This window comes from Phytoactinopolyspora alkaliphila (genome assembly GCF_010550695.1).
In the GTDB taxonomy this organism is placed as follows: domain Bacteria; phylum Actinomycetota; class Actinomycetes; order Jiangellales; family Jiangellaceae; genus Phytoactinopolyspora; species Phytoactinopolyspora alkaliphila.
In genome coordinates this window covers 230,687-288,357 of sequence record NZ_JAAGOB010000001.1, presented here as the reverse complement: position 1 = coordinate 288,357, position 57,671 = coordinate 230,687, and the positions used below count along the sequence as shown (strand labels likewise).

General features: G+C 67.4%; 51 protein-coding genes (2 of these 51 running past the window's edge). 20 read left to right on the top strand and 31 right to left on the bottom strand.

Annotated features, from left to right (window positions below):
* The 4 genes in view from G1H11_RS01180 to pgl are tightly spaced (each overlapping or abutting the next) and all read left to right on the top strand, a layout consistent with a single transcriptional unit that may run on beyond the window.
* A protein-coding gene (locus G1H11_RS01180; RefSeq protein WP_163815242.1) for a glucose-6-phosphate isomerase crosses the window boundary here: on the top strand, nt 1–379 show its final stretch. 1,265 nt of this gene lie to the left of the window's left edge; the window shows 379 of its 1,644 coding nt (coding positions 1,266–1,644); its start codon lies off the left edge, out of view; it ends in the stop codon at nt 377–379.
* The gene (gene zwf / locus G1H11_RS01175; protein ID WP_163815240.1) at nt 376–1,905 is read left to right on the top strand and encodes a glucose-6-phosphate dehydrogenase; all 1,530 of its coding nucleotides are present in this window, start codon (nt 376–378) and stop codon (nt 1,903–1,905) included. Before G1H11_RS01180 ends, zwf begins: the two co-directional genes overlap by 4 nt.
* A complete protein-coding gene (gene opcA, locus G1H11_RS01170; RefSeq protein WP_163815238.1) occupies nt 1,902–2,858 on the top strand; it encodes a glucose-6-phosphate dehydrogenase assembly protein OpcA in 957 nt (318 codons plus the stop codon). Before zwf ends, opcA begins: the two co-directional genes overlap by 4 nt.
* The gene (pgl, locus tag G1H11_RS01165; protein WP_163815236.1) at nt 2,855–3,637 is read left to right on the top strand and encodes a 6-phosphogluconolactonase; all 783 of its coding nucleotides are present in this window, start codon (nt 2,855–2,857) and stop codon (nt 3,635–3,637) included. The genes opcA and pgl overlap by 4 nt, the downstream gene beginning before the upstream one ends.
* Nucleotides 3,638–3,903: 266 nt before the next feature.
* Here the strand turns inward: pgl and G1H11_RS01160 are convergent, their stop codons facing one another.
* From G1H11_RS01160 to uvrC, 21 genes are all read right to left on the bottom strand, one after another.
* Nucleotides 3,904–4,956 carry an endonuclease/exonuclease/phosphatase family protein gene (locus tag G1H11_RS01160; RefSeq protein WP_163815234.1) on the bottom strand — a complete coding sequence of 351 codons (1,053 nt, stop codon included), beginning with the start codon at nt 4,954–4,956 and terminating at the stop codon, nt 3,904–3,906.
* A gap of 34 nt (nt 4,957–4,990) precedes the next feature.
* Complete coding sequence (locus G1H11_RS01155) at nt 4,991–5,914, bottom strand: endonuclease/exonuclease/phosphatase family protein (protein ID WP_163815232.1); 924 nt, start codon at nt 5,912–5,914, stop codon at nt 4,991–4,993.
* A 162-nt stretch (nt 5,915–6,076) separates the two neighbouring features.
* Nucleotides 6,077–7,027 (bottom strand): endonuclease/exonuclease/phosphatase family protein, encoded by a 951-nt coding sequence (locus tag G1H11_RS01150; protein ID WP_163815230.1) that lies wholly within the window; start codon nt 7,025–7,027, stop codon nt 6,077–6,079.
* Between the two features lie 88 nt (nt 7,028–7,115).
* Entirely contained in the window at nt 7,116–7,916 is an 801-nt protein-coding gene (locus tag G1H11_RS01145) for an HAD-IA family hydrolase (RefSeq protein WP_163815228.1), read from the bottom strand.
* Complete coding sequence (locus G1H11_RS01140) at nt 7,913–8,803, bottom strand: carbohydrate ABC transporter permease (protein WP_216843317.1); 891 nt, start codon at nt 8,801–8,803, stop codon at nt 7,913–7,915. Before G1H11_RS01140 ends, G1H11_RS01145 begins: the two co-directional genes overlap by 4 nt.
* Before the next feature lie 7 nt (nt 8,804–8,810).
* A complete protein-coding gene (locus G1H11_RS01135; protein WP_216843316.1) occupies nt 8,811–9,770 on the bottom strand; it encodes a carbohydrate ABC transporter permease in 960 nt (319 codons plus the stop codon).
* A gap of 6 nt (nt 9,771–9,776) precedes the next feature.
* On the bottom strand, nt 9,777–11,081 hold the full coding sequence (locus G1H11_RS01130; protein WP_163815226.1) for an ABC transporter substrate-binding protein: 1,305 nt from the start codon (nt 11,079–11,081) through the stop codon (nt 9,777–9,779).
* A 42-nt stretch (nt 11,082–11,123) separates the two neighbouring features.
* A complete protein-coding gene (locus G1H11_RS01125; protein ID WP_163815225.1) occupies nt 11,124–12,080 on the bottom strand; it encodes an N-acetylmuramic acid 6-phosphate etherase in 957 nt (318 codons plus the stop codon).
* Nucleotides 12,077–12,958 carry a MurR/RpiR family transcriptional regulator gene (locus G1H11_RS01120; protein ID WP_163815223.1) on the bottom strand — a complete coding sequence of 294 codons (882 nt, stop codon included), beginning with the start codon at nt 12,956–12,958 and terminating at the stop codon, nt 12,077–12,079. The genes G1H11_RS01125 and G1H11_RS01120 overlap by 4 nt, the downstream gene beginning before the upstream one ends.
* A 171-nt stretch (nt 12,959–13,129) precedes the next feature.
* Entirely contained in the window at nt 13,130–13,471 is a 342-nt protein-coding gene (locus G1H11_RS01115) for an RNA polymerase-binding protein RbpA (RefSeq protein WP_163815221.1), read from the bottom strand.
* A 55-nt stretch (nt 13,472–13,526) separates the two neighbouring features.
* On the bottom strand, nt 13,527–13,751 hold the full coding sequence (secG, locus tag G1H11_RS01110; protein WP_163815219.1) for a preprotein translocase subunit SecG: 225 nt from the start codon (nt 13,749–13,751) through the stop codon (nt 13,527–13,529).
* A 60-nt stretch (nt 13,752–13,811) separates the two neighbouring features.
* A complete protein-coding gene (gene tpiA, locus G1H11_RS01105; RefSeq protein WP_163815890.1) occupies nt 13,812–14,570 on the bottom strand; it encodes a triose-phosphate isomerase in 759 nt (252 codons plus the stop codon).
* Nucleotides 14,571–14,602: 32 nt separating this feature from the next.
* Entirely contained in the window at nt 14,603–15,793 is a 1,191-nt protein-coding gene (locus tag G1H11_RS01100; RefSeq protein WP_163815217.1) for a phosphoglycerate kinase, read from the bottom strand.
* A 19-nt stretch (nt 15,794–15,812) separates the two neighbouring features.
* Complete coding sequence (gap, locus tag G1H11_RS01095) at nt 15,813–16,817, bottom strand: type I glyceraldehyde-3-phosphate dehydrogenase (protein WP_163815215.1); 1,005 nt, start codon at nt 16,815–16,817, stop codon at nt 15,813–15,815.
* 442 nt (nt 16,818–17,259) lie between these two features.
* Complete coding sequence (locus tag G1H11_RS26265; protein WP_163815213.1) at nt 17,260–18,474, bottom strand: hypothetical protein; 1,215 nt, start codon at nt 18,472–18,474, stop codon at nt 17,260–17,262.
* Nucleotides 18,471–19,052 (bottom strand): sigma-70 family RNA polymerase sigma factor, encoded by a 582-nt coding sequence (locus G1H11_RS01085; RefSeq protein WP_163815211.1) that lies wholly within the window; start codon nt 19,050–19,052, stop codon nt 18,471–18,473. Before G1H11_RS01085 ends, G1H11_RS26265 begins: the two co-directional genes overlap by 4 nt.
* 87 nt (nt 19,053–19,139) lie before the next feature.
* Nucleotides 19,140–19,931 carry a hypothetical protein gene (locus G1H11_RS01080; RefSeq protein WP_163815209.1) on the bottom strand — a complete coding sequence of 264 codons (792 nt, stop codon included), beginning with the start codon at nt 19,929–19,931 and terminating at the stop codon, nt 19,140–19,142.
* 16 nt (nt 19,932–19,947) lie between these two features.
* The gene (whiA, locus tag G1H11_RS01075; protein WP_163815208.1) at nt 19,948–20,928 is read right to left on the bottom strand and encodes a DNA-binding protein WhiA; all 981 of its coding nucleotides are present in this window, start codon (nt 20,926–20,928) and stop codon (nt 19,948–19,950) included.
* The gene (locus G1H11_RS01070) at nt 20,919–21,917 is read right to left on the bottom strand and encodes a gluconeogenesis factor YvcK family protein (protein ID WP_163815206.1); all 999 of its coding nucleotides are present in this window, start codon (nt 21,915–21,917) and stop codon (nt 20,919–20,921) included. Before G1H11_RS01070 ends, whiA begins: the two co-directional genes overlap by 10 nt.
* A complete protein-coding gene (rapZ, locus tag G1H11_RS01065) occupies nt 21,914–22,807 on the bottom strand; it encodes an RNase adapter RapZ (protein ID WP_163815204.1) in 894 nt (297 codons plus the stop codon). Before rapZ ends, G1H11_RS01070 begins: the two co-directional genes overlap by 4 nt.
* 217 nt (nt 22,808–23,024) lie before the next feature.
* Nucleotides 23,025–25,064 carry an excinuclease ABC subunit UvrC gene (gene uvrC / locus G1H11_RS01060; protein WP_163815202.1) on the bottom strand — a complete coding sequence of 680 codons (2,040 nt, stop codon included), beginning with the start codon at nt 25,062–25,064 and terminating at the stop codon, nt 23,025–23,027.
* A 288-nt stretch (nt 25,065–25,352) separates the two neighbouring features.
* Between uvrC and G1H11_RS01055 the strand changes: the two genes are divergently transcribed.
* The 6 genes from G1H11_RS01055 to G1H11_RS01030 all read left to right on the top strand — a co-directional run bounded on the left by G1H11_RS01055 (nt 25,353) and on the right by G1H11_RS01030 (nt 32,183).
* Nucleotides 25,353–26,696, top strand: coding sequence for an ABC transporter substrate-binding protein (locus G1H11_RS01055; protein ID WP_216843315.1), 1,344 nt, complete (start codon nt 25,353–25,355; stop codon nt 26,694–26,696).
* A 197-nt stretch (nt 26,697–26,893) separates the two neighbouring features.
* Complete coding sequence (locus G1H11_RS01050) at nt 26,894–27,790, top strand: carbohydrate ABC transporter permease (RefSeq protein WP_216843314.1); 897 nt, start codon at nt 26,894–26,896, stop codon at nt 27,788–27,790.
* 128 nt (nt 27,791–27,918) lie between these two features.
* On the top strand, nt 27,919–28,698 hold the full coding sequence (locus G1H11_RS25430) for an ABC transporter permease subunit (RefSeq protein WP_163815886.1): 780 nt from the start codon (nt 27,919–27,921) through the stop codon (nt 28,696–28,698).
* A complete protein-coding gene (locus G1H11_RS01040) occupies nt 28,695–30,149 on the top strand; it encodes a GH1 family beta-glucosidase (RefSeq protein ID WP_163815198.1) in 1,455 nt (484 codons plus the stop codon). The genes G1H11_RS25430 and G1H11_RS01040 overlap by 4 nt, the downstream gene beginning before the upstream one ends.
* The gene (locus tag G1H11_RS01035) at nt 30,146–31,195 is read left to right on the top strand and encodes a LacI family DNA-binding transcriptional regulator (protein ID WP_216843312.1); all 1,050 of its coding nucleotides are present in this window, start codon (nt 30,146–30,148) and stop codon (nt 31,193–31,195) included. Before G1H11_RS01040 ends, G1H11_RS01035 begins: the two co-directional genes overlap by 4 nt.
* Before the next feature lie 217 nt (nt 31,196–31,412).
* Nucleotides 31,413–32,183 (top strand): mechanosensitive ion channel family protein, encoded by a 771-nt coding sequence (locus tag G1H11_RS01030; RefSeq protein ID WP_163815194.1) that lies wholly within the window; start codon nt 31,413–31,415, stop codon nt 32,181–32,183.
* Between the two features lie 98 nt (nt 32,184–32,281).
* On the opposite strand, the gene uvrA is transcribed toward G1H11_RS01030, so the two are convergent.
* On the bottom strand, nt 32,282–35,146 hold the full coding sequence (gene uvrA / locus G1H11_RS01025) for an excinuclease ABC subunit UvrA (RefSeq protein ID WP_163815193.1): 2,865 nt from the start codon (nt 35,144–35,146) through the stop codon (nt 32,282–32,284).
* 133 nt (nt 35,147–35,279) lie between these two features.
* Here uvrA and G1H11_RS01020 point away from each other — a divergent pair, with 133 nt between their 5' ends.
* Nucleotides 35,280–36,017: a maleylpyruvate isomerase family mycothiol-dependent enzyme gene (locus tag G1H11_RS01020; RefSeq protein ID WP_163815884.1), complete on the top strand. Its 738-nt coding sequence runs from the start codon at nt 35,280–35,282 to the stop codon at nt 36,015–36,017.
* Nucleotides 36,014–36,670: an MBL fold metallo-hydrolase gene (locus G1H11_RS01015; protein ID WP_163815191.1), complete on the top strand. Its 657-nt coding sequence runs from the start codon at nt 36,014–36,016 to the stop codon at nt 36,668–36,670. Before G1H11_RS01020 ends, G1H11_RS01015 begins: the two co-directional genes overlap by 4 nt.
* Before the next feature lie 23 nt (nt 36,671–36,693).
* On the opposite strand, the gene G1H11_RS01010 is transcribed toward G1H11_RS01015, so the two are convergent.
* From G1H11_RS01010 to pdxR, 4 genes are all read right to left on the bottom strand, one after another.
* The gene (locus G1H11_RS01010; protein WP_163815882.1) at nt 36,694–37,728 is read right to left on the bottom strand and encodes a TerC family protein; all 1,035 of its coding nucleotides are present in this window, start codon (nt 37,726–37,728) and stop codon (nt 36,694–36,696) included.
* Between the two features lie 190 nt (nt 37,729–37,918).
* Complete coding sequence (gene uvrB / locus G1H11_RS01005; protein WP_163815188.1) at nt 37,919–40,027, bottom strand: excinuclease ABC subunit UvrB; 2,109 nt, start codon at nt 40,025–40,027, stop codon at nt 37,919–37,921.
* A 124-nt stretch (nt 40,028–40,151) separates the two neighbouring features.
* Nucleotides 40,152–41,687, bottom strand: a complete 1,536-nt coding sequence (locus G1H11_RS01000; protein WP_163815187.1) for a golvesin C-terminal-like domain-containing protein — start codon at nt 41,685–41,687, stop codon at nt 40,152–40,154.
* A 136-nt stretch (nt 41,688–41,823) separates the two neighbouring features.
* Complete coding sequence (pdxR, locus tag G1H11_RS00995; protein ID WP_163815184.1) at nt 41,824–43,215, bottom strand: MocR-like pyridoxine biosynthesis transcription factor PdxR; 1,392 nt, start codon at nt 43,213–43,215, stop codon at nt 41,824–41,826.
* A gap of 76 nt (nt 43,216–43,291) precedes the next feature.
* On the opposite strand from pdxR, the gene G1H11_RS00990 reads away from it, so the two are divergent.
* Entirely contained in the window at nt 43,292–44,014 is a 723-nt protein-coding gene (locus G1H11_RS00990) for a pyridoxamine 5'-phosphate oxidase family protein (protein WP_163815182.1), read from the top strand.
* Here the strand turns inward: G1H11_RS00990 and coaE are convergent.
* Entirely contained in the window at nt 44,011–45,198 is a 1,188-nt protein-coding gene (gene coaE / locus G1H11_RS00985; RefSeq protein ID WP_163815180.1) for a dephospho-CoA kinase, read from the bottom strand. The genes G1H11_RS00990 and coaE overlap by 4 nt on opposite strands.
* A gap of 214 nt (nt 45,199–45,412) precedes the next feature.
* Between coaE and G1H11_RS00980 the strand changes: the two genes are divergently transcribed.
* The 3 genes from G1H11_RS00980 to G1H11_RS00970 are packed head-to-tail and all read left to right on the top strand — an operon-like array spanning nt 45,413 to nt 47,678.
* Nucleotides 45,413–46,030, top strand: a complete 618-nt coding sequence (locus G1H11_RS00980) for a TasA family protein (protein WP_163815178.1) — start codon at nt 45,413–45,415, stop codon at nt 46,028–46,030.
* 9 nt (nt 46,031–46,039) lie between these two features.
* On the top strand, nt 46,040–47,095 hold the full coding sequence (locus G1H11_RS00975; protein ID WP_163815176.1) for a hypothetical protein: 1,056 nt from the start codon (nt 46,040–46,042) through the stop codon (nt 47,093–47,095).
* 4 nt (nt 47,096–47,099) lie between these two features.
* Nucleotides 47,100–47,678, top strand: a complete 579-nt coding sequence (locus tag G1H11_RS00970) for a hypothetical protein (protein ID WP_163815174.1) — start codon at nt 47,100–47,102, stop codon at nt 47,676–47,678.
* Here G1H11_RS00970 and G1H11_RS00965 read toward each other — a convergent pair.
* The 4 genes from G1H11_RS00965 to polA all read right to left on the bottom strand — a co-directional run bounded on the left by G1H11_RS00965 (nt 47,623) and on the right by polA (nt 54,613).
* Nucleotides 47,623–48,297, bottom strand: coding sequence for a hypothetical protein (locus tag G1H11_RS00965; protein ID WP_163815172.1), 675 nt, complete (start codon nt 48,295–48,297; stop codon nt 47,623–47,625). The two genes, G1H11_RS00970 and G1H11_RS00965, sit on opposite strands and share 56 nt — an antisense overlap.
* Nucleotides 48,298–48,564: 267 nt before the next feature.
* Complete coding sequence (gene rpsA, locus G1H11_RS00960; RefSeq protein WP_163815170.1) at nt 48,565–50,049, bottom strand: 30S ribosomal protein S1; 1,485 nt, start codon at nt 50,047–50,049, stop codon at nt 48,565–48,567.
* A gap of 215 nt (nt 50,050–50,264) precedes the next feature.
* A complete protein-coding gene (locus G1H11_RS26260) occupies nt 50,265–51,782 on the bottom strand; it encodes a lytic transglycosylase domain-containing protein (protein WP_216843309.1) in 1,518 nt (505 codons plus the stop codon).
* A 137-nt stretch (nt 51,783–51,919) separates the two neighbouring features.
* Nucleotides 51,920–54,613 (bottom strand): DNA polymerase I, encoded by a 2,694-nt coding sequence (polA, locus tag G1H11_RS00950; protein WP_216843308.1) that lies wholly within the window; start codon nt 54,611–54,613, stop codon nt 51,920–51,922.
* 101 nt (nt 54,614–54,714) lie between these two features.
* Between polA and G1H11_RS00945 the strand changes: the two genes are divergently transcribed.
* The 4 genes from G1H11_RS00945 to G1H11_RS00930 form a co-directional block, all read left to right on the top strand.
* Nucleotides 54,715–55,113, top strand: a complete 399-nt coding sequence (locus tag G1H11_RS00945) for a hotdog fold thioesterase (protein WP_163815879.1) — start codon at nt 54,715–54,717, stop codon at nt 55,111–55,113.
* A gap of 106 nt (nt 55,114–55,219) precedes the next feature.
* On the top strand, nt 55,220–56,518 hold the full coding sequence (locus tag G1H11_RS00940; protein WP_163815168.1) for an ABC transporter permease subunit: 1,299 nt from the start codon (nt 55,220–55,222) through the stop codon (nt 56,516–56,518).
* A 12-nt stretch (nt 56,519–56,530) separates the two neighbouring features.
* The gene (locus G1H11_RS00935; protein ID WP_163815166.1) at nt 56,531–57,526 is read left to right on the top strand and encodes a branched-chain amino acid ABC transporter permease; all 996 of its coding nucleotides are present in this window, start codon (nt 56,531–56,533) and stop codon (nt 57,524–57,526) included.
* Nucleotides 57,516–57,671: the 5' end (the start) of an ABC transporter ATP-binding protein gene (locus tag G1H11_RS00930; RefSeq protein ID WP_163815164.1), read on the top strand. 822 nt of this gene lie beyond the right edge of the window; the window shows 156 of its 978 coding nt (coding positions 1–156); it begins with the start codon at nt 57,516–57,518; the stop codon falls past the right edge of the window. The genes G1H11_RS00935 and G1H11_RS00930 overlap by 11 nt, the downstream gene beginning before the upstream one ends.

Here is a 57,671-nt window from a genome sequence, read left to right as displayed (position 1 = left end):
CCAGCTCGACAACGGCGGCTACCTGGCGGTGATGGCGTATCTGGACCGGGAGGGCGAGGACTCCGGGCTCGCGCAGGTGCGCGTACCGCTCAGTCGCCGCACGGGCCGTCCCACCACGTTCGGCTGGGGTCCGCGGTTCCTGCACTCCACCGGCCAATACCACAAGGGCGGGCCTGCCCAGGGAGTGTTCCTTCAGGTCACCGGCGCGGTCTCAGAAGACCTTGACATACCGGATCGCCCGTTCACGTTCGGCCGGCTCATCGCGGCGCAAGCTGCGGGCGACGCTCAAGTACTGGCAGATCACGGGCGGCCGGTGCTCCGGCTGCATCTGACCGACCGGGTGTCGGGGATCCAGCGGTTGCGCGAGGTCCTGTCATGACGTGGAACGCCAACCCGCTGCGAGATAAGCGCGACAAGCGGCTACCCAGGATCGCCGGGCCGTCCAGCCTGGTCATCTTCGGCGTCACTGGAGACCTTGCCCGGACCAAGCTCATGCCGGCCGTCTACGATCTGGCCAACCGCGGGCTGCTCCCGCCCGGGTTCTCGCTCGTCGGGTTCGCCCGCCGGGACTGGGAACACCAGGACTTCGGCAAGCAGGTGCACGACGCCGTCCGCCAGCACGCCCGGACGCCATTCAGCGAGGGCACCTGGCGCCAGCTCTCCGAGGGTTTCCGGTTCGTTCCGGGTGACTTCTCCGACGACAACGCGTTCGACGAGCTGGAGCGCACGGTCCGGGAGCTGGACGAGAAGCAGGGTACGGGCGGCAACCACGCCTTTTATCTGTCCATCCCGCCGTCGTTCTTCGATGTCGTCTGCAAGCAGCTCGCCCGGTCCGGACTCGCGGAGCCCGAGAACGAGGACCAGTGGCGGCGAGTGGTGATCGAGAAGCCTTTCGGCCACGACCTCGCCAGCGCACGCGAGCTCAACGCCGTGGTCGAGGACATCTTCCCGGCCGACTCGATTTTCCGCATCGACCACTACCTGGGCAAGGAGACCGTCCAGAACATCATGGCGCTGCGCTTCGCCAACCAGATGTTCGAACCGATGTGGAATGCCCACTACGTGGACCACGTCCAGATCACCATGGCGGAGGACATCGGCATCGGCGGGCGGGCCGGCTACTACGACGGTATCGGCGCCGCACGGGACGTCATCCAGAACCATCTCCTGCAGCTTCTGGCCCTGGTGGCGATGGAGGAACCGGTGTCGTTCGACGCCGCCGATCTGCGCGCGGAGAAGGAGAAGGTGCTCTCCGCCGTCCGGCTGCCCCAGGACCTGGGCGAGCACACCGCTCGTGGTCAATACGCCGCGGGCTGGGCCGGCGGTGTCCAGGTCCCCGGCTACCTGGAGGAGGACGGTATCGCGCCGGACTCCACCACCGAGACCTACGCCGCGATCCGGCTCGACATCGACACCCGCCGCTGGGCCGGGGTGCCTTTCTATCTGCGCACGGGCAAACGCCTGGGCCGCCGGGTCACGGAGGTCGCGGTGGTGTTCAAGCGAGCGCCGCACCTGCCGTTCGAGTCCACGGCCACCGAGGAGCTCGGGCAGAACGCCCTGGTGATCCGGGTACAGCCGGACGAAGGCGTCACCATCAGGTTCGGTTCCAAGGTACCGGGCACCGCGATGGAGGTGCGCGACGTCACCATGGACTTCGGCTACGGCTACTCGTTCACCGAGGAGAGTCCCGAAGCCTACGAGCGGCTCATCCTCGACGTACTGCTCGGAGATCCTCCTCTGTTCCCGCGGCACGAGGAAGTCGAGCTGTCGTGGAAGATCCTCGATCCGATCGAGGAGTTCTGGGCGGCCAATGGCAAGCCCGAGCCGTACGGCTCCGGCAGCTGGGGGCCGGCGTCGGCCGACGAGATGCTCGCCCGCGACGGGCGCACCTGGAGGATGCCGTGATCATCGATCTGCCCACCACCACCGCGAGCGACGTCGGCAAACGCCTGGTCGATCTGCGGGAGAAGCATGGTGCGGTGACCCTCGGCCGGGTGCTGACGCTCGTTCTGGTCACCGATGAGGAACACGCCGAAAGCGCGATCGCGTCAGCGAATCACGCAAGTCACGAGCATCCGTGCAGGATCATCGCGGTGATTCGCGGCACCTCCCGCGGCTCGACCCGGCTCGACGCGCAGATCAGGGTCGGGGGCGATGCCGGAGCGAGCGAGGTGATCGTGCTGCGCACCTTCGGCCCGCTGACCGCTCATCCTGTCTCCGTGGTGGTGCCGCTGCTCCTGCCCGACGCGCCCATCGTCGCGTGGTGGCCGGCCGAGGCGCCGGAGGTTCCCGCCGAGGATCCGGTCGGAACGCTGGCCCAGCGCCGGATCACCGACGCGGCGGCGTGCAAACGGCCCCTGGCCGCGCTGCAGGACCGGGTGGCCAGCCATCGCCCAGGCGACACCGACCTGTCCTGGACCCGGCTGACGCTCTGGCGGGCATTGCTCGCGGCAGCGCTGGACCAGCCGCCGCACGAAGAAGTGACCGCGGTGCGCGTCGTCGGCGGGCCGGACAACCCGAGCGCTGACCTGCTCGCGGGGTGGCTGTCCCTTACCCTGCGCTGCCCGGTCACCAGGACCAAGGCCAGCGGCGTGGAAGGCATGCTCAGCGTGCGCCTGGAGCGCGCGTCGGGGCCCATCAGCATTGAGCGCCCGGACGACGATGTCGCCGTGCTCAGCGTGCCGGGCCGGGTTGACCGGAAGGTCTCCCTGCCACGGCGGACGGAGGGCGAGTGTCTCGCCGAGGAACTGCGCCGGCTGGACCCCGACGACGTCTACGGTGATGTCCTGGCCACCGGGCTGGAACTGCAACGCGAGACCGGCAAGGTCACCCGGACGAAAGTCAAGGCGAAGCGATGAGCTCGACTTCTGTGATCATTCATCGGGATCCCGACGTCCTGGCCGAGGCGGCAGCCGCTCGGCTGATCACCCGTGTCGTCGACGCCCAGGCAGCCCGCGGGCACGCCTCGGTGGTGCTCACCGGCGGGCGGATCGGCACCGCCATGCTCGCCGCCGTCCGCCGCTCCCCCGCCCACTCGGCCATCGACTGGCCGCGCGTCGATATCTGGTGGGGCGACGAGCGTTTCCTGCCTCCGGGTGATCCGGAGCGCAACGAGACGCAAGCGCGGGACGCGCTGCTGGACCACGTGCCGATCGAGCCGGCACGGGTGCACCCGATGCCCGCGGACGACGGCGAGTTCGCCGGCGATCCGCAGCGCGCCGCGGAAGCCTACCGCGCGTCCCTGGCAGCGGCCGCGCAGCCCAGCGCGGACAGCGATGTGCCGGAGTTCGACGTGCTGATGCTCGGCGTCGGCCCGGACGGCCACGTGGCGTCGTTGTTCCCGGAGTTCCCCGCGTTGTACGAGGAAGAGCGTGCTGCCGTCGCTGTGCACGGCTCGCCCAAGCCGCCGCCCACGCGGATCAGCTTGACCTTACCCAGCATTCGCTCCGCCGCAGAGGTCTGGCTGACCGTGGCAGGCGAGGACAAGGCCGCGGCCGTGCGGATGGCCTTGTCCGGAGCCGGTCCCACCCAAATACCCGCGGCGGGCGCTACCGGCCGGCACGCCACCATGTGGCTTCTCGACCAGGGCGCGGCGTCCGAGCTTCCGCCGGGCCTGGACCGTCGCGCCACCGCCTAGAGTCCTCCATCAGAAGTGGTGGGTCGTCGATCCGCCTGCGGCCTGCCCAGCTGACCTATCATTCACTGTGAGGTCGGTGAAGGCGAAGAAGAAGTGCTGCCGAAGCACGCCCCGGTGCAAGCTGTGCCCCGTGGTCCTGAAGCGCCTCACCGACACCGGTTTCGCCCGGCGGGAGAGCAAGAGGCGCTTCCTCTTCATCACCAAGGTGCCGAAGAAGGCTTTCGCCCGCGCCCGCGGTAGGTAGCCCGTTCCCGCCGAGCGGTGCGTCAGTTCACGGTCACATTCGCCCAGCCGCGGAACAGGTGATGATCCGAGTTCGGGCCGATGGGCCTGACCCCGGCACCGAAATCGTTCACATGGGACGACGAGAAGAAGATGTAGTCGAGCTTCTTCGGGCCGTCGGTCGGGTGGATGAACGTGGGCGCGCCGGAACGGCACCGCGTCGCCTGCTGACTTGTGCAGCCGGGGGTGAACGCCGCCGAGTCGGTCATGTCGAGCTCAATGAACTCGCCGATACCGTCAAGAGCGTAGAACGGGTCCAGCTCCCGGTCACCCGGTTCGGCGTTGAAGTCACCACCGAGGATCACCAGCTGATCATTGCCGTGAAGATACCGGTCCACCTCGGCTGCCCAGGCGGTCAGCTCGTCCCAGCGAGCCCGTGCGGCGGGTCCGGTCTTGCCCGCACGAGGATGGGCCACGCACGCCCGGACCTTTCCTTGTCCCAGCCCAGGAATCCCGGCATCGGCACACAACGCCTTGCTGATGGCCGCCGTGCCGTAATTGGTCTCGGTCAGCCTGATCTCCTCACGGTTGGTGAGGCTGCTCTTCGCAAGGATCACGTTGCCGAACCGCAGCGCGTTCTGCGCGGCCAGATCAGCGGTGTTCCCGCCGGGCGGGGTGCAGTTCGCCACCTGTGGGCGACTGGCGGCCCACTTGTGGTCATATCCCTTGGCGACCAGCTGGTCCCGGATATGGGCATACTGCAAATAACACACTTCGGTCAGCATGACCACGTCGGCGTCGTAGGCCAGCACCTCGTCGATCAGGTAGCCGGTGCGGTTGACGATCTCGCCAGGGTTGGCGCAATGGCTGGCGGCCCCACAGAGGTTGTAGGTGATCACCTTGACCTGTGCTGTCGCCGCCGTTGTCTGGCTGGCCTGCATTGCCCGGGTCTCGACGCCCTCGGTGGGCAGTGCGGCCCCAACCATCGACACGACCGGATCCTCGACACTCGAATCAGTGGCCGTGTGCACCACCGCGGACGCGCTCATCGTGATAGCGAAAGCGATAACGGCGAGTCGATACAGAAGACGATTCACGTACTGCTCCTCTCGAACGAGATGTGCGCACCGATCAGCGCCGGACCACAAGGTCTGCAACCACGGGTAGGTGATCCGAGGCGTCGCTCAACAACACTTCCACCGAAGTCACCCCGATGTCGGGGCTGGTCAGGACGTAGTCGATCCGCCGGTCCGGCTCAGGCAGGTAAGCGGTGCGCCCATCGCCGTGTCCGGCGCGCTCCCAACCGTCGTCGAGCACGTCGAAGAGCGGGTCGAGGGTGCCGTACACCCAGGATCGATCGTCGTTGAGGTCACCCATCAGGATGGTCCTGATCGGGTCCTCGCCCACGATCTCCAACATTTCAGCCACCTGGGCCGTGCGAATGGCGGCTGCCTGCTCGGAGTCACCGGATTGCAAGTGCGAGCTGAACACACGTACCCGTGTCCCCCTCACATTCACCGTCACATCCGCGAATCCCGGAATTGGCTTTACCTCGCCACGATCCGGGCCGCGCCCCACCGACCGCGTCAACTCGTGATTGGTGGCCGACACGATCGGATACGTGCTCAACACCGCCAGCCCGAACGCCCGCTGCTCAGCGCCAGGCGGCGCAGGAACACTGCCCTCACCACCGGGGTTCTCCGGATCGTAACCCGGCTCGAAGCTGTAGATCGGTGCGAAGTACATGTGCATCCCCAGCAGGTCGGCCAGCTCAGAAGCCTGATCCCGGAGGTCGCTGCGCGTGCTCCAATGCACATCCACCTCCTGCAGCGCCACCACATCGGCGCCGCTCTCAGCGATCCGATGCGCCACCCGGTGGACACTCACATCACCATCGACACCGCGGGCGTGCTGAATGTTGTAGGACATCACCCGCAAAGAGACATCCTTCGACGACGGAGCGCCGTCCTGGGCACCCGCGCTCGCGAGTAACGCCGATGCGCTCGTCAATCCGACGACGGCCGCCAGGGCCAGTCGACGCAGAACACCATTCATGTGCTGCTCCTCTCGAATGAACCCCCGCGATGAACCTCCGCAACGTCCGCCGCCATCTCCTCGGTGATTCGTCACCGATCGGCATGCGACGCGGGTGACCGCCAGGACGGCTGGCACGCACCAGAGCATGCCGGCCGCCATGGCGATCACCCAACAGCTGTCCTACTTTCGTAGCGTCACGTCGGCAACCACCGGGAGGTGATCCGACGCGTCGAGCGCCAACACCTCAGCAGAGTTCACCACCACGTCCGAGCTGGCCAGGACGAAGTCGATGCGCCGATCAGGATTGCCGGCACGGAACGTGTGGCCGTCGCCCTCCCCCATCTCCCAGGCATCGTCGAGGACGCCGAACAGCGGCAGGATCTCCGGCCGGTAGACCGGGCTGTCCGGCTCGACCGCACCGTTCAGGTCCCCCATCAGAATGGTTTTCGCCGGCTCGTCGCCGATGATCTCCATGATCTCGGCCACTTGAGTGGTGCGGATCTCGGTGGCGAGCTGGGTCGCGCCGGCTTGCAGATGGGAGCTGAACACGCGCACGTGAGCGCCCTTGACGTTCACCGTCACGTCAGCGAAGCCCGGAATCGGCTTCACCTGGCCACGGTCGGGCCCCCGGCCCACCATTCGGGTCAGTTCGTGGTTCTGCGCCGCCACGATCGGATACTCGCTCAAGATCGCCAGCCCGAACGCCCGCTGGGTCGCGCCGGGCGGAGCCGGGATGTTGTCGTCACCGTTGGGATTCTCCGGATCGTAGTCCGGCTCGAAGCTGTAGATCGGTGCGAAGTACATGTGCATTCCCAGCAGGTCAGCGAGCTCGGCTGCCTGGTCGCGCAGGTCGCTGCGCGTGCTCCAATGCACGTCCACCTCCTGCAGCGCCACCACCTCGGCTCCGCTCTCGGCGATCCGGTGCGCCACGCGATGAACGCTCACGTCACCGTCGAGACCACGCGCCTGACCGATGTTGTAGGACATGACGCGCAAGGCCATGTCTTTCGGCCCGGACGCGGACACCGCTGAGTCCGCCTCCTCGGTGCCGGCGTTCGCGTACATCACCGCCGACATCGTCATGACAGCGGCAACTGCTGGTACGACGAGCCGACGCAGAGTCTGCTTCATTGCTGCTCCTTACACCGTGCGTACAGGGATGGAGTGACCTCAAGCTGAGCTGGCGGGGACGCGGAAGGCGACTAGCCCGGCGACACCGCTACCGCGTTGCCTCCTCTCCGAGCTCGTCGAGGATCGGCGGAAGATCGACGATGTCCGCGACCACCGCATCCGGCAGCAGCTCGGCGGCGACATCGTCCGCGACCGCCGCGCGCTGTGCGGCGGCAGACTTGACCAGATACGCGCGCATGACGGCCAGCTGGTCCGCGTCGAGGCCGGCCGTGCGGCCCACGAACGGTGCGTCGCGGCGCATCAGCACACTCGTCGCCGCGGCGCGCCGGGCACCTTGAATGTCGTGGTCGATCCGGTCTCCCACATGCACCGTGGTGGACGCGCCGCCGAACGCGGCGGCGAAAGCCCGCCGATCCGGCTTCGCCCATCCGAGATCGTCCGTGGTGAACACCTCGTCCACCTCTTCCCACAGGCCGGTGGCCCGCAGTACGGGCTCCTGGTAGACGCGGAAGCCATTGGTCAGGATCGCCACCCGCCACCCGCCGTCGCGCAGCTCCCGCAGGACGGGAATCGTCTTGTCGTGCAAGAGCCGGACCTTGTCCGGCACGGCGTGGCGCCGCACCACTGCCGCGACATCGACGGTTCCCGCGGCCAGACCGGACTCCTCGGCGAGGGCGTCGGTATGGACCTGCCAGTCGTACGCCGTCACGGCGTCTCCGCGCTCCAGCGCACGCCGATGGCGCATATGCAGCGACCGGGCGACGTCCGTCTTCTGTCTGCCGTTGGCGAGGTTCTCGGCGATCTCCGGGATCACCCACCTGCTGAACGCGTTGCGGATCAACGTGTCGTCCAGGTCGAACGTGATCGTGCGGGCCGAACGTGGCGTCACCTGATTCCCTCCGTCAGTCCTTCCATGAACTGGCGTGCCAGAACCACGAAAGCGATGATCATGGGCACCGACGACAGCGTCAGGCCAGCGAACAACAGTGCCCATTCGGTGCTGAACTCGCCCACGATCGTGAGCATGCCGAGTGGGATCGTCCGCAACTCGTCGCTGCGGATGAACACCAGTGGAAAGAAGAACTCGTTCCACATGCCGACAATGCTGACGATCGCCACGGTGGCCAGGGCAGGCCGCATCACGGGCATCGCCACTCGCCAGTACACCTGCCAGACGTTGGCGCCGTCGACCAGCGCCGCCTCCTCGATGTCACGGGGCAGCGTGACGAAGAAGCCGTAGAGGACGAAGATCGCGAACGACAGCCGCTCGGCGATCAGCACCAGGATCAGCCCATTGCGGGTGTCGAGCAGATCCAGGGACTGCATGAGCATGAACAGAGGAACGACGGCCAGCTTCAGCGGGAGCGTCAGCCCTAGCATGAAAACCATGAGCAGCGCCTTGTTCCACCTGAATGAGAATCGGGCCAGGTAGAACGCCGCCATCGACGAGATCAGCAGCAGGACGACGACGCCGACCCCGGTGACGTACACGCTGTTGCCGAAATAGGCGGGAAAGTTGCTGCGCTCCCAGATCTCGGCATAGTTGCCGAACTGCGGCTGGGTCGGCAGCCCGAGCGGATTCGACAGGATGTCGAGGTCGTCGCGGAGGGAGTTCGCGACCATCAGGAAGATCGGATACATCTCGATGATCGCGAAGAGGACCAGTACGGCGTACGAGAGCATGGCGGGCATCCTGCGCCGGACATTGCCACGGGTGCGTTTCGCGCCCTGGTGGCCACGCCCCACGACGCCGGTGGTCGTGGTAGTCGTCAGCATCGGCGGCTCACCATTCCACTCGTTTGCGGGTGAAGAAGAACACCATCAGCCCGGAGATCAGCGCCATGCCCACGATGAGCATCAACGCCAGCGCGGAGCCCAGCCCGATCGCCGCGGTGCCTCCCTCTCCCCCGAACGCCAGCCGGTAGAACAGCAGGCCGAGCGTGTCGCTGGAGTAGAACGGGCTGCCAGTGACTCCCTGCATGGCGTACACCAGGTCGAACATCTCGAACGACGCGATGAACGTGAGCACGGTTAGGATCATCCACGCGGGCCGGGTGAGCGGCAGCATGAAGTACCAGAGCAGGCGGACACGGGACGCTCCGTCGAGTCGGGCCGCTTCGAAGATCGCGCCGGGGATGGCCTGCATGCTGGCGAGAAAGACCAGGATGCTGAACCCGAGCCGGTACCACCCTTCGACGAAGATGACCGTGTACAGGGCGGTCGACGGCGAGCCCAGCCAGTTCTGCGCCAACGCGCCGAGCCCGGCGGCCTCCAGGAACTGGTTCAGCGCACCGACGTTCGGGCTGAAGATGATCTGCCACAGAAAGCCGATCACGATCAGCGAGAGCAAGCGGGGAAGGAAGTAGGCCGCCTTGAAGATCTCCCGGCCGCCACGGTACTGGTACAGCAGCGACGCCACCAGAAAGCCCACGACGCATTGGAGCGCGAACGACAGCACGAAGATCTGAATGTTGTTTCCGAGGGCATTCCACACCCGCGTATCGAGCGGCGGCGTGGTGAACAGCGCGGTGAAGTTGTCGAAGCCGATCCACGCGCCGCGCTTGAGCCCTTCGAAGGCGAAGAAGCTGTTGAACAGCGTCAGGATCACCGGATAGAGGACGAATACCGCATACACCAGCAGCGCGGGAATGACGAACAGGTGCACCCACCAGCTCATCCCCCGGCGGGCGGAGCCGCGCCCCGTTCTGGGGCGTGGCTCCGTCTCGAGTCGTGTGGTCGTCATCGGCCGTCACTGCTGGAACGGCTCGTACCACGTCGCCGCCGACGTCTGGACGGTCTCGATGACCTCGTCCGCGTCGATGGCGCCGACATACATGCCCTGCAGTGCGTTCTCGAACTCCTCCTTGGTGTCCGGCTGCCCGCCGGCGAGGTCGATGTGGAACAGCGTCGGCACGGCGCCTTGATCACTGAGGTCGATCAGGCTCTGGATCAGTTCGTCCTCCGCCTGGGTACCCGGGACCGGGCTGGTGCGGGCGAACTGCTCGGTGAATGCCTGGCCGAACTCCTGGCTGCTCATGAACTCCAGCAGCGCACGCGCGGCCTCGACGTTCTCCGAGTCGGCCAGGGCTGCATAGGCACCGTCCACCCACGTACTGACTTTCACCTCACCCGACGACGAGTCCGGCAGCGCCGGGATGATCCCCATCTCCAGGTCTGGGTTGAGCTCACGCAACGGCGCGATGCGGTAGTCACCGTTGATGTACATCGCGGCCTCGCCCATGGCGAACATGCCGCGCGCCTCGTCGTCGGAGATGCCCACGAAATTCGGCGGGAAGTACGGCTCCAGGTCGACCATCCGCTGAATCGACGCCTCGAACTCGGGCGCGGTGAAGTCCGTCTCACCCGCGCGGATCTGGTCGATGAAGTCCGGACCGTAGGCGCCGGGGGCCAAGGCCGCGTGCGTCAGCGACAGCAGGTACGCCGCATCTCCGGCCTGCGCCACCGGGGTGACGCCCGCACTCTCGAACTCCTCCGCGGCGTCCAGCAGTTCAGGCCATGTGGTGGGAACGTCCACGCCGTGCTCGTCGAAGACGTCAACGTTGTACAGGGTCACGGCCGCATTCAACGCCAGCGGCACGCCGTAGACCTCTCCGTCGCTGCCTCGGACCGCGTCGAGGTACTCGTCGTCGAAGGTTCCGAGTCCGTCGAGGTCACCGACCGGCTCGAGGTACCCCTGGTCCGCGATCTGGCGGCCACGCGCATAGGAACGCATCTGCACGATGTCGGGTCCGCTCCCGGACTGAAGCGCACTCTGCAAGATCTGGTCGTAGTCCGTCGAGCTGAACGGAGAGAATTCCACCGTGATCCCGGGATGGAGCTCCTCGAACTGGTCGAAGATCGCCCGGTAGCCTTCCGCGTCCTCGGGACGCCAGCTGTACACCTCAAGAGTCACGTCCTCGAACTCGCCGGCCTCCTGGCCGGCGTCGTTTCCCTCGGTGGCCGTGCTGCCGCCTCCGTCATCCTGGCCGCATGCTGCAACCAGCACAAGCGACGCGATCAGGGTCGTCCATAACGCATTTCTCGTCGTGCGCATCGATCCTCCTTGAGAGCTGTGTGGGGTGGTGCTGTATCCGGTTCATCCGTTTTGGTTCTGCACGTCCGCCCATGGGGCGCCGGCGTCCTCGCCGCCCATACACGCGGCGATGGCCGCGCGCACGTCCGCTCCGGCGGACCGTAAGGCTTCTCTGGCCTGGCCAGGCCTCACCGAGGCGATCAGAGCCACGAGGGCGGTCCTCAGCTCGCCGTCCGCTTCGGACAGAGCACGCGCACAGACCCGCCGATCCTGGCCAGTGGCCTCGGCGAGGATTGCCACTGTGCGCGCCCGGAGCTTCGCGTTGCTCGCCGAGAGATCGATCATGAGATTGGAGTACGTCTTGCCGAGCCGGATCATCAGTCCCGTCGAGAAACTGTTGAGCAGAAGCTTCGCTGCGGTTCCGGCCTTCATCCGGGTGGATCCGGCCACCGCTTCGGGTCCCGTGGCCGCGCACACGTGACAGTCGATCCGAGCGGCCAGTTCGGCCCGAGGGTTGGAGCTGATCAAGGCGGTGAAGGCACCGGCCGCGCGAGCCGCTCCGAGCGCCCCTGAGACATACGGGGTCCGGCCGCTTGCCGCGACACCGACCGCGACGTCGGCGCGGGTCAGGCCGGCAGCGGCTTGAGCCCCGGCGTCCACGTCGTCCTCGGCGCCCTCGACAGCGTGGGTCAAGGCTGCCTGGCCGCCGGCGTGGTGCACCACGAACCGTGCTGGATCAGCGGAGTAGGTGGGCGGCAACTCCGCCACGTCCAGCGAGGCCAGCCGGCCAGAGCTGCCGGCGCCGAAGTAGTGCACGCTGCCACCCTCCCGGAACCGCTGGGTGGCAGCGTCGACCAGTTCCGCCAAGGCCGGCAGCGCCGCCGCCACTCGCGAGGGCACGGTTGCGTCCTCGGCGTTGATTCGGCGGAGGAGATCGAGCGTGGGTAGCACGTCGATGTCGGTAGTGCGCGGATTACGCGCTTCGGTGGGTACGAGGTCATCGGCCACGTTGACACTCATGACGACCGGGAATCCCCGTAGCCACGACGGCCGACGGCATCGAATGTCGCCTCGAGCGCACGCAGCGTGTCGTCGTACGAGCGTTGCGCGACCGCCACGAAGAGGATGTCCACGACCGTCAGCTGCGCGTGGTGACTCGCCGTGGCGCCGACCCGGAACGTCGTTTCGCTGGAGGCCGTGGTCAGCACGTGGTCGGCTTCACGGGTGATCGGTGACCGGACGAAGTTGGTGATCGCCACGGTGGTGGCTCCCTGCCGCTTCGCCTCCGCCAGGGCATCGACCGTGTCGCTGGTGGCGCCCGTGTAGGACACACCGATCGCGACGTCCTGCTCCGACATCAAGGCCGCAGCCGATAATGCCTCCCGCACGTCGGACCAGGCGAATGCCATCCTGCCTATCCGGCGAAGCTTCAGACCGAGGTCGGCGATCACCAGCCCTGAGGTGCCGACGCCGAACAGATCGATACGGCGGGCCGATCCAACCGCCTCCACGACCTCGGCGAGGGCCGCGCGGTCCAGACTTTCGGCCGTGTCCCTGATGGCCCGCTCGTCCGCGGTGACAATCTTGCCGATGATCTGCTCCAGGGTGTCGGACCGTTCCACATCCGTTCCGACGAGCCGCTCACCGCTGGCCTCGTTCCGGCCTGCCTCGACGGCAAGGGCGAGGCGAAGCTCCGGGTACCCGGAGAAGCCCGCGGTGCGGCAGAACCGGACCACCGTGGCCTCCGACGTGTCGCCCGCGCGGGCCAGAGCCGTGATGCTCGTGGTCGCGACACCGCCCGGATCGGCCAGGACCGCCTCAGCCACCCGGCGTTCAGCCGGATGCAGGGACGGCAGAAGCCCGCGAATCCGGATCAACGTGCCCTTCGAAGCCGCCATCGACACCATCCTCGTGAGTAGATGACGAAAACTTACGTCGTCTTGTCACGAAGGTCAAGTAAACTTCCTTCATGACTTTTCGGCGTGCACGAAAAACCGGGACGCCCTTGCGGGCGCCCCGGTCCTGAGCTGGTTCTGGCGTGGCTTATCGCCAGGTTCGGCGAAGCGGTGTTACAAGCGGCGTCGCTGGCGGAGCGCGGCGAGCGCCTCTTCCAGGATGGCCGCTCCATCCTCGTCCGTGCGCCGTTCCTTGACGTAGGCAAGATGGGTCTTATACGGCTCGACACGAGGCGACGGCGGAGGGTTCTGCTCGTCCTGGCTCGCGGGCATGCCGCAGCGCGTGCAGTCCCAGGAGTTCGGGACCTCAGCGTCCACCGAGAAGTACGGTGAGCTCACATGCCCGTGCGCGCAGAAGTATCGCACTTGCCGCCGAGGCGCGGCCTCGCCGCGCTCGTCCTCGCCCATGGGGCCGGCCCCGACCCGGCTACCCCGGATTGCATTACCACCGGCCACCTCGTCAGTCCTTCCTGAGTTCTCGGCAGCTCAACGCCTGGGACCGCTTAGGAAGTCACGCGATGAGCCCGAGTGCCACGATGCACGACACCCAGACCAGGCCGACCGCGATGGTCAGCCTGTCCAGGTTGCGTTCAGCGACGGACGAGCCTCCGACCGAGGCCGAAACCCCGCCGCCGAACATGTCGGAGAGGCCCCCGCCCTTGCCCTTGTGCATGAGGATCAACACGAGCATGAGCAGGCTCGTGATCACGAGCAGAATCGCGAATATGACCTTCACAGCGTGAGCCTCACCTTGTTGAAACGAGTGATGGTCGAGCAGGCAGCCAGTCTACCGTGGTCATGACGAACGGTCGAAACGGCAGATGGCGGCGAACTCGTCGGCATCAAGGCTGGCGCCTCCCACAAGTGCGCCGTCGACGTCGGGCTGATCCATGATCGGACCAACGTTGGCCGCCTTGACCGAACCACCGTACAGGACTCGCACTGTCCCGGCCACGTCGGACGAGTACAGCTCGGCCAGCCGGGCCCGAATGGCCGACGCCATCTCCTGGGCGTCCTCGGGTGTGGCCACCTCACCGGTGCCAATGGCCCACACCGGCTCGTAGGCCACGACGACTGCCGCCGCCTGCTCGGCGCTCAGGCCCTTCAGGCCGCCGTCGAGCTGAGCGAGCGTGTGGCTGACGTGTTCGCCGGCCTTCCGGACGTCCAGACCCTCGCCGATGCACAGGATGGGCGTCAGCTCGTGCCGCAACGCGGCCTTCACCTTCGCGTTCACCAGCTCATCCGACTCCGCGTGGTACTGGCGGCGTTCGGAGTGGCCGACGGCGACGTAGGAGCAGCCGAGCTTGCGCAGGAACGCACCGGAGATCTCGCCGGTGTACGCGCCCGAGTCATGCGCGGACACATCCTGCCCGCCGTAGGCGATGCTCAGTTTGTCGCCGTCGACCAGCGTCTGCACCGAGCGCAGATCGGTGTACGGCGGCAACACGGCCACCTCGACCTTTTCGAAGACATCCTGGTCGAGCGAGAACGCCAGCTTCTGCACCAGCCCGATAGCCTCGAGATGGTTCTGGTTCATCTTCCAGTTGCCCGCCATCAGCGGACGGCGCGTCGTGGTCGCCACCTAGCTCAATCCTCCAATACCGCGAGACCGGGCAGGGTCTTGCCCTCGAGCAACTCGAGGGAAGCTCCGCCGCCGGTCGAGATGTGGGTGAACGCCGACTCGTCGAGCCCCAGCTTGCGCACCGCGGCCGCGGAGTCACCGCCACCGACGACGCTGGTGCCTTCCACGTCGGACACCGCCCGGGCGACCTCTGTGGTTCCGGCGGCGAACGGCGCAAGCTCGAACACGCCCATCGGCCCGTTCCAGACGACGGTCTTCGCGTCGGACAGCTTGCCGCGGAACAACTCCACCGTGGCCGGCCCGATGTCGAGTCCCTTCTGGTCCGCGGGTATAGCCGAAGCGTCGACGACCGACGTCTCGGCGTCCGCGGATATGTCGGCGGACACCACGACGTCGATGGGGAGCACAAGCTCCACCCCCCGCTGTGCCGCCCTCTCCAGGTACTGACGGACTGTGCCGATCTGATCGGATTCGAGCAGCGATCCGCCCACCTCGTACCCACGAGCCGCGAGGAACGTGAAGGCCATGCCACCACCGATCAGCAGCCGGTCCACCTTGCCGAGCAGATTGTCGATCACGCCCAGCTTGTCCGAGACCTTGGAGCCGCCGAGAACCACGACGTACGGGCGCCGTGGCGTCGCGAGCACCGAGCGGAACGCGTCGAACTCAGCCTCGACGAGGCGCCCGGCCGCACGTGGCAGCCGTTGCGCGATGTCGTAGACGCTGGCCTGCTTGCGATGCACGACTCCGAAGCCGTCGGAGACGAAGTAGTCGGCGAGCGTGGCCAGTTCGTCCGCGAGCGAGCCCCGCTCACCATCGTCCTTACTTGTCTCCCTGGCGTCGAAGCGGACGTTCTCCAGCAGCGCGACGTCGCCGTCGTTCAGAGCGGCGACAGTCTTGCGAGCGCTCTCACCGACCGTGTCGGTGGCGAACGCGACGTCCGCGCCGAGAAGCTCCGACAACCGCTTGGCCACCGGCGCCAACGAGTACTTCGGCTCCGGCGAACCCTTCGGCCGCCCGAGGTGAGCGGTGACCACCACCCGGGCGCCGGCCTCGGCCAGCTCCCGGATGGTGGTCACCGACGCTCGCACCCGTCCGTCGTCGGTGATGGTGTCGCCGTCGAGTGGGACGTTGAGGTCCGAACGCACGAGGACGCGCTTGCCGCGCAGGTCCCCCAGCCTCTCGATGGTTCTCATCGTTACAGGGCTCCCGGTGTCAGAGCGACGAGCCGACGTAACGGACGAGGTCGACGAGGCGGTTGGAGTAACCCCACTCGTTGTCGTACCAGCCGACCACCTTCGCCTGGTCGCCGATGACGCGGGTCAGGCCGGCGTCGAAGATGCAGGAAGCCGGGTCTGTGACGATGTCCGAGGAGACGATCGGCTCCTCCGTGTAGCGCAGGTAGCCCTTCATCGGCCCGTCAGCGGCGGCCTTGACGGCGCCGTTGAGCTCCTCGACCGAAACCTCCCGGCTCAGCGTCATGGTGAGGTCGGTGGCCGAGCCCGTGGGGGTGGGGACACGGATGGCGAAACCGTCCAGCTTGCCCTTCATCTCGGGCAGCACGAGGCCGATCGCCTTGGCGGCGCCGGTGCTGGTCGGCACCATGTTGATGGCGGCGGCGCGGGCACGGCGAAGGTCCTTGTGCGGGCCGTCCTGCAGGTTTTGGTCGGCGGTGTAGGCGTGGATGGTGGTCATGAGGCCACGCTCGATGCCGAACGCGTCGTTGATCGCCTTCGCCATGGGCGCGAGGCAGTTGGTGGTGCACGAGGCGTTGGAGATGACGTGGTGCGCGGCGGGGTCGTAACTGGTGTGGTTGACACCCATGACCACGGTGACGTCTTCGTTCTTCGCCGGGGCGGAGATGATGACCTTCTTCGCGCCGGCCTCGATGTGCGCGTTGGCCTTGGTCGCGTCGGTGAAGATGCCCGTGGACTCCACCACGATGTCGGCACCGAGGTCCTTCCAGGGAAGCGCGGCGGGGTCGCGCTCGGCGAGCACCTTGATGGTGTTGCCGCCGACCGAGATGACGTCGCCGTCGACGGACACACCGTCCTGCACACCAAGGATCGAGTCGTACTTGAGCAGGTGCGCCAGCGACGCAGGATCGACGAGGTCGTTGACGCCGACGATCTCGATGTCGTTGCCGCCCTGAGCGAGCACGGCGCGGGTGAGGTTGCGGCCGATACGGCCGAATCCGTTGATGCCCACACGTACGGTCACGGTGGATCACTCTCCTTCTCACGTTTCAGGGTGATTGCGTACCCGCGGTCTTCCCACCCCGTCGTGGTGACCCGGATCAGACCCTAAGGCATACCCGATTGATCCATGTCATCGCGGGTCGCTTCAATTTCTCACGACCATGTGGCACACACCCACGACACACCGATGTGACCTGGGCAACACCTGAGACCTCTGTGCCAGGTGACTCTCATGTGAACGTCGTGTTTCTCCGGAGGTTCGAGATACCTGCGGACGCACGGACGGCGAGCTTCACACGTGAACCCCCACGACCATACTCCGATCCGCACGCGCGTGCCGAGGCACAGGAAGAAGAGATGAGGAAGCGGCCCCGGTACAAGGGGAAAACCGGAGCCGCTCCCTGTACCCGGCGCTTGAGGGGTGGGTTGTAAGCGCCGGGCGTCTGTATCGCCCTGCCGAGGCTCTACCTCGAGCGAGGGCGGGCGGTTTTGTCCGCCTCTGATGGGTGGTCTGGACGTTTGTCGGTGTTCGGCTGGGCCTCGGGCCGGTCGGCTTTCCCGGAGCCCCTGGGCGGCTGGTCGGGTTTGCCCGAGCCCTGACCCGGATGCTCGTCCGGCTTATCGGAGCCCTGACCGGGATGCTCCTCAGGCTTGCCGGAGCCCTGACCGGGATGCTCCTCAGGCTTGCCGGAGCCCTGACCCGGACTCTGTTCCGGCTTACCTGGGTTCTCGTCCGGCTTGCCCGGGTTCTCGTCGGGCTTGCCCGGGTTCTCGTCCGGCTTGCCCGGGTTCTCGTCGGGCTTGCCCGGGTTCTCGTCCGGCTTGCCCGGGTTCTCGTCGGGCTTGCCCGGGTTCTCGTCCGGCTTGCCCGGGTTCTCGTCCGGCTTGCCCGAGCCGCGACCTGGGTGCTCGTCCGGCTTGCCCGGGTTCTCGTCGGGCTTGCCCGGGTTCTCGTCCGGCTTGCCCGGGTTCTCGTCCGGCTTGCCCGGGTTCTCGTCCGGCTTGCCCGGGTTCTCGTCCGGCTTGCCCGAGCCGCGACCTGGGTGCTCGTCCGGCTTGCCCGAGCCGCGACCTGGGTGCTCGTCCGGGTTGCCCGAGTCCTGACCTGGGTGCTCGTCGGGCTTGCCCGGATGCTCGTCCGGCTTGCCTGAACCCCGGCCCGGGTGCTCGTCTGGTGTACCCGGGAACACCCCACGCGACCGGCTGGGCACCACGGACGCAGGAGCGTTGCCGTCTTGTCCGCCGGAGTCCACCCGTTCGGTGAAGGTGATCGGCGTGATCGTCTCGATGACGTCACGGACCCGGTCCTCCACCACCTCGGGCAGGCCGCCGGCTGCGGCGACACCGCTGAAGCCGGTCAGGACGATCGCGGCGCCTGCGATGACCCGCGCGCGCACGTTCATCCGGGAGATCAGGGAGGGCAGGCCGCGACCACGTCGTCTTGTCGGCGGCGGCATCACGGCGACGCCGGAGAAGTCACCCGTCGCCATCCGCTCGGTCAGCTCACGGCTAGGTGCGACCGGCCACTCGTCGTAGTTGCCGCGGATCCCGTCGATCAGATCGGCCAAAGGACGCAGGTCGGCCGGCACCGGGTCGCCGTGGAACAAGGCGTCAGCGGTGCGATCGTCGATTCTGCGCGGAGTGGACATCTCACTCTTGTCATCGCCGGAACGCCTCACAGGGGTACGCCTTCCGGTGCGACTTTCTTCCGCAGCGAGGTGAGCGCCCGGCGTTGCAGGCCCTTCACGGCCCCGGGCGATCGCCCGACAACCGTCGCCACCTGCTCGACGGTGAGGTCGCCGACGATTCGAAGGAGCATCACGGCGCGCTGGTCGGCCGACAGCTGCGCACACAGTTCCTCGACCCGCCGGCGGCCGAGCTTGTCCAGCGCGTCCTGTTCGGCGTTTCCTCCCGGCCGGTCCAGGACGTCGGCGTCGGCCGTGGGCACAAAGGAGCGGCGGGACAATCGGCGACGCTCGTCCACCAGCCGATGGTGGGCGATGGTGAAGACCCAGGACCGGAACTTGCTCTCCGTGCCTTCGAACGATGCCAGTCCGGCGAAGACGCCGAGAAATACTTCACTGGTCAGGTCCTCGGGCTCCGGCGAACCCTGTAACCGCGCATAAGCGGCGACGGCTGGGGCGAGGTCGGCGTACAGGCGCTCGAAAGCCCACGGCGCACCGGCGCGTGCCGCGAGCAGCATCTCCTCGAATCCGTCGCCAATGGACAGTGTGGTCGCCCTCCCCTTGTGGTGCACCCACCTCAATTGAGGTAATCGCGCCGGCTGTCCAGAAGGGTACGGGTGGATCCGAACTTTCTCAGCCTGGCGATGTTCCAGTCTGCGTCACGGAAGCTCTGGATCCGCCCGGATGAGCTCGTCGGCTTCGGTGATCTTTTCCGCCAGCGTACGTGCGAGCTCATCCGTCCGCCCAGCTACGGCGTCGTCATTACCCCGGATGTAGAGGTAGCCGACGACATCCCCCGCGGAGATCGCGATGATTCGCCCAGTGGCCCGCGTCCCGTCCGCGTAGGTCCAGTCGTCCCGTAGCGCCGAGGCGCCCGGCGGCAGACCGTGCGGAATCTCGCCGCGGCTGAACGCCGCGCTCGAGCCGCTCGCAAAGTCCGCTGCCGGACATGTCGCGGGTACCGCCTCGAACACAGCCATCGCTGCGGCGGCCGTGCCCGGGGCGTAGAGAACCACCTCGACACCGACGGTGTATCCACCGGGGTCGCGCGCACTCCACTCCTCGTTCAGCCACCACCGCTGGGAGCGCGCCACTCGATACTGGTCGACCGGGTCAGCGTCATCACCGCAGTAGGCCGCCGTGGGCGTGTCGAGGCCGGACTCCCGCTTGTAGGTGTCCGAGACGGCCAGGCCGATCTCGTGCTCGCCGAAGCGGACCGAGTCGAGAATCGCCTGGACCTTCCTCGACGCAGGAGCGTCCGGCCCGGCGGACGCCTCCCCCGACTCACCTGGCCGTTGCGTGGCGGTTCCCCCGGATGTGCTGGCCGCCTCCCGGCTCGCGGCGGTGGATGCATCCGGCTCGTCGGCCGTACAGGCACTCACCACGGTCAGCGCACCCAGCACGACGACGACCCAGCCCGCTCGCCGGCGCGACGCGGCTCGCGAGCGCATCAGCCGCCCCGCCGGCTCATGGGGCAAGCATGTCCGAGGTGAGGTTGGCGTCGGTGCCGGGAATCCCGAGGTCCGCCGCCTTGCGATCGGCCATCGCGAGCAGCCTGCGGATCCGTCCCGCGATGGCGTCCTTGGTCATCGCCGGTTCCGCCAGCTGGCCGAGCTCCTCCAGGCTTGCCTGCTTGTGCTTCAGCCTCAGCTCGCCTGCGAAGCGCAGGTGCTCGGGGACGTCGTCACCGAGAATGTCCAGAGCCCGCTCGACGCGCGCTCCAGCGGCGACCGCCGCTCGAGCCGAGCGGCGCAGGTTGGCGTCGTCGAAGTTCGCCAGCCGGTTGGCCGTGGCCCGCACTTCGCGGCGCATCCGCCGCTCCTCCCAGGCCAGGACGCTGTCGTGAGCGCCGATCCTGGTCAGCAGCGCGCCGATGGCCTCACCGTCGCGAACGACGACGCGGTCGGTGCCACGCACATCCCGGGCCTTCGCCTGTATACCGATCCGCCGGGCCGACCCCACGAGCGCCAGCGCGGACTCAGGCCCTGGGCAGGTCACCTCCAGCGACGACGAACGCCCCGGCTCGGTCAACGACCCGTGCGCCAGGAACGCCCCGCGCCACGCCGCCTCCGCGTCGCAGACCGCGCCGTTGACCACCTGCGGCGGCAAGCCCCGCACCGGCCGTCCACTCGCGTCGATCAAGCCCGCTTGCCGGGCGAGATGCTCACCGTCGTGGGACACGCGGACCATGAACCCCGTGCCCCGGCGCAAGCCTCCCGCCTGCACCGTCGCGAGCTCGCTCTCGTGCCCGAACACGTCCGCCAGGTCACGCCGGAGCCGCCGCGCCGCAATTCCCGTATCAAGCTCGGCCTCGATGACGATCTTCCCGCTCACGAGGTGGAGCCCGCCGGCGAACCGCAGCAGAGCCGACACCTCCGCCTTGCGGCAGCATGTCTTGGTCACGTCGAGGCGAGCCAGCTCGTCCTTTACCGATGCCGTCATCGCCATGGGCCGATCCTTCCACGTCCGAGGGTCCGGGCGAACGCCCAACCCAAGAGTTGCGAGTCATGTCGTGCCGAGCCGTCTCGCGCGGCCACGTCGGTCACCACGAGTTCCGCGCCCATCTCATTGGCGACCCGGCGAAGCAACGGCTCGTCGGGCACCGATCCACTGTCTGCGATGACCACGTCGATGCGTAACTCCGGAGCATAGGCACCGAGCACCTCCAAATGCATTTCCGGCGTGAAGTTCGTCGTCTCACCGCCCTCGGGCGACAGGTTCAGGGTGACCGCACGCAAGGCAGACGTGGTGACCAACGCCTCGCGCAGCTGAGGGACCAGCAAGTGCGGAATCACGCTGCTGAACCAGGATCCCGGCCCCATGACCACCCAGTCGGCCTCCCCGATGGCGTCGATCACCTCGGGACATGCCGGCGGGTCAGGGGGGCTCAGGCTCACCGCCACCACGTCACCGTCGACCGTCGCCACGGCGTGCTGACCGGACACGGTGCGGATCTCCCTCGCACCTGCCGGCGAGCGACGCGAACTGCCGACCAGCGCCTCGATGTTCATGGGAACCAAAGCCATCGGTAGCACCCGGCCCTGGGCGCCCAACAGCCGCGCCACCCAGTCCAGGCCTTCCACATGCCCGCCGAGCAGATCCCACAGCGCTACGATCAGCAGGTTCCCCGAGGCGTGGTTGTGCAACTCACCGCCGCTGTCGAACCGGTGTTGCAGCACTCGCGCCCAGGTCCGCCCCCACTCGTCGTCGCCGCAGAGGGCGGCCAGCGCCATCCGCAGATCGCCCGGCGGAAGCACCCCGAGCTCCCGGCGGAGCCGGCCGCTGGATCCGCCGTCGTCCGCGACCGTCACCACGGCGGTCAACCGGCCCGCCATGCGCCGCAGGGCGGACAGGGACGCGGCAAGTCCGTGCCCGCCACCCAGCGCCACGACCTTCGGTCCGGCCAGGACCCCCGGCTCCGCGAGGTGAACCGTCATTCGCGGCCAAGGTCACGGTGGACGACGAGGGTCTCGATGCCCTGCTCACGCAAGCGGGCCGCCAGTGCCTCGCTCATCGCCACGCTGCGGTGCTTGCCCCCGGTACAGCCGATGCCCAGGGTGATGAAGCGTTTGCCTTCTCGCAGGTAGCCCTCCGAGACGACACCGACGAGATCGCTGTAGCGGTCCAGGAAGTCGGCGGCGCCCGGTTGCTTGAGCACGTACTCGCTGACCGCCGTGTCCTGGCCGGTCTGCGGCTGCAGCTCGGCGACCCAGTGCGGGTTGGGCAGGAAACGCATGTCCGCCACCAGGTCGGCGTCGACCGGGAGACCGTACTTGAACCCGAACGAGACGATGACGGCCCGCAGACCGATCTCCTCGCCGGCGAAGGCGGTCCGCAGCCGTGCCGCGAACTCGTGCACATTGAGCAACGAGGTGTCGATCACCATGTCGGCGGCAACTCGCAGGGAAGAGAGCTCCTCGCGTTCGCGGTCGATGGCCTCGACCACCCGGCCTCGACCCTGGAGCGGGTGCGGCCGGCGCGCCGATTCGAAGCGCCGCACCAGTACCTCGTCACTGGCCTCCAGGAACAGCACTATCGGCCGGACACCGTCCGTGGCCATCTCCTCCAGGGCGCCACGCAGCTCGCCGAAGAAGACACCGCCGCGGACGTCGGCCACAACCGCGACCCTGCGCGTGGCGTCGTCCTTGCTGACCGTCGAGATCAGGTCCATGAGCAGGGACGGCGGAAGATTGTCGACCACGAACCAGCCCAGGTCGTCCAAGGCGGCCGCGGCGGCCGTCTTTCCCGCCCCGGACATCCCCGTGACGAGGAGAACCTCCGGCATCGCCCGTTCGTCCTTGCTGTCAGGCAGCGAGGCCTCAGTCATCGCGTTTCCTCCCCCGTTGTCTCCGATGATCACCAGCGATCCACCCGCTTCTTCGCAGCGGGCGACGGAAGGCGCCTGATCAGCGAAGCGCACTCGACCACACAGCTCATCTCGTCTCCTCAGCCCTCGAATCTAGCTTGGCCGAGGGATTTCGGCACACCGAAAGCGCCAACCGACCGGCCGGGCCGAAACCCGGTGTCACGACGCGGTCCAGGGCTCAGGACTCCATGATCTCACCGGTTGCGGTGTTGACAGCGGCGCCGGGCCGCTTGCTGGCCAGCACACCCGCCACCGAGGCGGCCAATGCCGGCCCGATCCCCTTGACCTGTGCGATCTCCTCCGGGCTCGCCGCGCGCAGCTTCTTCAACGAGCCGAAGTGGGCAAGGAGCGCCTTCCGCCTCGCCGGCCCCAGGCCCGGAACGTCGTCCAGCACGCTGTCGGTCATCGACTTGGACCTGCGTTTACGGTGGAAGGTGATGGCGAACCGGTGCGCCTCGTCTCGGACGCGTTGGAGCAGGTAAAGACCTTCGCTAGTGCGAGGCAAGATCACCGGGTGGTCGGTGTCCGGCAACCAGACCTCCTCAAGACGCTTCGCGAGGCCGACCACCGGGATGTCGGGTACTCCCGACTCGTCCATCGCCTGCCTGGCAGCGTTGACCTGCGGCTGGCCGCCGTCGACCACGACCAGTCCCGGCGCGTAGGCGAATCTGCGCACGCGGCCGGTCTCCGGGTCGACCCGTCGGGGGCCCCGCCCGGCTGCGTCGTCGACCGCCCCGTCCGGCATCGGACCCGTATCCGGAGCGTCTACGGCGTCCGGCCCCTCGCCTGGGTCTGTCCCTGCTGCGGGTGCCTCAGCGTCGTCGCGACGGCGGAAACGCCGGCGAAGCACCTCCCGGATGGCAGAGACATCGTCCGAGCCCTCGGAACCGCGCACGGCGAACTTGCGGTACTCCCCCTTGCGGGCCAGGCCGTCCTCGAACACCACCATCGATCCGACTACTTCCGTACCGGCCAGGTTGGAGATGTCGTAGCACTCGATCCGCAGCGGCGACTCGTCCAGCTCGAGCGCTACCTGAATCTCCTCAAGCGCCCGGTTGCGGGTGGTGAGATCGCTGGCGCGTTTCGACTTGTGCAGCCGCAGAGTGTGGGCGGCGTTGCGGGTCACGGTCTCCAGGAGCGACCGCTTGTCTCCCCGCTGCGGGATCCGGAGCTCGACCCGGCCGCCGCGAAGCTCGCTCAGCAGTTCGGTCAGCGCCTCGGCCTCGTCGTGGTCCTCGGGCAAGGCCGGCACCAGGATCTCGCGCGGCACGGACTCTCCGCCGGACTCCCCGTACAGCTGGAGGAGGAAGCGTTCGACGAGCTCACCGGGTGTGGAATCCTCCGCCTTGTCCGCCACCCAGCCGCGCTGCCCCCGGACTCGCCCACCCCGGACGTAGAAGACCTGGATGGCCACCTCCAGCGGGTCGTCCGCCAGCGCCACGACGTCCGCGTCCGTGCCGTCACCCAGAACCACCGCGTTGGCTTCCATGGCACGTTCCAGTGCGGCGATGTCGTCGCGCAGCCGGGCCGCTCGCTCGAAGTCGAGTTCGGTGGCAGCGGCCTTCATTTCCCGCTCCAGCCGCTTGACGTACGTGGTGGTCTTGCCTTCGAGGAAGGCCACGAGATCGTCGACGATGTCCCGGTGCTCGTCGGCGCTGACGCGCTGCACGCAGGGCGCCGAGCACTTGCCGATGTAGCCCAGCAGGCACGGCCGGCCGATCTGGCGGGACCGGTTGAACACCCCTTTGGAGCAGCTGCGCACCGGAAAGACACGCAGGAGCTGGTCCAGGGTCTCGCGGATGGCCCATGCGTGCGCGTACGGACCGAAGTACCGCACCCCCCGCTTCTTGGCTCCGCGCATGACCAGCGCCCGCGGATATTCCTCGTTGAGGGTGACCGCCAGGTAAGGATAGGACTTGTCGTCCCGATAACGGACATTGAACCGCGGGTCGAACTCCTTGATCCAGGAATATTCGAGCTGAAGGGCTTCGACCTCGGTGCGGACCACCGTCCATTCCACCGTCGCCGCCGTGGTGACCATCGCCAGCGTCCGCGGGTGCAGCGCGGCGAGATCCTGGAAATACGAGGACAGGCGAGTTCGCAGGTTCTTCGCCTTCCCGACGTAGACCACCCGGCCCGACGCGTCACTGAACCGGTAGACCCCGGGCTCGACGGGAATGGAGCCAGGGGAAGGACGGTACGTCGACGGATCGGCCACAAGACAACCCTATGAGGTCGCACCGACACGTCCCGAGAGCCCCGAGACAGCCACGTCCCCATGATCATTGGCCTCCGCAGACCCGTCCAGGTACAGGATCGCCAATGATCATGGAGGCATCGGGACCGTGTAACAATTTGGGAACGCTCCCACGCTCGATCTTGATTACTTGAAAACACTCGAGCACGGTGTGTGGGAGCGCTCCCGACAGTGACCTAGCACACGTCCGGTCGAAGACGGAGCCACATCTCCCGCACGTCTACACCCACGACGACCTGGAGGGTCAGGATGAGCGTTGGAACGATCCGCACACGCATGATCGTCCTCGGCACCGCCGCACTGCTGGTCGCAGCCTGCGGCGGCGACGACGACACGAACACCGGCGACGGCCCCGGCACGAACGACACCGTCGCCGAGGACGACGACACACCTCAGGAGAACGAGCAAGCTGAAGCCGTCACGCTGGTTCTGCAGACGTTCGGCGACTTCGGCTACGACGCCGCCATCGAGGAGTTTGAGGAGCTCAACCCACATATCACTGTTGATCATCAGCGGATGGGAGAGCTGCGCGACTTCGCGCCACAGCTCGCCCAGTGGATAGCGGCGGGCAGCGGCGCCGGCGACGTCGTCGGCCTCGAAGAAGGAATCCTGCTTCAGTACATCGAGAACCCGGACGGCTTCCTCGACCTGTTCGAGTACGGCGCCGAGGAACTCGAAGGCGTCTACCTCGACTGGAAGTGGGAGCGGGGCATCACCGAGGACGGCCGGCTGATCGGCCTCGGCACCGACGTCGGTGGCCTGGCGATGTGCTATCGGGCGGACCTGTTCGAGGAGGCGGGGCTTCCTTCGGACCGCGAGGAAGTCTCCGCGCTGTGGCCCACGTGGGACGACTACCTCGAGGCCGGACGCCAGTTCCGGGACAGCGGCGCCGACGCGGCCTGGCTCGACTCGGCCACGGGCGTCGTGCAGCCGTACGTGATGCAGAACTCCGACGTGTTCTTCTACGACACCGACGGCCAGTTCATCGGCGACACCAATCCGGTGTTCCGCGAGGCCTGGGACTTCGGGCTGAACCTGGCGGAGGAGGATCTCACCGCAGGGCTCATCACGTGGAGCGACGAGTGGACGGCCGGCTTCCAGGCGTCCGACTTTGCCACGCGGCCGTGCCCGTCCTGGATGACCGGCGCTATCGAGGACCGTGCCGGTGACGCTCACGCAGGCGCCTGGGACGTCGCGTCCATCCCTGGCGGGGCCGGAAACTGGGGCGGATCCTACCTGGGCGTTCCAGCACAGACCGAACACCCGCAGGAGGCCTACGAGCTGGCCAAGTTCCTGACGAGCCCGGATGGCCAGTTGCACGCGTTCGAGGCGATGGGCGGCATGCCGTCCAGTCTCGAAGGGTTGAGCGACCCCCGGTTCACCGAAACCACCAACCCGTATTTCCGGGATGCTCCGGTCGGCGAGATCATGGCCGCCACGGTGACCGAGCTCGAGCCGATTCACCTGGGCGCACTGCACCAGCAGACCTGGGAGAACGTGTTCGAGCCCGCAATGCAGCGAGCAGAAGCCGGCACCGAGTCCTCCGACGACGCGTTCCAGTCGGCCGTCGGCGAAGCGGAGACGCTCCAGTAGCGGTTCCTGACCACACGGGTGCGGTGGCGCCGGCTGACAGCGGCACCGCACCCGCGGCCACCGTCGCAGAAGGGCTCACGCAGTTGACCACACATGTAGGGTCTCCACCCGAGCGAGAGACACCATCGCGCCCCGGCGGTACGTCCGGCGCCTCCCGTCCGGCGCCGCGCTTTCCTCGCCGCACCCGTCTCGTCCGCTTGGGGCGATTCGAGATCAAGGCTGCACCGTACGTCTTCATCGCGCCGTTCTTCATCTTGTTCGGCATCTTCGGTGCGTTCCCCATTGGCTATACGGTCTACGCGTCCTTGTTCGACTGGACGCTCCTCGCCGGGAACCAGGGGTTCATCGGGCTGGACAATTACACCCGGCTGTTTGGCGACGCACTCTTCTGGAACTCGCTGCGCAACACGTTCGGCATCTTCGTCATGGCCACCGTGCCGCAGCTCGTCCTCGCGCTGATCATCGCGAACCTGCTGAACCGGCAGCTGCGCGCCCGCACCATGTTCCGCATGGGCATCCTGGCGCCCTACACCACCTCGCTCGTGGCTGTGGGGATCGTCTTCGGGTTCATCTTCGCCGAGCGTTACGGGCTGGCACGGTACCTCCTCGACGTGATCGGTGTCGGCGAGTTCAACTGGCGCAACGAACGGCTGCCGTCCTGGGCAGCCATCTCGGCCATGGTGGACTGGCGGTGGACCGGGTACAACGCCCTGATCTACCTCGCCGCCATGCAGGCCATTCCGCGGACCCTGTACGAGGCCGCCGCCATCGACGGCGCCCGGCCGTGGCGGCAGTTCTGGACGATCACGGTCCCCCTGATCAAGCCCAGCATCCTGTTCACGGTCATCCTGTCGACCATCGGCGGCATGCAACTGTTCACCGAGCCCCTGGTGTTCAACTACGGACGGATCCAGGGCGGCTCCGGCCGGGAGTCCCAGACCGTCGCCATGTACATCTACGAGCGGACCTTCAGCGGCACGTTCAACGTCGGCTACGGCGCCGCGATCTCGCTGATCCTGTTCCTCGTCATCATCCTGGTCGCACTGGTGAACTTCACCCTCGTGCGCCGGTCGATCCGGACCACGGAGGAGTAGACGTGACCGTCCAGTCGACGCTCGAACGGCCAGCTCAGGTACACCGCGGCGGGCGACGTCCCCGGCGCGGCGTCGGGAGCCGACTGTGGGAAGCCAGCCCGCTGACGTATTTCGCCCTGGTCATCGGGATGGTCCTCTCCGTCTTCCCCATCATCTGGGCGTTCATCATGGCGACGCGCGACAGCCAGTCGGCTTACCAGATCCCGCCTCCCCTGCTGCCCGGCGGTGAGTTCAGCGAGAACGTCTCCCGGGTAATCGACGCGGAGAACGGCATCTTCCTGAAAGGGATGCTCAACTCGGCCATCGTCGCCGGAGTGATCACGATCTCCGTGATCTTCTTCTCCTCGCTGGCCGGCTTCGCCTTCGCCAAGCTGAGATTCCGCGGCCGGAACGCTCTGATGCTCTTCATCGTCGCCACGATGATGGTGCCGACGCAACTCGCCATCGTCCCGCTCTACTTGATCATGATGGCGCTGGACTGGACCGACTCCCTACAGGCGGTGATCGTGCCGTTCCTGGTCAACGGATTCGGCGTGTTTCTCATGCGCCAGTACGCCGTGGCGGCGGTCAGCGACGAGCTGATCGAGGCGGGCCGGATCGACGGCTGTTCCACCTGGCGCATCTATTGGCACCTCGTGCTCCCGGCCCTGCGGCCGGCCTGTGCGGTCCTCGGCCTGCTCACCTTCATGCTGCAGTGGAACGAGTTCATCTGGCCGTTCGTGGTGCTCACACCGAACAACCCCACCGTCCAGCTGTCGATCAAGATCATTTCAGCGGCGCACTACACGACCGACTACGCCATGGTCTTCGCCAGTACGGCGCTGGCGATGCTGCCACTGCTCGTGGTGTTCGTGGTGTTCGGCAGGCAGATCATCAGCGGCATCATGGAAGGATCGGTCAAGGAGTGAACACCTTCCCGGCCCAACGCCCACAGACCGGCACGGCCACTCCCATCGCGACGTTCCCACCCGGATTCCGCTGGGGCGCGGCCACAGCCGCCTACCAGATCGAGGGCGCCGTCCACGAGCACAGCCGCGGCGCCTCGATCTGGGACACGTTCAGCCACACCCCGGGATCCATCGCCGACGGCACCACGGCGGACGTCGCCTGCGACCACTACCACCGCTACCGCGACGACGTGCGCCTCATGAGCGACCTTGGACTCGCCGCCTACCGATTCTCCGTCGCCTGGCCGCGGGTGCAGCCGGATGGGCGTGGCCCCGCAAACCAGGCCGGCCTGGACTTCTATCGCCGCCTGATCGACGAGCTTCTCGACCACGGCATCGAGCCGTGGCTCACCCTGTACCACTGGGACCTCCCCCAGGCCCTCGAGGACGCCGGCGGCTGGCCGGAACGCGACACCGCTGCCCGGTTCGCCGACTACGCGCTCCTCGTCCACCAAGCAGTCGGTGACCGGGTCCGGCACTGGACCACCCTCAACGAGCCCTGGTGCTCCGCGTTTCTAGGTTACGGCTCCGGCGAGCACGCGCCCGGGCGGCGTGACGGTCGATCCGCCGTCCGGGCCGCACACCACCTGATGCTCGGCCACGGGCTGGCCGCGGACGCGCTCTGGACCGCGGCACAGACCGGCACCCAGGTCGGCGTCACGCTCAATCTCTACGCCGTCTCTCCGGCGAACGGCCACCCGGGAGCGGCCGACGCCGCCCGCCGGATCGACGGCCTGGCCAACCGGATCTTCCTCGACCCCGTCCTGCGTGGCGAGTACCCCGCCGACGTGGTCGAAGACCTGACCCAGCTCACCCGGCTCGACCACATTGCCGACGGTGACCTCGACACGATCTCCACTCCCCTGTCCTTTCTCGGAGTCAACTACTACAGCCGTTACGTCGTGACGGCCGACGAGGGGGCAGACGACGCCCCGGCAGCAGATGGGAAGCCGTCGGCGTGGCCGGGGAGCGAGAGCGTGCGGTTCGTCGGCAACGGCGGCCCGGTGACGGGCATGGGCTGGGACATCGACCCGGCCGGGCTGACCGAGACACTTCTCAGGCTGCATCGTGACTACCCGGCGCTGCCGCTTTACGTCACCGAGAACGGCTCGTCATTCCCGGACGTCGTCTCCCCGGAGGGAGACATCGACGATCCGGAGCGCGTCGCCTACTTCTTCGATCACATCGAGGCCTGTCATCGGGCGATCGCTGCCGGTGTGCCGCTGCGCGGCTACTTCGCCTGGTCGCTGATGGACAACTTCGAGTGGGCGCACGGCTTCGCCAAGCGTTTCGGGCTCGTCCACGTCGACTACGACGATCAACGCCGCCGGCCGAAAACGAGCGCCCGATGGTACGCCGGCGTCATCCGCCGGAACGGGCTCCGGCTGCCGAAGAAGATAATGGCCGAGTGAGCACCAGCAGATCGACCCGCACGGACGGCCGTCCCACGTTGGAGAAGGTGGCTGCCCGCGCCGGTGTGGGCCGCGGCACAGTGTCCCGGGTTATCAACGGATCGACCCAGGTCAGCCCAGCGGCCAAGGCAGCGGTGGAGCAGGCCATCGCCGAGCTCGGATACGTTCCGAACCTCGCCGCCCGCTCTCTGGTGACCCGGCGTACCGACGCCGTCGCCCTCGTCGTCTCCGAGTCGGAGGAACGGCTGTTCGGGGAGCCGTTCTTCGCCGGCATCGTGCGTGGCATCAGTTCAGCGCTGGTGGACACGCCGTTGCAGCTGTGGCTGGCGATGGCTCAGTCCGCAGCCGAACGCGAGCGGGTGGAGCGGCACCTGACCCCCCAGCACGTCGACGGTGTCATGCTGCTGTCCCTGCATGATGCCGATCCCCTGCCCGGCCTGGTCGAACAGCGGGGCCTGCCGCTCGTCCTCGGTGGCCGCCCCGCTCGCCTCACCCGCCCAGGGGTCGCGGCCGGCCGGTTCGTCGACGTGGACAACGCCGGCGGAGCGCGCCGTGCGGTCGAGCATCTGTACTCCGCCGGGCGACGAGTCATCGCCACCATCGCCGGGCCCCAGGACATGGGGGCCGGGCTCGCCCGCCTCGACGGATACCACGAGGCCCGCGTAGGCCACGGCCTGCTCAACGAGCCCGACCTGATCGCGTACGGCGACTTCAGCTACGACAGCGGCAAGACGGCGATGAAGCTCCTGCTGAGCCGCCGGCCGGACATCGACGCCGTGTTCATCGCCGCGGACCTGATGGCCGCCGGCGCTTTGCGCGCGCTCCGGGACAGCGGCCGGCACGTCCCCGACGACGTGGCCGTCGTCGGATTCGACGACACAAGCGTCGCTCGCCAGACCGAACCGGCATTGACCACCGTGCACCAGCCCATTGAAGAGATGGGCAAAGCCATGGCCCGGATGCTCGTCGCGCATATCTCCGAACAGATTCCTCCGGACTCATCGGCCGTCCTGGACACTACTCTGGTCATTCGCGAGTCGGCGTAGTCCGCCACATTCCCGACGTTTCTGGATTGACGTCAGCGCCTCGATGTCAGTGCCCAAACTACCTGGTCAGCCAATACATATTTCGGAATATATTGACGATTTCCGACAATCCATGCGGCAAATACGGCACTGATCCAACGAATTGACAGGTGTCATTACTCCAGGAACTATATCCTCGAATTGAGGGAACGCGGTTCGTCTCACATTGGAGGAATAGATGTACGTCCCCGTGGCGAGTACCAATTTCGTCGATGAACTCTCCGACTCGTTCACCGAGCTCGGCCGCGATGTGGGTGAAGCGGTGCCACGCCTGATCGTGGCACTTCTCATCCTGCTGGTGGGACACTGGATCGCCAAACTGATCCGCCGCCTGCTCATAGCAGTGCTGGAGAAGGTAGGTGCGGGCCGAATCACCGAGGCCGCAGGCTTGGAGACGTTGTTGCAGCAAGCTGGCACGTCCGGTGTGCGACTGGTCGGCCAGATCGCCTACTTCCTCATCTTCCTGATCTTTATCCAGATCAGCGCCGAGGTGCTGGGAATCGACCAGCTCACCCAGCTTCTCACCGACCTGATCGCCTACCTGCCGCTCGTGGCGATCGCGCTACTGGTGTTGTTCGTGGCGGCGGCCATCGCCAACTGGGCCGCCGGCGTGGTCAGGCCGTTCGCCGAGAGCCGCAACATGGCTTGGGTGAGCACCGCGGTCCGGATCGGCGTGCTCGTGATCGGGTTCCTGGCGGCGTTCGACACCCTGAACTTCGCGCCGTCGGTCACGGACAAGGTGGAGAACACCCTCCTGCAGTATCTGCCGCTGTCGGTCCTGGTGGCCGCCACGATCGCGTTCGGTGTGGGCGGGATCAAGACCGCGCAGCAGTGGTGGGCCAAGCTCGCTCCGCAACCGGGACCGGACGGGGACGTCCTGGGTGACGCCACCTCCGCCACAGGCCCGGGCCGGGGCGCGGGCGCCGACGACGAGCCCCCGCGCTTCTGAGGCGGTGACAGGTGCGGGCCGCGCCGTTCGGAAACGGGCCCGCATCATGTTCGCCTGAACGGGCGACGGCCAGGCACTCGGCGCCTGGCCGTCGTCGTTCACCGGTTCAGGATGTTGCGCAGGAACGTTCCCGTGTGCGACGCGTCGATCTCCGCGACCTGCTCCGGCGTGCCGGTGGCGACCACTGTGCCGCCGCCGGTACCCCCTTCGGGACCCATGTCGATGATCCAGTCGGCCGTCTTGATGACATCGAGGTTGTGCTCGATGACCACCACCGTGTTGCCCTTGTCCACGAGCCCCTGCAGCACCCCGATCAGCTTGCGGATGTCCTCGAAGTGCAGGCCTGTGGTCGGTTCGTCCAGCACGTAGATGGTCCGGCCGGTGGAGCGCTTCTGCAGTTCCGCGGCGAGCTTGACTCGCTGAGCCTCGCCACCGGACAGCGTGGGCGCCGGCTGCCCGAGACGGACGTATCCCAGACCCACGTCCACCAGAGTCCGCAGGTGCCGGGAGATGCGCTGAACCGGCTCGAAGAACTCCACTGCTTCCTCGATCGGCATCTCCAGCACCTCGGAGATGGTCTTGCCCTTGTAATGCACCTCGAGGGTCTCCCGGTTGTACCGAGCGCCGTGGCACACCTCGCACGGAACGTAGACGTCGGGCAGGAAGTTCATCTCGATCTTGATGGTGCCGTCTCCGCTGCACGCCTCGCACCGGCCGCCCTTGACGTTGAAGGAGAAGCGTCCCGGCTGGTAGCCCCGGATCTTCGCCTCCTGGGTCTCGGCGAAGAGCTTGCGGACGTGGTCGAAGACTCCCGTGTACGTGGCCGGGTTGCTTCGCGGGGTACGCCCGATAGGTGACTGGTCGACGTGCACGACCTTGTCCACCAGGCCCATGCCGTCGATGCGCCGATGCCGGCCCGGAACCGCCTTCGCCCCGTAGATCTCCCGGGCGAGGGACGTGTACAGGATGTCGTTGACCAGCGTCGACTTTCCCGAGCCGCTGACGCCCGTGACCGCGACGAAGCAGCCGAGGGGGAACGAGACGTCCACGCCCCGCAGATTGTGCTCGCGGGCTCCGACAACCGTGAGGGCCTTTCCCTTGGTGGGCGGCCGCCTGACCGTCGGGATCTCGATGGCGCGCTTGCCGGACAGGTACTCACCGGTGATGGATCCGGGGTCTTGCAGCAGCTCGTCGACGGTTCCGCTGACGACCACCTGGCCGCCGTGTTCGCCGGCGCCGGGCCCGATGTCGACCACCCAGTCCGCGGTGCGGATGGTGTCTTCGTCATGCTCGACCACGATCAGCGTGTTTCCCAGGTCACGGAGCCGGACGAGGGTGTCGATCAGCCGGTGGTTGTCCCGTTGATGCAAGCCGATGGACGGTTCGTCGAGAACGTAGAGCACGCCGACCAGGCCTGAACCGATCTGCGTGGCGAGCCGGATGCGCTGTGCCTCCCCGCCGGCGAGCGTGGCAGCCGCCCGGTCGAGGCTGAGGTAGTGCAGTCCGACGTCGACGAGGAATTGCAGCCGCTCGTTGACCTCTTTGAGTACTCGCGCGGCGATCTGCTGCTCTCGCTCGGACAGCTCGAGCTGACGCAGGAACGCCGCGCACTCGCCGATGGGCATCGCCGCCACCTCGGCGATGCTCCGCCCACCGAGCGTCACGGCGAGGACGACGGGCTTGAGCCTGGCGCCCTTGCACGCGGGACAGGGGACCTCACGCATGAACCCCTCGAACCGCTCGCGGCTGGTGTCGGACTCAGCTTCCGCGTAGCGGCGCCGTACCCACGGGATCACGCCTTCGTACGACGTGTAGTAGGAGCGCTCGCGGCCGTACCGGTTCTTGTAGCGGACGTGTACCTGCTGTCCGTAGCCGTGCAGGAGGGCATCGCGTGCCTTCTTGGGCAGCTTCTCGAAGGGTGTGTCGGTGCGGAAACCGATGGTTTCCGCCAGAGCAGTCACCAGCCGGCCGAAGTACTCGGTACTGTGCCCCGGCGCCCACGGCGCGAGCGCCCCGTCATCGAGCGTGGCCGAGGGGTCCGGCACCGCGAGCTCCTCGTCCACCTCCATGCGGGTGCCGAGGCCGGAGCACTCCGGGCACGCTCCGAACGGAGAGTTGAAGGAGAAGGTACGCGGTTCCAGCTCCTCGAAGGAAAGCTCGTCGTAGGGGCAGTACAGATGCTCGGAGAACACCCGCTCGCGATTCTCGTCGGACTCCGGAAGGTCGACGAAGTCCAGCGTCACCAGGCCGCCGGAGAGCCGCAGCGCAGTCTCCACCGAGTCGGTGAGCCTGCGCAGCGACGACGACTTCACGGTCAGCCGGTCCACCACCACCTCGATGGTGTGCTTCTCCTGTTTCTTCAGTTTGGGCACATCGGTCAGCTGATAGACGGTGCCGTCCACCCGGGCCCGCGAGTATCCCTGTGACTGGAGAGTGCGGAACAGGTCGGCGTACTCGCCCTTGCGCTCACGGACCACCGGTGCAAGCACCTGGAACCGGCTGCCCTCCTCGAGCTCCAGGACCCGGTCGACGATCGACTGCGGCGTCTGCCGGCCGATGGGCCGCCCGCACTCCGGGCAGTGCGGGTGACCGGCCCGCGCGTAGAGCAGACGCAGATAGTCGTAGACCTCGGTGATGGTCCCGACCGTGGAGCGGGGGTTGCGGGACGTGGACTTCTGGTCGATGGAGACCGCCGGCGAGAGCCCTTCGATGAAGTCGACGTCCGGCTTGTCCATCTGGCCGAGGAACTGCCGCGCATAGGCCGACAGGGACTCGACGTACCGGCGCTGTCCTTCGGCAAAGATCGTGTCGAATGCGAGACTTGACTTGCCGGAGCCGGACAGGCCGGTGAAGACGATGATGGAGTCTCGTGGCAGATCGAGCGAGACGTCCTTGAGGTTGTGCTCGCGCGCGCCTCGCACCACGAGGCGGTCACCGGCATAGGTGGTGGTCCGATCGGTCATCAGCAGCCCGGCTCTTTCGTCGAATCAGCACATTCTCCGCGCGCACAAGGCGCACCACACGCATAGTAGGCGCCATCACCGACAAGGTTGGCCACAGTGACGTCGTCCCAGGTAGATTCGGGCCGTGCCTTCCATGTCATCCAGGACCCACGAGACCGACAACGAGGAATCCACCGGCCCGGTGACCGCTGCGACCGAACGCCTCATCGCGACGGCCGGCGCCCTCGACGGTGAAACGCTCGCCGCCCCGAGCTTATGCCCGGGCTGGACGCGGGGACACGTGATCACGCACCTGGCGCGCAACGCGGACGCGCTCACCAACCTGCTCACGTGGGCACGGACCGGCAAGGAAGCACTGATGTATCCGAGCCGGGACTCCCGCGACCGGGAGATCGTCGCCGGAGCCTCCCGCCCGCTGGAGGAGCAGATCGCCGACCTCGGCGCCTCGTCGAGCAGGTTCGCCGCCGCGGTCACCGATCTGCCCGCCGACGCATGGACCCGGGAGGTACGCACCGGACCCGGCGGATCGGGCCGGACCGTGCCCGCCCGCCGCACACTGTGGATGCGGTTGCTCGAGGTCGAGATCCACCACGTCGATCTCGCCGCCGGGTACACGCCGGGCCACTGGCCGGAGTTCTTCGTCCGGCGTGCCTTGGCCGAGACGGTCCGCGGCTTCGGCCAGCGCGACGACGTCCCGAGCTTCACCATGGTGATCGACGGCGCCGCAGCACGGATCGGATCGGGCGATCAGGTCACGGTCAAGGGCTCGGCCCGCTCGGTTCTCGCCTGGCTGGTCGGCCGCTCCACCGGTGAAGACCTGCAGGTATCGCCCACCGATGCCCTCCCGCGCCTGCCCGCCTGGTTGCCATGACCTATCACGGGCATGTCTCCCCCGGCGGGCCGCCGGCGGTCCGCGAGCTGAGCCACCTCATCATCAACAAGATGTCGGTGGGTGGAAGCTGGGACAACAACGCCTACGTGCTGCGGTGCCGCCAGACCGGCGAGGAACTGCTGATCGACGCCGCGGCTGAGCCGGACCGCATTCTCACCACCTGCGGCGAAGGCCCCCTGGTGCGTATCGTCACCACGCACCGGCACCGGGACCATTGGAGTGCGCTCGACGACGTCGCGCGGGCCACCGGAGCGGCCACCGTCGCGCACCCTGATGACGCTCCTGGAATCGCCGTGCCCGTGGCGGAGCCGGTGCGCGACGGGGAGCGAGTCCGGTTCGGCTCGTGCGAGCTGGCGGTGATCCATCTGGCCGGGCATACGCCCGGCAGCATCGCGCTCCTGTACGACGACCCGACGGGACCTCCGCATCTCTGGACCGGTGACGCCCTGTTTCCCGGCGGTGTCGGCAAGACGACCTCGTCCGAGGACTTCGCGTCGCTGCTGGACGGCGTCGAGCGCAAACTGTTCGACCTGCTACCGGACGAGACGTGGGTGTACCCCGGCCACGGCGACGACACCACCCTCGGCCGGGAACGTCCCCACCTCGCCGACTGGCGCGCTCGCGGCTGGTGATCCACCCGGCATCGTGCCGCGAACTACGAGTGCGGGCCGCCGGTGGGTAGATCGGCCTCGACCTTCTCGGCTCCGCCGACGCGGCGCAGGTCTCGGCGCGTCTTGAGCAGGCTTGCCGTCGTGGTGACGACCAGGGTGGTGACGATGAAGAGCAACGAGAACCAGATCGGCACCTCGGGCACGTGCAAGGGCTCGCCACCGTTGAGGAACGGCAAGTTGTTCTCGTGCAGCGCGTGCAGCACCAGTTTGACGCCGATGAACGCGAGGATCACCGACAGCCCGGCGGTCAGGTACACGAGCCGTTCGAGAAGCCCGCCGAGCAGGAAGTAGAGCTGCCGCAGTCCCATCAGGGCGAAGACGTTCGCGGTGAAGACGATGAACATTTCCTGGGTGATGCCGAAGATGGCCGGGATCGAGTCGACCGCGAACAGCAGGTCCGCGGAGCCGATGGCCAGGAAGACGATCAGCATCGGAGTGAAGAGCTTGCGGCCGTCCACGCGGGTACGCAGCTTGACGCCGTCGTAGTCGTTGCTCATCCGCAGCCGCTTGCTCACCTTCCGGATGAACGCGTTGTCGTAGCTCTCCTCGTGTTCCTCATGTGTGACCTGCTGCTGGGCGAGCTTGACCGCGGTGTAGATCAGGAAGGCGCCGAAGATGTAGAACACCCAGGCGAACTGGTTGATGGCCAGGGCGCCGAGCAGGATGAAGATCCCGCGCATCACGATCGCCAGCAGGATCCCAAACATCAGCACGGATTGCTGATACTTCCTCGGCACCCGGAACTGACTCATGATGATCACGAAGACGAACAGGTTGTCGACGCTGAGGCTGTACTCGGTCAGCCACCCGGCAAAGAACTCGCCGGATGCCTGTGCGCCGCCCACCACCCACATCAGGATGCCGAAGAGGACAGCGAGCCCCACATAGAACGACACCCATCCGCTGGCTTCGCGCATCGAGGGCGCGTGCGGGCGGCGGGTGACGATGAGCAGGTCGGCGATGAGCAGGAGCGTCAGGACGACAAGGGTTCCGACTTCGAACCAGGCAGGTAGATCCAGCACGAACGTAGAGATCCTCTCCGGTCAGCACAGCGCAGGGAGCGCGCATTTCCGGAGGTCTCTTCCGCCCGATGCACCGGACCGGAGGCACCGGGAGCCCCCGCCGAGGGCTGTCCGTGATGACGATGCCACCGCTTAGGGATTACTCCCCTCCACGTCCGGTCCAGTATTCCACACCCACGCAGCCGGCCTACTTCACGCCTGCCTCGTGCATGCCTCGCAGCTCCTTCTTCAGCTCCGCGATCTCGTCACGCAACCTGGCCGCCAGCTCGAACTGCAGCTCGGCCGCCGCGTTGTGCATCTGCTCGGAAAGTTGCCTGATCAACTCCGCGAGGTCGGCAGACGGCATGCCCGCGAGCTCCGCCGCATGCCGGCCGGTCTCGGCGCTGCTTCCCAGGCCCGGCACCGGTGACTTGCCTCGGCTGGCCGCCCGCCCCGAGCCGCCGATCAGCTCGTCGGTGTCGGCATCCTCGCGGGCGAGCATCTCGGTGATGTCCCCGATCCGCTTGCGCAGGGGCGTCGGGTCGATGCCGTGTTCGGTGTTGTAGGCGATCTGGCGTTCCCGCCGGCGGTTCGTCTCGTCGATGGCGTTCTGCATCGACGGCGTCATGGTGTCCGCGTACATGTGCACCTGGCCGGAGACGTTACGCGCCGCCCGGCCGATGGTCTGGATGAGCGACGTGCCTGAACGCAGGAAGCCTTCCTTGTCCGCGTCCAGGATGCTGACCAGTGATACCTCGGGCAGGTCGAGGCCCTCACGAAGCAGGTTGATCCCCACGAGGACGTCGAACTCACCCAGCCGCAGCTCGCGCAGCAGCTCCACCCGGCGCAGCGTGTCTACCTCGCTGTGGAGATACCGGACCCGCACGCCGTGCTCGAGCAGGTAGTCGGTGAGATCTTCGGCCATCTTCTTCGTCAGGGTGGTGACCAGCACGCGCTCGTGGCGAGCGGAGCGGGAGTTGATCTCGTGCATGAGATCGTCGATCTGGCCCTTGGTCGGCTTGACGACGACCTCCGGGTCGATCAGGCCGGTAGGCCGGATGATCTGCTCGACCACGCCGTCGCCCTTACCCAGCTCATAGGGTCCCGGTGTGGCGGACAGGTAGACCTTCTGGCCCACCCGCTCGAGGAACTCGTCCCATTTCAGCGGCCGGTTGTCCATGGCGCTGGGCAGCCGGAACCCGTGTTCCACCAGGGTGCGCTTCCGGCTCATGTCGCCCTCGAACATGCCGCCGATCTGTGGAACCGTGACGTGGGACTCGTCGATGACGAGCAGGAAGTCTTCCGGGAAGTAGTCGAGCAGGCAGTTGGGCGGCGAACCCGGAGCGCGTCCGTCGAAGTGCCGTGAGTAATTCTCGATGCCGGAGGTGAATCCGACCTCGCGGATCATCTCCAGGTCATAGGTGGTGCGCATCCGCAGCCGCTGCGCCTCCAGCAGCTTGTTCTGTTTCTCCAGCTCCGCGAGCCGTTGCGCGAGCTCTTCCTCGATGCCGTGCAACGCGCGCTCCTGCGTCTCCGGCGCCGCCACATAGTGAGAGGCAGGGAAGACGTACATCAGGTCTTCTTCGCTGATGACCTCGCCGGTGAGCGGGTGCAGCGTGGTGATCTTCTCGACCTCGTCGCCGAAGAACTCGACGCGCACGGCGAGCTCCCCGTACTGGGGAATGATCTCCAGAGTGTCACCGCGCACCCGGAACGTACCCCGCGTGAAGTTCTGATCATTGCGGGTGTACTGGATCTCCACCAGCCGGCGCAACAACGCCTCGCGGTTGCGCTCCTCCCCCACCCGTAGCCACACCATCCGGTCGGCGTACTCCTGGGGATTTCCCAGCCCGTAGATGCAAGAAACGGTAGCGACGACGACGACGTCCCGCCTGGTCATCAACGATCCGGTGGTGGAGTGGCGAAGGCGCTCTACCTCGTCGTTGATCGACGAGTCCTTCTCGATGTAGGTGTCAGTCTGCGGCACGTAGGCCTCGGGCTGGTAGTAGTCGTAGTACGAGACGAAGTACTCGACCGCGTTGTTGGGCAGCAGATCGCGGAACTCGTTCGCCAGCTGTGCCGCCAGCGTTTTGTTCGGTGCCATCACCAGGGTGGGCCGCTGGAGCCGCTCGATCAGCCAGGCCGTCGTCGCGCTCTTTCCCGTACCGGTGGCACCGAGCAGGACGACGTCCTCCTCACCGGCGCGGACGCGCCGCTCCAGCTCGTCGATGGCCTGCGGCTGGTCACCGGAGGGATCCCAGTCACTGACGACCTTGAACGGTGCGTCACGTCGGACGATGTCGGTACTTGCGCGCATACCGACAACCGTATGCTCACCCACCGACAACGTCACCTCACTACCGACCCCTGGCATGGGTTAGGGTCGCAATCGTGGGCGAAATGTCCGTTTCCAACGACCTTAACCCATGCCAGGGGCGGCGTCAGGCGAGACGGGAGATTCGGACGGCGTCGGCGATCACGTAGCCGCCGCCGGAGGTCCACCTGCTGACGCCCACCACCTGCTTCGCGCCGGCTGTCATGGAGAAGGTGCCGACCGAACGCCACGCCCCACCACCCGTGCGCTGATTCACTTGGACCGTCTGGTTCCCGCTCGAGGTCGCCACCACGTAGGGAGTGCGGTCGTTGTAGCCGGAGTTGGCCGGGTACCAGACCTCGACCCGATGCGTTCCCGCCTCGGGCAGGGTGGCGGAGAACCAGGCCGCGTCCGACACCGGCTCCGGCGTGTTGAAGTGGTAGTTGTCGCCGTAGCGCTGCGACGAGTACGACGACGTCTCCCAGCTCGGGCCCGCACTGAAGCCCGCCGAACCGTTGTCCACGATGGTGCTCCATACCACCTCCCCACCGCCGTCTCCGGTCACGTAGTTCATGTACCGGGTCCAGTCCCAGATCTGGCCCGGGCACGGGGTCGACGACGCCTGGTTGTGCCCGATAATCCGCGACCGCGTCTTCGGGATCCCGTACATATCACAGACGTGCCGGGTCAGTGCCGCCGACGAGCGGTACATCGCCTCCGTGTACCAGGAGGCCTGGTCGAAGTAGCCCTCGTGTTCGATGCCGATCGACTGCCGGTTGTAGGTGGAGTTGCCGGCATGCCACGCGTAGTCCTTGTGCCGCACCATCTGGGTGACCTGCCCGTCGGACGAGCGGATGCAGTAGTGGGCCGAGACGTTCGACGACGGGTTCTGGAACCACGAGATGCTGCCGGCGTAGGTGCCCTGCATCATGTGGATCACCACGTAGTTGATCGGGTAGCTGCTCGGCCGGTTGGACACGGTGTAGTTGCTCGAATGCGCCGCGGCCCACAGCGCGGGCGGATAGTCGGCCGTCAGCACACCCACGTCGCTGCGGGTCGTCAGCACCGCGCCCCGGTCCGGCTCCACCGGCTGCGGGTCGAGGATGACACCGGATGCCGACGCGCCCGTCCAGAGCGACTCGTACACGCCGTCCGCGTAGAACCGCGCCACGTAGCCGTTGGCGGCGCCCGAGTACCGGGCGACGACGGGGTACCAGGCCCCGAGGTCGGCGCGCGCGGCCCGGGAGAAGCCGGCGTCATCGGCATAGGCGCGCAACACCGCGGCCGCACCGTCGATGTTGGCCGCCGGGTCGGTGCGCAACTTCCCCGGTGCGCGGCCGGTCAGCGACGCGGCTTCGGCCAGGGTCCGGTGTTGCGGATTGCTGACCAGGTGCATGATGCCGTAGCCACGGGCCTGGCTCGGGCCGTCATGCTGGGTCAGCCGCGTTTCGGCATGCCCGACGGCCACCAGGAGATCGCGGGGCACGCCGTGGGCATCCGCGGCGATCTCGAAGGCCCGGGCCAGGCTGCTGTCGGTACGTGCCTGCGCGGGCAGGGCGAATCCGGACACACCGGCGGCAGCTCCCAGCAGGGCGCCGCCGCCGAGTGCCAGGGCGCGGCGCCGGGTGAGGTGGGAGGGATCGGATGGGGGGACAGGGGGCATGGCACTTCCTCCTGGATCGAAAGGATCTCCACGTAGGCCTGGAATGTATTCGCAAATCTTCGGCTCGTGAACCCCTATTAGAGAATTCTTTCCAACCATTGGGTGTGCCGCAGGAGAACTCGGCGGTATCAGCCGGCTACCCCCGTGCGAGGTTCAGGAAGACTTCGAGGCCACGCTCCAGGTCATCGCGCCGAGCCGGCGCCGCGTATCCGAGCGTGATGCCGGCCATATCCGGGACTCCGGCGAAACAACGCCCCACCCCATCCAGGGCGACACCGGAGGCGGCGGCCGCCGCGATGGCCCACCGTTCGTCGTCCGGACCGTCGACGAGCGTCACCAGGTGTGCCCCAGCTCGATCGCCGACGACGACGCGACCAGCCGTGGCGAGCTTCGATGCGACGATGTCGCGCCGCACGGCCAGCTCACGCCGGACCCGGCGCAGATGCCTGGACAGGTCTCCGGACTCCGCCATCGCGGTCACCACCCGCTGCCCGGCGAGCGAAGGCCCGATACCGGCCGAGTTCCGGTACGCGAGCACCGCGGCGATGATGGAGCGAGGCGCCACCATCCACCCCACCCCGAGCGTCGGCGTCATGATCTTGCTGCTGGTTCCGAGATGGACGACGACGTCGGGCCCGACGGCGGCGAGCATGGGGAGGGGCGCGACGTCGTAGCGCAGCTCACCGTCGTAGTCGTCCTCGATGATCGTCGCCCCGGTGTCCCGCGCCCACTGGACGAGCGCCATCCGGCGGCTGGCACTCAGCCGCGCTCCGAGCGGGAACTGGTGGGCGGGGGTGCAGTACACCGCGCGCGCGTTCTCGGGCAGGTCGTCGACCACCAGTCCCCCGCCGTCGACCCGCACCGGCAGGACCCGCAGCCCTGCCGCTCGCAGCGCGCCGACCGCGCGTGGATAGCCGGGCTCCTCCACCGCGACCGCGTCACCGGGTTCGAGCCACGCGAGCGCGAGTTCGGTCAGCGCAGCGCTGGTGCCGCCGGTGGCCAGGACCGCGCCACCGGAGACGCCGAGACCGCGATGCCTGAGCAGGTGTTCGGCGACGGCCGCCCGATAAGCGGGCAGGCCGGCCCGTACAGGGCGCGGATCTGGCGCCGCGTCACCCGCGCGTCGCCACGCCCGGCGCCACGTGGACTCCACGAGACCCGCCGCCCACGGCGACCCGGGACGCAGGTCCACCTGGGCATCGGGAGGGGCGCTGCTGCCGCGACGCGGATCCGTGCGTACGGATCGGGTGGTACGACGTAGCCCACCGGGCACCGGTGGCTCAGCCGCGAGAAACGATCCCGAGCCGTGCTTGGCCTCGATCCAGCCTTCCGCGACGAGCTGCTCGTACGCCGCTGCCGTGACGGTCCTGCTGACGCCGAGCGAGGCGGCCAACGCCCGCGTCGACGGCAACCGGTCACCGATGCGCAGCAGCCCCTGCGCGGCAGCTTCCCGCAGGTGGTCGGCCACCTGCCGGGCCAGCGGCCGCGACGCGCGCCGGTCCAGCGTCATCGGCAGTTCAGGCACCATGGCTCGAAAGTGGCCTTCCTGAATCGTCAGTGATTGGCCGTTCAAGAATGCCACACCAGCCCCGACACTGAAGGGCATGACCGATCTCAGCCAGGCACCAGACACCGTTCGTGGCTCCGCAGCCACCGCCGTTCCGCTCTCGCCGACGAGCCGGAGCACGGTCCGTCGCGGGGCCAAGCGGGCGCAGACCGAGCGCGCCCAGCTGTACGAGCTGCTCGATTCCTGCCTGATCTGCCATTTCGGCATCGTCCGCGACGGAGCACCGGTAATCTTGCCAACGGGATACGGCCGCTCCGGGGACACGCTCTACCTACACGGTTCCACCGGCTCGGCCAGCCTCGTCGCCGCTTCCGGCGGAGCGCCCATCAGCGTCGCGGTCACCCGGCTGGACGGTGTGGTCTACGCCCGGTCGGTGTTCCATCATTCGATGAACTACGCCAGCGCCGTCATCCACGGCGTTCCACGGGTGGTCGATGACCCGGATGAGAAGGTCGAGGCCCTGCGGCTTCTCACGGAGCACATCGCGCCGGGCTCCTGGTCGAACACGCGCCTGCCGACCCGCAAGGAGCTCGCGGCCACCAGCGTCATCGCGGTGTCCCTCCGGGAAGCGGCGGTGAAGATGCGCTCAGGACCTCCCGGAGACGACGACGAGGATCTTGTCACGCATCGGGAATGGGCGGGTGTGCTGCCGTTGCACCTGGCCTGGGGCGAGCCCGAGCCGTGTCCCCTTCTGCCCGCTGGGGCCCCGGTACCCGAACGCGTCGCGATGCGGGCGCCGCTGGATGCCGCAGGGCGCTAGTGCCCTGTGGGCGAGATCCAGCCGGTACGCTCCGCCCACGTATCCGCGCGGGCCAGCGCGGTTCTGAGCCACGGAGTCTTGGCGGCGGCGTAGTCGTCCATGCGGTCATACCGGTGCCGCGAGAGGCGACGCTTGAGGTCGGCGTACTCGCGCACTGCCTCCGGTGTATCCCGCAGCCAGTCGCGGAACAGCAGAACATCCCGGACCGCCGGCGACCCGGCCGGGCGGACGTGGACGTTGACCGCACGCGCCGGATCGGCGTTGCACGCCAAGGACTTCCCCTCCCGCGAGCCGTCACGCAGCGTGTCGAACCAGCGGCCAGGCATCGGAGCGAACCCCGCGTCGGACAGTTCGGCCGCCAGTGCGACCGCCGTCGCCAGGTCGTCGGCCACCACCTGGACGTCGATGACGTCCTTCGCCGGCAGGCCGGGAACAGCGGTAGAGCCGACGTGGTCCACCCGCCGCGCGCGGTCACCGGCACTGTGCTCGATACGCGCGACCAGCCGGTTCCCAGTCGCCGCCCACGAGGCATCCGCCTTCTCGATGACCGGCTGGCTCGGCCGCGGCGCCGGGCGCGCCTGGCGGCAGTTCGCCTCGAAGTCCACCAGCCGGTCCGCCCAGAGCGCGCCGACATCGGCGAGGAGGCGCTCGACCGGACCGGAGTTGTCGAGCCACACGTCGGCCGCGGCCCGGCGTTCCTCGACGGTCGCCTGAGCCCGGATCCTGGCGCGTGCGTCGTCGGCACTCAGCCCTCGCGACACCAGCCTCTCGATGCGAATGCCTTCCTCAGCGTGGACCACGATCACCAGTGGATATGCCACCGCCAGGCCATTCTCGACGAGGAGCGGGATGTCCTCGACGACGACGGCGTCCACCGGAGCCGCGGCTACCAGCTCCGTACGACGCTCATGGACGCGCGGATGGACGATCGCGTTCAGCTCCGAACGGCGCTCGTCGTCGGCGAACACCAGCCGGCCGAGGGCGGGGCGGTCGAGCGATCCGTCGGGCTTCACCACGCCGTGGCCGAAGTGAGCGACGACGGCCTCGAAGCCTGCAGTTCCCGGCGCTACCACCTCACGGGCGATGTGATCAGCATCGATCACCACCGCTCCGAGCGACCCGAGATGACGGGCGACGGTTGACTTTCCGGCACCGATGCCTCCTGTCAATCCCACACGCAACACGGAGACAACTCTAGGTGATTGCACGGAGGTCACTAATCGTGACGAACTGGCTCGCTTGACATCACAGAGAGTGACGTCCATTGTTGGTAATCACGGGCACGAGAAGCCGCGCCGGGGGGCGCGGTTCAGGGGGCACTCGCCGGGGGGCGTTGCTCGCGAGGGGGGCATTGGGGGCATTGTTCGCGTCCGCATGTCAACAAGAAGGGTGGGCACAGTGTCCGTAACGGAGCACGCTCACAAGAACCACGCCGGCCCTGGTGGAGGCCGAGTACGCTCATTCCTCGCTCTCGGTGCCGTCCTCGGCATCGGTACCGCCGTCACACTCGCCCAGTTCACCGACTCCGGCGACGTGGTCGCCGAATTCTCCACAGGCTCCGTCGACATCGCATTCGACGGAGACAACGAGGGCAATCCCGAGCCCTACGTCTTCACGTCGCTGTCCCTGGACAACGCCGGCCCGGGTGACACCGTCGTCGCCCCACTCGAGGTCAACAACAACGGTAGTCTCGACTTCGACTACGCGATGGACACCGAGGTCGGACCGCTCGGTGACGGCGACCAAGCGGAGGCGGACGCTCTCGCGGCAGCTCTGGAGCTCACCATTGTCGGCGTCGGCTCGGCGGCTGCCTGCGACGAGGCGGCCTTCGACGCGCCGGGTGATCCCGTCTTCGGACCGGCCGCCCTGCCCGGTGGTGAAATCGCCGAACCCGGCCGATTCCTCGCCGAGGGCGACTCCGAAGTCCTCTGCTTCCGGGTGGACGTGGGCGAGGCGGCACCGCAGGGAGCGGGCGCCACGGCCGTCTTCGGTTTCCTGGCCACCCAGTCCTCGTAGCGCGGGCGTGTGTCCACCCGCATCCGCGTCTGGCGCCGGGCCGCACACGAGACGCTGTTGACCGTGGCGGCGGCGATCGGCGTGCTCTGCGCCGTCGCCGCGCTCGCGGCCGTCCTGCTCGAGGTCCGGCCCCTGGTGTTCCGGTCCGGTTCGATGGCGCCGGAGATCCCGGTCGGCTCGCTCGCCCTGGCGCGGAGCACGCCGGCGGAGGAGATCGTCGTCGGGGATGTGATCAGCGTCTTCCGGGCCGACGGCGCGAGGGTGACCCATCGCGTCGTCTCAGCAGAGCCGGTCGGTGGTTCCGCCGTCCGGTTCGTCCTGCAGGGCGATGCGAACGCGGATCGAGACGCCGTCCCCTACGTGGTGGACGAGGCCGACCGGGTCTTCTGGTCCCAGCCGGGTTGGGGGCGGGTGGTCCGGGAGGCGCAGTCGACTCCCGTGGTATTCACCGCGGGCGTCGTCGTCGGCGCTCTGCTTGTCACGTCGTTCCGGCGACGTCCGCAGCGCTCAGGCGGGAACGGCTCCGCGGACCCGCCAGCTGGTAGCACGGGCGACACCGCAGACGAGCACACGCGGGGCGACACGGCGCCCGGTCGCCGGACCACCGGCGCCGTGGGCACAACCGCCATGTGTGTGCTCGCCGCCGCTCTCGCGGTGTCCACTGTGGCCCCCCGCGTCACGGGAACCATGGCCGCCTTCGCCGACCTGGGCGAGACGTCGTCTCAGGTCACGACGACCACAGTGCGACCAGTCACCAACCTGCGCTGCAACGACCCGGGTCTCACCCAGCATGCGCAGATCCGGTGGAACGCGCCAGATGAGGGACCGGCACCGACGGGCTATCGCGTCGAAATACGGACCAACACCACGAACGCGCTGGTCACCCAGATCACCATGGGCGCCTCGGCCCGTCAGTATCAAATTCAGCCGAACCTTCTAGCTCTCGGAACGTTTCGTGTCTACGTGATCAGCCTGTACGGGCAGAGCTGGCGATCCCAGCAGCCTTCCATCCCGGCATTCGTTCGGATCAACGTGCTGACCGGACTCGCCTCGGGGTGTGGTTGATCAGATGACCGCCCCCGAATGGCTGGACGTGAGATCGGAGCCGTCGGCTCCCGAGTTCGACGGCCTCGCCCCCGGCTCGACCGTCGAGTGGCTGGCCATCGTCACGAACACCGCCGCTGAACGGGCCTCACTGGCGCTCACCGTCATCGGCGACGACACACCCCTGACGGGCATCGACGGGCTCCAGTTGGAGATCGAGAGCTGCCCCGGCGACTGGATCTCCTCCCCGGAACAGCGCGGACCGTACTCATGCACGGGGGATACGAGTACGGTCCGCGCGCTGTCCGCTGTGGGCGGCGACGAAGCGATCCCGCTACCGGACATCGGCAGCGGTGAAACCCGCGAATACCTCGCCCGCGCCACACTGCCGGCTGACACGGGCAACGATCTGCAAGCTCAGGACGGCCAGATCCGCCTGAACTTCACCAGCACCATGGGCACGGACGGCCCGGACATCCCGGATACCGGGGCCGATCTGGGCCTTCTCCTGATCCTCGCAGTCCTGGCCGTGGCGGCCGGGCTGACGCTCAGGACTCTTCGGGTGCCTCATCGCCGAGGATCTCGGCCGCCAGCTCGAGGATGACCACCACCTCCGCCGCGTCGGGCACCAGGCCGCGTCGCAAGGTGATCACATATGTGCGCACTCCCCTGGCGACAATGTAGGTCACCTCGTCGTCATCGGTCAGCAGATAGCCTTCCGTGCCGCCGATGGTCTGCGGTTCGACGTCGCGCGAGGTGGACCCAAGCGTGGTGTCGATCCGACCGGCCGCGGTCTCCTCGTCCACGTACGAGCTGACGGCGACCTCGACGGCCGGCCCGTCCGCCGACGGCGACGGAGACGGAGACGGAGAGGAACCCCCGGTCGGCACACCATACCGACAGGTCAATCTACCTGTGCGGCCAGAGTCCGCCAGGTAGTCGTCGTTGTAGACCCGCTGAGACTCGCCGTCGAGAGGCGTCTGCAGGATCTGCACGACCCGCCCCGCGGTAAGCATCTCGCCACACTCGAACGGCACATCGAGGGCGTCCGTGGGATCGCCCGCGGGTTCGGTGGGCTCGGCGGTGTCGACGGCGTCTTCAGGCGTCTCGGTGGCGCCGGGAACCTCGGGTACCTCTGGCTCCTGCTGATCGGTGCAGGCGGCGAGAGACAGCGCCATCGGGACGACAGCAAGGGCGGCGTACCGACGTAGTACTCGATTCACCAGACAACCGTACCGGCTTGCCGGAGGCCACCCTCATGATCACCAGTCACGATTCTCCTACATCCAGGCCACCGATCGGTCGCGTCCCGTTACCAGACCACCCGCCAGCGAAAACACCGAGAAGTTGCGCAACAGGAGGGAACGGCAAGGGCCGGGAGAGATGTCTCCAGCCGACGCTAAAGCCGGAGGCCGTGAAATGCTCTTTCTTCACGGCCGTAGGCCTGTCGGCAGGAGACATCTCTCCCGGCCCTCAACAGATGCCAGCGATCAGTTGCCGGTCAGCTTCTCCCGCAACGCCTGGAGCGCCTCGTCGGAAGCGAGCGTGCCGCCTTCGTCGACCTGGTCGGCAGGCGCCGACGAGTACTCGGACGGGTTGTCCGCCTTCGCCTCGGCATCGGCGACCTGAGCGGTCTGGATCTGATTCTTGTGAGCTTCCCAGCGCGCGTGGGCCTCGGCGTACTGCCGCTCCCACTCCTCGCGCTGCTTCTCGTAACCTTCGAGCCAGTCGTTGGTCTCGGGGTCGAAGCCCTCGGGGTACTTGTAGTTCCCCTGCTCGTCGTAGTCGGCGGCCATACCGTAGAGCGTCGGGTCGAAGTGCTCCGACACGTGCTCGGCGGTGTCTCCCTCATTCGCCTGCTTCAGCGAGAGCGAGATACGACGACGCTCCAGGTCGATGTCGATGACCTTGACCATGGCGTCCGCACCGACCTCGACGACCTGCTCCGGCACCTCGACGTGGCGCTCGGCGAGCTCGGAGATGTGCACCAGGCCCTCGATGCCGTCGTCCACCCGGACGAAGGCACCGAACGGCACCAGCTTGGTGACCTTACCGGGCACGATCTGGCCGATCTGGTGGGTACGGGCGAACTGCTGCCACGGGTCCTCCAGCGTCGCCTTGAGCGACAGGGAGACACGCTCGCGGTCCATGTCCACGTCGAGCACCTCGACGGTGACCTCCTGGCCGACCTCGACAACCTCCGACGGGTGGTCGATGTGCTTCCAGGACAGCTCCGAGACGTGCACCAGACCGTCGACGCCGCCGAGATCGACGAACGCGCCGAAATTGACGATCGAGGAGACGACGCCCGAGCGGATCTGACCCTTCTGCAGCGTCTGCAGGAAGGTGGAGCGCACCTCGGACTGCGTCTGCTCGAGCCATGCCCGGCGGGACAACACCACGTTGTTGCGGTTCTTGTCCAGCTCGATGATCTTGGCCTCGATCTCCTTGCCGACGTACGGCTGAAGATCGCGGACGCGGCGCATCTCGACCAGCGATGCGGGAAGGAAGCCACGCAGACCGATGTCGAGGATGAGACCACCCTTGACGACCTCGATGACGGAGCCGGACACGACGCCGTCGGCCTCCTTGATGGCCTCGATCTTGCCCCAAGCCCGCTCATACTGCGCGCGCTTCTTCGACAGGATCAGCCGGCCCTCCTTGTCCTCCTTCTGGAGAACAAGCGCCTCGACGTCGTCACCGACGCTGACGACCTCGTGAGGATCGACGTCGTGCTTGATCGACAGCTCTCGCGAAGGGATGACGCCTTCGGTCTTGTAGCCGATGTCGAGCAGGACCTCGTCCCGGTCGACTTTGACGACGGTTCCGGACACGATGTCGCCGTCGTTGAAGTACTTGATGGTCTCGTCGATCGCGGCGAGGAAGGCCTCCGCGGACCCGATGTCATTGACCGCCACCTGCGGCGATGCAGGGGTCTTAACAGTGGGTGTTTCAGCCTCGATGCTGCTCGTCATGTGGAAGCGGGCTCCGGACAGTTGTGTATGCGGTACGTGACGCCACGGGCCCTTTTGATCGCCGAGCCGAGGGACGGAGAATCTGGCAGAGCACCGGCCGACCGACAAGAACGAGCGCGAGCCTGCTCGGTCCGAGGACGCGCAAGCCCACAGCGCACAGGATAGGCTACCTGGCCGCGGGGCGAGCGGTCAATTAGATCAATGTCGCGATCAGGTCACGACCTCGGCGACTGTATACGCCTCGGGGTCTCGCTTGCCAACGGCGCGGTCATCGAGGGCTCCGGCGACTGCTCGGGTTCGTGCTCGCCGTCCTCGTTGTCGTCCTGGTCCGGGTCCTCTAAGCACTCCGAATCCGGTGCCTCGTCGCCATCCTCGGATTCCGCGATGGCGGACTCCGTATCTGTTTCCGAACGGTCCTCAGCGTCCAGCGTCGGCGTCGGTGTGTCCGTGGCGGTCTCGGTCGGCTTCGGGCAGTCCGGGGGCTCCGGAGGGTCCGTCGGTTCCGGAGGGTCCGTCGGTTCCGGAGGGGCCGTCGGTTCCGGAGGGTCCGTCGGTTCCGGAGGGGCCGTCGGTTCCGGAGGGTCCGTCGGTTCCGGGGACTCGGTGGGTTTCGGAGTCTCGGTCGGTTCCGGGGACGTCGTCGGCTCGGCGGTCGGCGTCGAGGTGGCGGTGGCCGTCTTCGTCGGCTCCGGCGTCTTCGTCGGCCTCGGTGGCTTGGTCGGATCCGGGGACGTCGTCGGCCGGGCGGTCGGCGTGGCCGTGGGGTCGGGCGAATCTGTCGGCTGCGGGCTCGGACTGGTCCGGGGAGACCCCGCCGACGGTCCATCACGTCCTGGCGAGGTGTGAGTCGCCGCTGGCCCGGATGACGCGGCACCCGGCCCGGCCGCGGCGATGACCGTGGCCGCTCCCTCGTCGTAGGCGTCGATCCACCCGCGGACCTTCGCCACATAGGCGCTCGAGTGGTTGTAGCGCATCAGGGCGGCGCTCAGCCCCGCGTCCGTGGAGAGATCCGCGCCGCCGAAGCACAGGTAGCGAGCCGCCGAGAGCGTCGCGTCGAACACGTTGTGCGGGTCGGCGACGTCGTCTCCGGTGGCGTCCGTCCCGAACGCCCGCCACGTACCCGGGATGAACTGCATGGGACCGACGGCGCGATCCCACACCGTGTCGCCATCCCAACGGCCGCCGTCGGAGTCACGGATGGCCCGGATGCCGGGACCACCGTTCAGCACCGGCCCGAGGATGCGCGGCTGAGTGACACCGGCCGCGGTGACCTGGCCGTTGCGCGCGTGGCTGGATTCGACCTTGCCCACGCCGGCAAGGATCTGCCAGCGGATCCGGCAGGCAGGCTGACGATCGTTCCACTCATCGGCGGCTTGCTGGTAAGCACGCAGGACGACGTCCGGAATCCCCAGGCCGCCTCCGCCGGTTGCCGTGCCGCCGGTCAGGGCCGACGGGCCACCGGCAGTGGACTCCGGGTGTTCGCCATCCACCGGCTCGTCCTCCAAAGCGGTGACCGACGCCTCTGCGGTCCCCCATTCGGAGCGTGGATCGACATCACGTGCGGCGGTCTCGGTTTGAAGGATGGACGCGGGGGCGGACTCACCGTAAGCGGCGGCGCCCGCGGCCACGGTCAGCCAGCCCGCGTTCGGACCCGGTTCCACCGCTGAGCTGCCCAGACAGAACAGGCTGGCCGCGGTGACCAGACCGATGACTACACGCAGTGCACGCCGCACACAGACCTCCGCTCGACCACACGCCAGGCCTTGGCCCCACCCACAGGACCTCCAGTCACGAGCCTGTCACGAAAAGGGCAGATTTCGCTACCGTTCGCCGGACTTCGCACGCGAGAACTTTGATCGCGTGCCGGCGGTCAGTGTGCCGCGTCCTGCCACGTGCGACCCGCGCCGACCGAGACCTCGAGCGGGACTCGCAGCTGGTACGCCGCGCCCATTTCCCGCCGTACCAGCTCCTCCACGGCCTCGCGTTCCCCTGCCGCGAGCTCGAGGACCAGCTCGTCGTGGACCTGAAGTAGCATCCGCGAGCGGAAGCCCTCGCTGCGAAGCGCTCGTTCCACGTTGAGCATCGCCACCTTGATGATGTCTGCCGCCGAGCCCTGAATCGGCGCGTTGAGCGCCATCCGCTCGGCCATCTCCCGGCGCTGCCGGTTATCGCTGGTGAGATCGGGAAGGTAACGTCGCCGGCCGAGGATGGTCTCGGTCCATCCTTCGCCCGCTGCCCGTTTGACAACTTCGCGCAGGTAGTCGCGGACACCGCCGAAACGCTCGAAGTACTCGTCCATCAGCTTCTGGGCCTCGCCCACCTCGATGGTGAGCTGCTTGGACAGGCCGTACGCGGACAGCCCGTACGCCAGCCCGTAATTCATGGCCTTGATCTTTGCCCGCATCTCACCCGTGACGTTCTCGGCCGGGACGCTGAAGACCCGGGCGGCGGTCACCGAGTGGAAGTCCATGCCGGACGCGAACGCCTCGATCAGGCCGTCGTCGTCGGACAGATGCGCCATGATGCGCATCTCGATCTGGCTGTAGTCAGCGGTGAGGAGACTCTCATAACCCTGGCCCACGACGAATGCCTCGCGGATCCGGCGACCCTCCGCCGTGCGGATCGGGATGTTCTGCAGGTTGGGATCGGTCGACGAAAGCCGGCCGGTGGCAGCGATGGTCTGGTGGAACGTGGTGTGGATGCGGCCGTCGTCGGCGACGGACTTGAGCAGACCCTCGACGGTGACCCGCAGCTTCGACGCGTCGCGGTGCCGCAGCAGCGCCTCCAGGAACGGATGCTCAGTCTTGGCGTAGAGCTCGGCCAGCGCATCGGCGTCGGTGGTGTAGCCCGTCTTGGTGCGCTTGGTCTTGGGCATGTTGAGCTCCTCGAACAGCACCACTTGCAGCTGTTTCGGGGAACCGAGGTTGACCTCGTGGCCGATGGAAGCGTAGGCATCCGAGGCCGCCGTGGACACCGCGCCGGCGAACGAAGACTCGAGCTCCTCCAGATAACCCACGTCGACGGCGATGCCGGTGCGCTCCATGCCGGCCAGAACAGAGACGAGCGGCAGCTCGACCTCATCCAGAAGCGTGCGCCCGCCCCGCTTGTCCAGCTCGGCGTCGAGGGCGTGCGAGAGGTCGAGAACGGCACGCGCCCGGATGGCCTCGTCCCGGCCCAGCTGTTCCTCGTCGCCGCCGTCGAGTGAGAGCTGCACCGCGGCTCCCCCGGACTCGGCGCGCAGCTCGCGCCCGAGAAAGCGGAGCACGAGGTCGGCAAGATCGTAGGAGCGCTGCCCCGGCAGGGCCAGGAAGGCAACGAGAGCGGTGTCTGTGGCCATGCCCTGCACCGGCCACCCGCGAGCGGCAAGCGCGTGCAGCGGCCCCTTGGCGTCGTGGAAGACCTTGCGACGATCCGGGTCGGCCAGCCAGGCCGCGACCGCGGCGTCGTCCTCGGGAGGGAGCGACGCCGGCTCGAACCAAGCGCCCAGACCGGTGGACGTGGCGATCGCGATCTCGGTCATCTCGCCGGTTCCGCGCCCCCACGAGCCGCGAACCGACACACCCACCAGGCTGCCCTCGGCGCCGGACGTGTGCTCGGCCAGCCAACCGGCAACCGCTCCGGGCTGAAGCTGAACGGTCTCGATCTCGAACCCTTCATCGGCCTCCGGCTCGCCCGCGTCGAGGTACTCGTACAGGCGATCCCGGAGAACGCGGAACTGGAGGGTGTCGAAGAGCTGGTGTACCGCCTCCCGATCCCAGGGCTGACGGATCAGGTCGTCGATGCGGACGTCGAGCGGAACGTCGCGGACCAGCTCGGTGAGCTGGCGGTTGGTCATGATCTGGCCCAGGTGAGCGCGCAGAGCGTCGCCGACCTTGCCCTTGACCTCGTCGGCGCGGGCGACCAGCTCGTCCAGGGAGCCGAACTGGACGACCCACTTGGCGGCCGTCTTCTCCCCGACGCTCGGGATGTTCGGCAGGTTGTCCGACGGGTCGCCGCGAAGCGCGGCGAAGTCCGGATACTGCGCAGGTGTCAGGCCGTACTTCTCCTGGACCGCCGCGGTGGTCATCCGGGCCAGATCCGAAACGCCTCGCTTCGGGTAGAGCACGGTGACATGGTCGCTCACCAGCTGGAAGGCGTCACGGTCTCCGGTGCAGATGAAGACGTCCACCCCCTGGGCCTCGGCTTGCGTCGCCAGGGTGGCGATGACGTCGTCGGCCTCGAATCCATCTTTCTCGACATACGGGATCCGCAGCGCGGTCAGCACCTCCTTGACGAGTCCGACCTGTCCCTTGAACTCGTCCGGAGAGCTGGTGCGGTTGGCCTTGTATTCGGGAAACGTCTCACTGCGGAACGTCTGCCGCGAGACGTCGAATGCGACGGCCACGTGCGTAGGGGCCTCGTCGCGCAAGACGTTGATCAGCATCGAGGTGAAGCCGTAGACGCCCTCGGTGTGCTGACCGGTGGTGGTCACGAGGTTCGCGTCCTTCAGGGCGTAGAACGCCCGATAGGCCAGCGAATGACCGTCGAGGAGCAGCAAGCGGGGGGTCTCAGCAACATCAGCCACGGCGCCACCCTAGTCCGCGGCACCGACAATGTCGCCCGGCCCTGCCGTGAGGAAGAATCGGCATCGTGAACGACACACCCGAGACACCCGCGGCCACGGCCATGCTCACGGATCTGCCCGTTTCCGAACTCGACACGCGGATGGGCATCACCTACGTTGAGGCGACTGCCGAGCGAGTGGTGGCGACCATGCCGGTAGAGGGCAACACCCAGCCCGTCGGCCTGCTGCACGGCGGGGCGTCGTGCGTGCTCGCCGAGAGCCTGGGCTCGATCGCGGCCACGCTGCACGGCGGGCCGGACAGGATGCCGGTGGGTGTCGACATCAATGCCACGCACCACCGGGCGGTCCGGTCCGGTCTCGTCACCGGCGTGGCCACACCGGCGCACCGCGGTCGCAGCTTCGCGACCTACGACATCGTCATCACCGATGAGGCAGGTCAACGCGTGTGCACTGCGCGGATCACATGTTTCCTCCGGCCTGTTTCGACCGATAACACCTAGTTACCGTCTGGTATCGGTCTGGACACATCGGGCACTCGGCTTCGGTGTTCCGGCCGATACCGGCTATGCTCCCCGCACCGAATCCAAGGAGAACACGGGGAGCCAGGTGGCAATTGGTGTCGTACCGCGCGTCGCGCGGACTCTGGCCCTTGTACTGGCCGGCCTATTCGTGGCTGTGCTGGCCGGTGCGGCATTCGCACCCCTGGCACAGGCGAGCGGTTCCACGGAGTCCATCCGGGGCACGCTCGAGGAGCGGACCGCTGACGACGAGCGGATTCCGGTGCCGGGCGTGCGCATCGCCATCGAGGGCGAGGGCTTCGAGGGCGAAGGCGTGACCGACGAGAACGGCGACTGGCTGGTCGAGCTGCCGGGCCCGGGTTCCTACACCGCCGCGCTGGACGAGTCCACACTGCCGGACGAGGTCGTCCTGCGCGATGCCGAGGACAACCCCTGGTCTGGTGAGGTTCGCACCGGGCGGAGCCAGGTGGTCCGGTTCAACCTCGGCGAAGGTGTCGCCAGGTCGGCCAGCACCCTCGACCGCATCCTCGAGCGCGGCTCTGTGGGCCTGCGATTCGGCTTACTGCTCGCCCTCGCCGCGGTGGGGCTATCTCTCATCTTCGGTACCACCGGGCTCACCAACTTCGCCCACGCCGAACAGGTCACGCTGGGTGGCCTCCTGGGGTACACCTTCGCAGCGGGTATGGGCGTCCCGCTGGTTCTCGCCGCCGTGATGGTCCTGATCGCAGGCGCCCTGTTCGGCTGGACGCAAGATGCGGCATTGTGGAAACCGCTGCGAAGACGCGGGACCGGAATCATCCCGATGATGATCGTGACGATCGGGCTGTCCCTGTTCGCGCGTTCGGTAGTGCAGGCGTTCTACGGCTCGTCGCCCCGCTCGTTCCCACACCGCTCGCCGGTGGTGGATCTCGGACCTACGAGACTGACCGTCTACGACTACGTGACGATGGGTGTCGCGGCCGCCCTGCTCGTCGCCGTCGCCTACGTGCTCCTGCGCACACGCTGGGGGAAGGCCACCAGGGCCGTGTCCGACAATCCGGCACTGGCAGCGGCGTCGGGCATCAACGTCGACGCCGTCGTGCGTGGAGTATGGACCGTCGGAGCCGCACTGGCTGCGCTCGGCGGCATGTTCCTCGGCCTGTCGCAGCAGGTCAGCGCTCAGATGGGCGTGAACATGCTGCTCCTGATGTTCGCCGCCGTGGTGCTCGGTGGCCTCGGAACGGCGTTCGGCGCGATGGCCGGCGCCTTGATCGTGGGAGTGTTCATCGAGGTGTCCACGATCGTGATACCCACCGAGATCAAGAACGTGGGTGCGTTGGCCATTCTCATCCTCATCCTGCTGGTTCGCCCCCAGGGCATGCTCGGCCGGCGCGAGCGGGTCGGTTAAGGGAGGAGGATCATGGACTGGAACTCGCTGGTCGCCAACAGCTTCCACGCGGCATTTGGGGTCAACGCCATCGCGTACGCGATCGCCGCCATCGGTCTCAACATCCACTTCGGCTACACCGGGCTGCTGAACTTCGGGCAGGCAGGTTTCCTCGCGGTGGGTGCCTACGGCACCGCGATCTCGATCGTGCACTTCGACGTCCCGTACTTTCTGGCCGCGCTGATCGGCATGTCCATGGCCGTGCTGCTCGCGCTGCTCCTGGGCCTGCCCACCCTGCGCCTGAGAGCCGACTATCTGGCCGTGGCCACCATCGCGGCCGCCGAGATAGTCCGGTTGGTCATCGGCTCAACGGTCTACGCACGCTGGACGGGCGGCTCGTCCGGCTTCTCCGGTGCCTTCTCCAATGCGTTCTACAATGCGAATCCCCTCCCAAACGAGACCCTCCATTTCGGGCCTGTGTCGGTGACTCCGAACCGGGCCTGGTTCATGATCGTCGGATGGTCGCTGGTCGCGGTGATCGCATTGTTGGTGTGGCTGCTCGTGCGCAGCCCGTGGGGACGCATCCTCAAGGGGATCCGTGAGGACGAGGACGCCGTCCGCAGCCTCGGCAAGAACGTCTTCGCGCGCAAGATGCAGGCCCTGATCATCGGCGGCGTCATCGGATCTATCGCGGGCATCGCCCTGGTCACCGGAGAACGAGCCGTCCTGCCCAACGTCTTCGGGACACAGCTGACCTTCTTCTTCTGGACACTCCTGCTGCTCGGTGGCGTCGCGCGCGTCCTGGGACCCGTTCTGGGCGCGGTGATCCTCTGGCTGGTCTTCGCGGTCACCGAATCCATCCTCCGGTCCGGGGCCAGCGCGGGCTGGGTCCCCGAGGCCCTCGTCTCCCAGTCGCAGATCGGGCTGATCCGCGTCATGCTAGTGGGACTGGGCCTCATGTTGTTGATGATCTTCCGCCCACAAGGCATCGTGGGAGACCGAAGGGAGCTGGCATTCGATGTCCGCTGACGCCGCCCCCGGACCCGCGCCGTCCACGGCACGCAGGCTCCACGACGTCCCCACGGTCCCGGGAGCGCCCAAGCCCGACCCGATCCTGGTGGCCGACAAGGTCAGCCGCCGGTTCGGCGGGCTGACCGCAGTCGACGTCGACCAC

Bases quoted from the DNA above. Each gene is read 5' to 3' on its own strand.
- zwf (WP_163815240.1), top strand. From the start codon at position 376: ATGACGTGGAACGCCAACCCGCTGCGAGATAAGCGCGACAAGCGGCTA.
- pgl (WP_163815236.1), top strand. From the start codon at position 2,855: ATGAGCTCGACTTCTGTGATCATTCATCGGGATCCCGACGTCCTGGCC.
- G1H11_RS01155 (WP_163815232.1), bottom strand. From the start codon at position 5,914: ATGAATGGTGTTCTGCGTCGACTGGCCCTGGCGGCCGTCGTCGGATTG.
- G1H11_RS01150 (WP_163815230.1), bottom strand. From the start codon at position 7,027: ATGAAGCAGACTCTGCGTCGGCTCGTCGTACCAGCAGTTGCCGCTGTC.
- G1H11_RS01140 (WP_216843317.1), bottom strand. From the start codon at position 8,803: ATGCTGACGACTACCACGACCACCGGCGTCGTGGGGCGTGGCCACCAG.
- G1H11_RS01135 (WP_216843316.1), bottom strand. From the start codon at position 9,770: ATGACGACCACACGACTCGAGACGGAGCCACGCCCCAGAACGGGGCGC.
- G1H11_RS01130 (WP_163815226.1), bottom strand. From the start codon at position 11,081: ATGCGCACGACGAGAAATGCGTTATGGACGACCCTGATCGCGTCGCTT.
- G1H11_RS01125 (WP_163815225.1), bottom strand. From the start codon at position 12,080: ATGAGTGTCAACGTGGCCGATGACCTCGTACCCACCGAAGCGCGTAAT.
- G1H11_RS01120 (WP_163815223.1), bottom strand. From the start codon at position 12,958: ATGGCGGCTTCGAAGGGCACGTTGATCCGGATTCGCGGGCTTCTGCCG.
- tpiA (WP_163815890.1), bottom strand. From the start codon at position 14,570: ATGGCGGGCAACTGGAAGATGAACCAGAACCATCTCGAGGCTATCGGG.
- G1H11_RS01100 (WP_163815217.1), bottom strand. From the start codon at position 15,793: ATGAGAACCATCGAGAGGCTGGGGGACCTGCGCGGCAAGCGCGTCCTC.
- G1H11_RS01080 (WP_163815209.1), bottom strand. From the start codon at position 19,931: ATGCGCTCGCGAGCCGCGTCGCGCCGGCGAGCGGGCTGGGTCGTCGTC.
- whiA (WP_163815208.1), bottom strand. From the start codon at position 20,928: ATGGCGATGACGGCATCGGTAAAGGACGAGCTGGCTCGCCTCGACGTG.
- G1H11_RS01070 (WP_163815206.1), bottom strand. From the start codon at position 21,917: ATGACGGTTCACCTCGCGGAGCCGGGGGTCCTGGCCGGACCGAAGGTC.
- rapZ (WP_163815204.1), bottom strand. From the start codon at position 22,807: ATGACTGAGGCCTCGCTGCCTGACAGCAAGGACGAACGGGCGATGCCG.
- G1H11_RS01055 (WP_216843315.1), top strand. From the start codon at position 25,353: ATGAGCGTTGGAACGATCCGCACACGCATGATCGTCCTCGGCACCGCC.
- G1H11_RS25430 (WP_163815886.1), top strand. From the start codon at position 27,919: ATGGTCCTCTCCGTCTTCCCCATCATCTGGGCGTTCATCATGGCGACG.
- G1H11_RS01030 (WP_163815194.1), top strand. From the start codon at position 31,413: ATGTACGTCCCCGTGGCGAGTACCAATTTCGTCGATGAACTCTCCGAC.
- uvrA (WP_163815193.1), bottom strand. From the start codon at position 35,146: ATGACCGATCGGACCACCACCTATGCCGGTGACCGCCTCGTGGTGCGA.
- G1H11_RS01020 (WP_163815884.1), top strand. From the start codon at position 35,280: ATGTCATCCAGGACCCACGAGACCGACAACGAGGAATCCACCGGCCCG.
- G1H11_RS01015 (WP_163815191.1), top strand. From the start codon at position 36,014: ATGACCTATCACGGGCATGTCTCCCCCGGCGGGCCGCCGGCGGTCCGC.
- uvrB (WP_163815188.1), bottom strand. From the start codon at position 40,027: ATGCGCGCAAGTACCGACATCGTCCGACGTGACGCACCGTTCAAGGTC.
- G1H11_RS01000 (WP_163815187.1), bottom strand. From the start codon at position 41,687: ATGCCCCCTGTCCCCCCATCCGATCCCTCCCACCTCACCCGGCGCCGC.
- pdxR (WP_163815184.1), bottom strand. From the start codon at position 43,215: ATGGTGCCTGAACTGCCGATGACGCTGGACCGGCGCGCGTCGCGGCCG.
- G1H11_RS00990 (WP_163815182.1), top strand. From the start codon at position 43,292: ATGACCGATCTCAGCCAGGCACCAGACACCGTTCGTGGCTCCGCAGCC.
- G1H11_RS00970 (WP_163815174.1), top strand. From the start codon at position 47,100: ATGACCGCCCCCGAATGGCTGGACGTGAGATCGGAGCCGTCGGCTCCC.
- rpsA (WP_163815170.1), bottom strand. From the start codon at position 50,049: ATGACGAGCAGCATCGAGGCTGAAACACCCACTGTTAAGACCCCTGCA.
- G1H11_RS00945 (WP_163815879.1), top strand. From the start codon at position 54,715: ATGCTCACGGATCTGCCCGTTTCCGAACTCGACACGCGGATGGGCATC.
- G1H11_RS00935 (WP_163815166.1), top strand. From the start codon at position 56,531: ATGGACTGGAACTCGCTGGTCGCCAACAGCTTCCACGCGGCATTTGGG.